This window comes from Pseudomonas sp. BF-B-26 (assembly GCF_019956495.1).
Taxonomy (GTDB): Bacteria; Pseudomonadota; Gammaproteobacteria; order Pseudomonadales; family Pseudomonadaceae; genus Aquipseudomonas.
In genome coordinates this window covers 1-43,501 of sequence record NZ_JAHBDP010000094.1, presented here as the reverse complement: position 1 = coordinate 43,501, position 43,501 = coordinate 1, and the positions used below count along the sequence as shown (strand labels likewise).

Below are 43,501 nucleotides of genomic sequence, written 5' to 3'. Positions count from 1 at the left end.
AGATGTGTATAATAGACACCGCCGGCAAGCCGTGCTCCTACAGGAAGCGGGGGAGATAATTGATTCGCCATATGTCAGCAGCTGTTTATACTGCAAGCGACCACGCCGCACTCAGTTGCGCACAGACTAATTCCAATAAATTTTTGCCACCGCCCGCTCTCGTCGAGAACGGGCGTCGGCATGCGTATGCCTGATCAGAGCGTCAAGACTACCGACAGAGACCTTGCGCATGCCCCTCGCCTTGCTTGCCCTCGCTGTTGCCGCGTTCGGCATCGGCACCACTGAATTCGTCATCATGGGTTTGTTGCCCGACGTCGCCCGCGACCTCGCCGTGAGCATCCCCCACGCCGGCCTGCTGATCACCGGCTACGCCCTCGGCGTGGTGTTCGGTGCGCCGATCCTCGCGGTCGGCACCGCCAACATGCCGCGCAAAGCCACGCTGCTGGGCATGACCCTGATGTTCATCCTCGGCAACATTCTCTGCGCCCTGGCGCCGAACTACGCCACGCTGATGGCCGCACGCGTGGTCACCGCGCTCTGCCACGGTGCGTTCTTCGGCATCGGTTCGGTGGTTGCCGCCGGTTTGGTGGCACCGAACAAACGCGCCCAGGCGATTGCGATGATGTTCACCGGCCTGACCCTGGCCAACGTGCTGGGCGTGCCTTTGGGCACCGCGCTCGGGCAATACGCCGGCTGGCGCTCGACGTTCTGGGCGGTGTCGGTGATCGGCGTGATCGCGGCTATCGCGCAATGGGTCTGGTTGCCGAAGGACATTGCGATGGACAAGGCCAACCTCGCCAGCGAGTTCAAAGTGCTGGGCAAAGTCAACGTGTTGCTGGCGCTGGGCATGAGCGTGCTGGCGTCGACCAGCCTGTTCAGCGTCTTCACTTACATTGCCCCTATCCTGCAAGACATCACCGGCGTCAGCCCCCATGGCGTGACCATCATGCTGCTGCTATTCGGGGTCGGTTTGACTGCAGGCAGCATGCTCGGCGGCCGTCTGGCTGACAGTCGATTGCTGCCGTCGCTGGTGGGCATGGCGCTGGCCGTGCTGGTCGTGCTGGCCGCGTTCACACAGACCAGCCACTCGGTGATTCCAGCCGCAATCACCCTGGTGTTGTGGGGCATCTTCGCCTTTGCCCTGTGCCCGATTTTGCAATTGCTGATCATCGATCAGGCCCATGAAGCGCCGAATCTGGGTTCAACGTTGAACCAGAGCGCGTTCAACCTCGGCAACGCGGCCGGTGCGTGGATTGGTGGGCTCGTCGTCGCCAGTGGTGCGGATCTGGCGGACTTACCGTGGACCGGCGCGCTGGTCAGCGGTCTGACGGTACTGACCGCGTTGTTCTTTATTTACCTGCAGCGTCGCAGTTCGGCTGCGGTCAACGTGTCCGGTTGAATAGCTGCATCGCCCATGACATTGCTTTCGCGAGCAGACTCCCACATGAACCGCGCCCCTCACTGTAGGAGTGAGCCTGCTCGCGATGAAGTTGATACGGTGCACCTGTCTTTACTTCTCTTCGCGCTTGCGTGAATCCGACGCCTGATCCGCACTCTTCTTCGGCGGGCCACTCTCACTGCGAATTTGTGCATGGCTGATCAGCGCGAAGATGAAGCTGCCGCCGACGATGTTCCCCGCCAGCGTCGGCCCGGCGAACACCAGCCAGAAATCCTTCCACGGTAACTCGCCGGCAAACACCAGATACGAGACCTCGGCGGACCCAACCACGATGTGGGTGAAATCCCCCAGCGCCATGAGGTAGGTGATGAGGATGATGATCCACATCTTCGCGCTCTCCATGGACGGAATCATCCAGACCATGGTGGCGATCATCCAGCCCGACACAATGCCTTTGGCGAACATCTGGCTGGCGTCGTTCTCCATGATTTTGCGCCCGATATCAAGGAAGGCCAGGTCGGTCTTGCTGTCGAAAATCGGCAGATTCAGCATCACATACGCCACCAGCAATGTGCCGCAGAGGTTGCCCACCAGCACCACCGACCACAGGCGTAGCAATCGACCGAAATTGCTCAGCGTGGGTTTGGTCATGATCGGCAGCACCGCCGTCAGGGTGTTCTCGGTGAACAATTGCTGACGGGCGAGGATCACCGCGAGAAAGCCTGCGCAGTAACCGAAACTGGCGATCACCTTGAAGCCTTCGCCGTCCGGCAGACGGGAATTGAGCAGCCCCATGGCCATCAGCGACAGGCCCATGGTCAGGCCGGCGGCCAGTGCCGACCACCACAAGGCGGCGACACTGCGCTCGAGTTCCTGATCTCCCTGGGTGCGGATGATCTCGTGCAGCACCGCCGCCCGCGGTGGCTGGCTCTTGTCGACGTCGTGCTGTTCTTCAGGGGAGAGGTTCGGGGTCTTGCCGTCTTTTTGCGCGTCCATAAAGCTCCGGAACCCGTGGTGTGTGATGTAGGTACGACACGCAGGGTTCGGAGCTGTTCACTGCCCCGCTAAATCATCGCTGACCGGTACACCGCCTTCGCGAGCAAGCCCGCTCCCACATTAGATCTTCAGCGAACACAGCTTCTGTGAACGACTTAGATTTAGTGTGGGAGCGGGCTTGCTCGCGAAGGGCGCACCGCCGGCTTCACACGTTGACGACATCATCCTTGAACTGGTCTTTGACGTACGTGATCTCGGTCCGGCCGTGCGGTGCAGGCAAGCCGTCTTCACCCAGATTGACGAAAACAATCTTCTCCACCGTCAGGATGCTTTTGCGGGTGATCTTGTTACGCACTTCACACTTGAGGGTGATGGAGGTGCGACCGAATTCGGTGGCGGTGATGCCCAGTTCAATGATGTCGCCCTGGCGCGAGGCGCTGACGAAGTTGATCTCGGAAATGTACTTGGTGACCACACGCTGATTGCCCAGCTGGACGATGGCGTAGATCGCCGCTTCTTCGTCGAGCCAGCGCAACAGGCTGCCGCCGAACAGCGTGCCGTTGGGGTTGAGGTCTTCGGGTTTTACCCATTTGCGGGTGTGGAAATTCATATTCACTCCTGAGCGTCTTGCCGAATGATGGTGGGCATCATGGCAGAGCCCGACCTGGAGCTCTATCAAGCATCGACTATGGTCTCGATTACCGTTCAGACATTGACCAACAGAAACGCTTTGGAAGTATCGCTCACACGGCTATAATCGCCACCGTTTCAAAACGGTAACGTTCCATTGATACCGTTTTCCCGCCACCTGTCCGAGGGGCGCTGCAGCAGGTTCGACCTGTCAGGCTCGGATGGGGCGTTGCTTGACCGTTATCGGTCAGACACTAAACGCACAACGGCGCCCATTCGCATACATTACGAATGGAGGCTCATCATGAGCGCTGTTATCACGCCTGCAGATTTTAACGATTACAAAGTTGCCGACATGTCCCTGGCTGCCTGGGGCCGTCGCGAAACCATCATCGCCGAATCCGAAATGCCTGCCCTGATGGGTCTGCGCCGCAAGTACGCCGGTGAGCAGCCGCTCAAAGGCGCGAAAATCCTCGGCTGCATCCACATGACCATTCAGACTGCCGTGCTGATCGAAACCCTGGTTGCCCTGGGTGCCGAAGTACGCTGGTCGTCCTGCAACATTTTCTCGACTCAGGACCAGGCCGCTGCCGCTATCGCCGCTGCCGGTATCCCGGTTTTCGCCTGGAAAGGCGAAACTGAAGAAGAGTACGAGTGGTGCTTGGAGCAAACCATCCTTAAAGATGGCGCGCCTTGGGATGCCAACATGATCCTCGACGACGGCGGCGACCTGACCGAGCTGCTGCACAAGAAATACCCGGCGATCCTGGACCGCGTCCACGGCGTTACCGAAGAAACCACCACTGGCGTTCACCGCCTGCTGGACATGCTGGCCAAGGGCGAGCTGAAAATCCCGGCCATCAACGTCAATGACTCGGTCACCAAGAGCAAGAACGACAACAAGTACGGCTGCCGTCACAGCCTGAACGATGCGATCAAGCGCGGTACCGACCACCTGTTGTCCGGCAAGCAAGCGCTGGTCATCGGTTACGGTGACGTGGGCAAGGGCTCCGCTCAGTCCCTGCGTCAGGAAGGCATGATCGTTAAAGTCTCCGAAGTTGACCCGATCTGCGCCATGCAAGCCTGCATGGACGGTTACGAGCTGGTTTCGCCGTTCATCGACGGTATCAACAACGGTACTGAAGCAAGCATCGACAAAGCGCTGCTGGGCAAGATCGACCTGATCGTGACCACCACCGGTAACGTCAACGTTTGCGACTCGAACATGCTCAAAGCCCTGAAGAAGCGCGCTGTTGTCTGCAACATCGGCCACTTCGACAACGAAATCGACACCGCTTTCATGCGCAAGAACTGGGCATGGGAAGAAGTGAAGCCACAGGTTCACAAGATCCACCGTACCGGCCCTGGCGCATTCGACGCGCAGAACGACGACTACCTGATCCTGCTGGCCGAAGGCCGTCTGGTTAACCTGGGCAACGCCACCGGCCACCCAAGCCGCATCATGGACGGTTCGTTCGCCAACCAGGTTCTGGCTCAGATCTTCCTGTTCGGCCAGAAGTACGCCGACCTGTCGCCAGCCCAGAAAGCCGAGCGCCTGACTGTTGAAGTACTGCCGAAGAAACTCGACGAAGAAGTGGCCCTGGAAATGGTCCGCGGTTTCGGCGGCGTTGTGACCCAACTGACCAAGACCCAGGCCGACTACATCGGCGTGACCGTTGAAGGTCCGTTCAAGCCGCACGCTTACCGCTACTGATTGGTTCTGCTGGCTGCTCTCCCTGTGGGAGCGGGCTTGCTCGCGAATGCGGTTTAACATTCAACATTAATGTTGACTGATCCACCGCTTTCGCGAGCAAGCCCGCTCCCACATGGGTTGTGCAAGCCTCACAGGCTCTCGTGCTTCCAAGGATATGACCATGTCCCAAGAACGTCGCTACAGCTTCGAGTTCTTCCCTACGAAGACCGACGCTGGGCATGAAAAACTGATCGCCACTGCCCGTCATCTGGCGACCTACAATCCTGACTTCTTCTCCTGCACCTACGGCGCTGGCGGTTCGACCCGTGATCGCACCCTCAACACCGTGTTGCAGCTCGAAAGCGAAGTCAAAGTCCCTGCCGCACCGCATTTGTCCTGCGTTGGCGACAGCAAGGACGACTTGCGCGGCCTGCTGGCCCAATACAAGGCAGCCGGTATCACCCGTATCGTTGCCCTGCGCGGTGACCTGCCTTCCGGCATGGGCATGGCCAGTGGTGAAATGCGCCACGCCAATGACCTGGTTGAATTCATTCGTGAAGAAACCGGCGATCATTTCCACATCGAAGTCGCCGCCTACCCGGAAATGCACCCGCAAGCGCGCAATTTCGAAGACGATCTGACCAACTTCGTGCGCAAGGCCAACGCTGGCGCCAACAGTGCAATCACCCAGTACTTCTTCAACGCCGACAGCTACTTCTACTTCGTCGAGCGTGTACGGGCGAAGGGCGTGAACATCCCGATCGTTCCGGGAATCATGCCGATCACCAACTACAGCAAGCTGGCGCGTTTCTCTGATGCCTGTGGCGCGGAAATCCCGCGCTGGATCCGCAAGCAGCTGGAAGCCTACGGCGACGACACCCAGAGCATTCAAGGCTTTGGTGAGCAAGTCATCACCGAGATGTGCGAACGCCTGCTGCAAGGTGGCGCGCCAGGGCTGCACTTCTACACGCTGAACCAGGCCGAACCGAGCCTGGCGGTGTGGAACAATCTGAAGTTGCCGCGCTAAAAGCCGTCAAAGCAAGATCAAGAGATCGCAGCCTGCGGCAGCTCCTACATCGGGCGTGTTTAATCCCTGTAGGAACTGCCGCAGGCTGCGATCTTTTGCTTTTAACGCCCTTTTTTTGTGCAACAACACTCTGAGTTAGAGCTTCTGGATCCCGTTTCTGGCTCTTTCCGGTTTCTCGTCGTAATCTCAAGCCATGCCTCTGATCGCGCAATTACTGACCGTGTTTCTTTTTACTTGCCTGAGCTTCGCCGCTCGGGGCGAGAAACTGCGCATTGTCACTGAACCCTGGGCGCCGTACGTGTACGAAGAAAACGGCAAATCCCTGGGACTGGACTACGAAACTACCGCCATCGTCTTCAAACGCCTGGGCATCGAAGTGGAATGGCAGTTCCTGCCGTGGAAACGCTGCCTGTCGATGCTCGAAACGGGCCAGGCAGACGGCGCGCTGGACATCTTCCACAGCGATGAGCGCGACGCCACCCTGCTCTACCCCGGCGAGCCGCTCTCGGAAGTGGAGTTCGTGATGTTCTACGCCAATGAGCGGCCCCACCCTTTTCACACCCTGGCCGACCTGAAAGGGCTGACCATCGGCACTTCCCCGGGCTATCTGTACAGCCAGGACTTCAGCGAATCGACCCTGTTCACTCGCGAACCGGCGCCAACCCATGAAGCCAACTTCGGCAAACTGGTGCGCGGGCGGATCGACCTGCTGATCACTGATCGCAGGGTTGGCCAGCACTTGCTCGACCAATTGGGCATCCGCGACAAGATTACCGAGAACCCGACCGTCATCAGTCACCAGAGCCAATTCCTGGCCGTACGCCGCAACGCCGGCATGGACTTGTTGGTGCAGCGTTTCGGCGCCGAACTCAAGCGCTTCAAGCGCGAGCCTGCGTACGCTGAATTGAGCGCCCGTTATGGCGCCGAACCGGCGGCCGAGGTCAAAGCCACCAGAGCCACCGCTGCCAGCGGAAAAACCGTTGAGCAGCAGGAAAGCGGCGCGCAGTGATTGCTCTGTTATACTCCGGCCTTCCCGCCAGGCTCACGCCCGGACGCTCGGACTTGTTCAAGGCATCTCGATCCCGCTACAGCGCAGCTTTTCAGCCCGCGCGAGCACTCCAGATGAGCCTTCTTGGCCCAGCAGGACCGGACGGGATTGCGTTCCTCTAAACGCCATTCGCGCCAGGCAAGACTCCCATTGGGCCAAGCCCTAACTAAAACAGGATTACTCATGTCCTTTGCTTCCCTCGGTCTCTCCGAGGCTTTAGTCCGCGCCATCGAGGCAGCGGGCTATACCGAGCCTACTCCGGTGCAACAGCGGGCCATTCCCGCCGTGTTGCAAGGTCGCGACCTGATGGTCGCGGCTCAGACAGGTACTGGTAAAACCGGCGGCTTCGCCCTTCCGATTCTGGAGCGGTTGTTCCCCAACGGTCACCCGGACAAATCCCAGCGTCACGGCCCGCGCCAACCGCGCGTACTGGTCCTGACCCCTACCCGCGAACTCGCGGCTCAAGTACACGAGAGCTTCAAGGTCTATGCCCGTGACCTGAAGTTCGTCAGCGCCTGCATCTTCGGCGGCGTCGGCATGAACCCGCAGGTTCAGGCCATGTCCCGCGGTGTTGACGTGCTGGTGGCCTGCCCCGGCCGCCTGCTCGACCTCGCCGGCCAAGGCAGCGTCGATTTGTCCCACGTGGAAATCCTCGTGCTGGACGAAGCCGACCGCATGCTCGACATGGGCTTTGTCCATGACGTGAAAAAGGTCCTGGCCCGTCTGCCGAGCAAACGTCAGAACCTGCTGTTCTCGGCGACTTTCTCCAAAGACATCACCGACCTCGCCGGCAAGCTGCTGCACAACCCGGAACGCATCGAAGTCACGCCGCCGAACACCACGGTCGAGCGTATCGAACAGCGTGTTTTCCGTCTGCCAGCCAACCACAAGCGTTCGCTGCTGGCGCACTTGATCACCGCAGGCGCCTGGGAACAGGTGCTGGTGTTCACCCGCACCAAGCACGGCGCCAACCGCCTGGCCGAGTACCTGGACAAACACGGCCTCAGCGCCGTTGCGATCCACGGTAACAAGAGCCAGAACGCTCGCACCAAAGCCCTGGCCGACTTCAAGGCCGGCGAAGTGCGCATCCTGGTCGCCACCGACATCGCCGCTCGCGGCCTGGACATCGACCAGTTGCCACACGTGGTCAACTTCGAACTGCCGAACGTCGACGAAGATTACGTTCACCGTATCGGCCGTACTGGCCGTGCCGGTCGTTCGGGCGAAGCGATCTCGCTGGTCGCTCCGGACGAAGAAAAGCTGCTGAAAAGCATCGAGCGCATGACCAAGCAGAAGATTGCCGACGGCAACCTGATGGGCTTCGATTCCAGCGCTGTAGAAGCCGAGAAACCTGAAGTTCGCGAGCGTCCGGATGTGCGTAACCCGCGCAACCCACGTGGCCCGCGCGGCGACGGTCCGAACGGCACCGGCGGTGGCGGCGGTCGTAAAGACAAAGGCAAGGACAAGGGCGGCAAGGAAAAACCTGCAGCCACTGGCCGCGGCGATCGCCCGGCGCGTGAACACAAGCCACGCGAAGGCACTCCGGCTCGCGAACAACAGCGTCCGGCGCCACGCGCTGCTGCAGCAGACCGTGCTCCGGACGAGTTCCTGGACGACGACATCGATAACTTCGGTAACCGCGTCGACTACGTTCCTCAAGCCAAACCGGCCCAGGGCCGTGGTCGTCGTCCGGGTGCTCCGGCACAAGGCGCCGCAGCTGGCGCAGGTGCTCCGCGCACTGGCGGCAAGCCTCAGGGTCGTCAAAGTGGCCCACGCAGCAGTGACGGCGCGACCACCGGCACGCCGCCAGCCAAGCGCAGCGGCCCACGCAACGGTGCTCCACGTGACGGTCAGGCCCGTCGCGAAGAGTCCCGCAACCGTCGCCCGGCTCGCACCGACGACCAGCCGCGTTCGGAACCGGCCGTGCAAAACCCGCGCGGCCCGGCACCGAAGATCATCCATAAAGAGTCGAAAACCGATCGGTTCCCGACTCCTGAGCAACTGGATCAACTGCCAGGCCGTCCGCGCGGCGAGAAACCAGCGTTGCTGACCCGCAATCGCTGAGTGTCACTCACAAAAACGCCCCGACTGGTTCGGGGCGTTTTTATTTGTACCGATCATCACGATCGTTTTTGGTCAAACCGCCGCACTCACACAACGCTTCCTTCTTTATGAAAGAGTTTGGCAACGATCATCCAGCGGCCATCGACTTTCATCACGTTCAGATAATCAACCATGACATTGTCGAACAGTCGCAGACGCACCTTGACCATTGCCATTTCCGGAGACATGACGTCAATCATCAAAATCTCATCCAGGCTCGCAAACCCGCGCTCCTGCGGCGACTGACGTCCTTGTACGATGGCACGGTATTCTGCGTAAGGACGCACCGTTACCGCCCCGTCCTGAGCGCTATAGAGGACACAGCCGGGATGGAAAACCTCGTCAAACCGGTTCAAATCCTGGTTTTGCAACACGCTGAAGTAGTTCTCCAACATTCTCTGAATTTCATTGATTAGCATGTACGAATCCTTGTCGAGCGGAAATGAAGTCACCAACGCTCACTGAGCGTGAGACGGATTATCCGTAGCCTCGTCAATTCATGTATAGCGGCGATTTCTGCCCGGTTCAGTGAATGGAATTCACCTATTGAAACTACCTCCGCTAGCGGCTCTCCGGGCCTTTGAAGCCTTGGCACGATTGGGCAAGGTCAACCTCGCGGCATTGGAACTGCACGTCACCCACAGCGCTGTCAGCCACCAGATACGCTCGCTGGAGGAATACCTGGACGTTAGACTGACTGAACGTAATGGCCGCGGTGTGGTGCTGACAGAAGAGGGGCGTGTGTACGCCTATCAGATCCGGCAAACCCTGGGTGAAATTGCCGGGGTAACGGAAAGATTCCTGTCCAAAACCCGACACCCGCAACTCACCCTTTCGGTGCTGCCATCCTTTGGAATGTTTTGGCTATTGCCACGCTTGCAAGGGTTTATCGACGCGCAGCCCGGATTGCGCCTCAAGCTGGCAGCCAGTATGGAGTTTTCAAGTTTCGAGGGCGGCCTGATCGATGCGGCGATCCGGTTCGGCCACGGACAATGGCCAGATGTGCACTGTGAGCCGTTGATGCAGGACTCCTTGTTGGTCGTCGCCGCGCCAGGATTCAATCTAGGATGCTTGCCTGTCGATGCCGAGTCCGTTCTGGGACATCCATTACTCCACGCCAGTGAAAGCTGGTCGACCTGGCTTGCTGCCGCTGGCGTTGAACAGATGCGTCCACTCGCGGCACTAGAGTTCACTGACTCGACTTTGATGCTTGAAGCGGCGCGCCTGGGTTATGGAATCGCGCTAACCCGTCGCTCGATTGCTCACGCCATGATCCAGTGCGGGCAACTGGTTAAACTGACCGACGTTGAACCGCTGCACGCATCCCGTTATTTCATGCTTTGGCCGACCCACACACAACGCTCGGCGCAGTTGGCGAGCCTGCTGACTTGGCTACGCAATGAAATCGCCGACTACCAAAGCAGCCTCTCCTGAACACCAGGCAGCAAAACGCCGACCCTGAGGTCGGCGTTTTGATGACGCAAACAGCTTACTTCGCTTTCACACCTTCAAACGTTACATACAACTCAACCGCGTCGGACGCTGGGCCCAGGTCTTTCTGCTTGCCGAAATCGGAACGCTTGATGCTGGTGGTGCCTTCGAAGCCGGCACGGTAGCCGCCCCATGGGTCCTTGCCTTCACCCAGGAAAGTAGCCTTGACCACGACTGGCTTGGTCACGCCTGCAATGGTCAGGTCACCGGTCACATCAGCAGTGTCTTTGCCAGCGGCGTTTTTGCCGGTGGATTTGACGCTGGTGGAAACAAACGTCGCTTTAGCGAATTTGCTCACATTCAGGAAGTCAGCGCTGGCGATGTGCTTGTCGCGCTCGGCATGGTTGGTGAACACGCTGGCGGTGTTCACGTTGAACTCGATCTTGCTGGCTTCAGGCTTGGCAGCGTCGAAGCTGAACTTGCCGTCGATGTCCTTGAAGGTACCGGTGATGAAGCTGTAGCCCAGGTGGCTGATCTTGAAGTCAACGAAGGCGTGCTGGCCTTCCTTGTCGACAACATAGTCAGCTGCCATCACGTTGGCGGACAGCAAGGCAGAACCGATTGCCAGAGCAGCGAGCGTCTTTTTCAACATACTTTCTATTCCTTTGGAGTCGAGATTGAACATCAGGCTTTGCGTCCCAGCATTCGCGTCAGGGTCGCATCACGATCAATAAAGTGGTGTTTCAGTGCTGCCAACGCATGGAGACCGGAAAAAATGACCAGCGCCCAGGCCAGGTACAAATGAATCACACCGGCTGTATCTGCCTGATCCGGTAGTCCGGATATCAGTGCAGGAACTTCAAACAGGCCAAACACCGGAATCCCGACACCGTCTGCGGTGGAAATCAGGTAACCGGCAATCATCACAGCAAACAGACTGAGGTACAGGAACGAATGGCCGAACGTGGCGCCGATACGCGTCATGCGGCTATAGCTTTGGAGTGCGGGTGGTGGCGGACTGATAAAACGCCACAGCACCCGTACAACCATAACGGCCAACAACACCAGGCCAATGCTCTTGTGCAAGTCCGGCGCGTCTTTGCGCCAGGTGCTGTAGTAGTCGAGACCGACCATCCACAAGCCCAACGCAAACAGACCGAAGACTGCCAACGCCACGCCCCAGTGCATGAAAATGCTGACCCAACCGTAGCGCGAAGAAGAATTACGTAGCTGCATTGCCCAAATCCTGTGAGAACTGCGACCAAGACTATCGAGTTATCTATCGAGTAAAAGCGGAAAATTTCGCTTTGAAATATCGAGAAATACGATCAAGAGTCTGAAATGGGTGAGTTAAGGAAAGATTAAAGATCCGCATGTAAGAAAAAATGCAGTCCAACTAAAGAACACCTGCGCCCTGATATTTATTCGATTCTTTATGTTGGTTTTCTTCAGGCATAAAAAAACGCGGCATTTCTGCCGCGTTTTTTAATCCCAAAGCTTACTGCGCTTTGGTATCCGCCACCGGAGTCGCAGCGGGCTTGGCCGCTACTTTCTTCGCCGGTTCAGCTTTCTTCACCGGGGCCTTTTTGGCCTCGGCTTTGGCCGCAGGTTTTTTCGCTGCAGCTTTGGCCGGGGCTTTTTTGGCGGGTTCGGCTTTCACCGGGGCCACTGCTTTCGGCGCTTCGACCGGTGCTGGCGCTGGGGCCGGCGCAGGTGTTGGGGCCGGTGCCGGAGCAACCGGAGCCACTGGCTCTGGCGCCTTGACGGGTGCCGGTTTGTCGTCAGAACCACCGAACAGGTTGGTGAAGAAGTTACCTTTCTTCGCCGCCACCGCGCCGGCCGCTGCAACGGTCGCTGCCGGAACAACTTTCGCCGGTTCAAACGACTTGCCGGCCGCCAGGTCTTCTACCTGACTGGCTGCACGTTGACCGGTGCGAAGTGCGCCTTCCAGAGTGCCCGGGTACAAGGTGTCAGTGTGTTCGCCGGCAAAGGCTACACGCTGAATCGGACGTTCCCACAGGCGCCAGTACTTGCTGATCTGGCCAGGGCCAAAGGCCAGGTAAGCGCCGCCCATCGATGGATCGGTGCTGTAGCGGCGGATTTCGTAACCAGTGAACGAACCGCGTGCCTGTGGATAAAAGGCGTGCAGACGGATCAGCACCTGATCGACCATCTGCTTGTCGCCGAAGACCTGCATGACGCGCGCGTTGTCGCCGGACAGGTTGATCACCACGTTGGCGCCGCCCTTCAGTGCCGGCTCAACCCACAACATGCCCAGACCGGCGTTGCTGTAGATCTCACCGGTCATCCGCGCCTTGCTTTCCCACACGGGCGTCTTGAACTTCAGCATGATCTGGTCGCGCCAACCGTAGTTGGTGCCTTTGATCGCGCCCATGTGCTGGGCATCCAGCGACGGAGTCATCTGGATCTTGTTCAGGGCGCGCAATGGCACGGCCACAACGACGTAGTCAGCCTGATAGCCAACGCTGCCGACCTTGACGGTCACGCCGTCCTTGTCCTGGGTGATCGCCGAGACCGGGGAGCTGGTCTTGATGGTTTTCAGTTGTTTGACGAACGCCTGGGCCAGCACCGGGCTACCGCCGGGCAGGCGTGAAGCGCGCAGGTCACGGTCAGCAACGCCACGATAAACGCGGCTTTGCTGTGCGAAGTACAGCAGCGACAGGCGCGACGGTTCGTCATAACGGGTACGGATCTGCTGATTCACCAACTGACGTGCCGTGGTCGGCAGATTCAGACGGTCGAGCCAGTTGGACACGTTGATCTGGTCCAGGGCGAACAGTGTGCTGTTGGCCGCCGGGTTCTGCGGGTCTTCGATCGAGCGCGCCAGATCGTCCAGGGTCTTTTCGTAACGCTTGAGCGCGTCGCTGGTGGCCGGCTGCTTGGTGGCCAGATCGGCGGCGGTGAAATACTCACCGTCAATCAGGTAGCCCGGGGTCCGCACGAACTCAGGGGCTGGCGTGGTGCTCAGCTTGAAGGTCGATACGTACTTGTTCAGAACCGGCTGGGTCTTGTCGTTGCCGATCCACTCACTGGTGGCCATGCCCGAGCGACCGCCCAGGCTCGGTTTGGCTTCCAGCAGGGTGACCTGCCAGCCCTTGTTTTGCAGTTCGTAAGCCGCGGTGAGGCCAGACAGCCCTCCGCCGATCACGATCGCCGTTTTATCCTTGGCCAGCGCAGACACGCTGAACAGCCCCAACATCACCAGCGCACAGGCGCGCAGCCAACCAGCAGACATTCAGCGAACTCCGGAAATACACGTAGGAAATAGCGGTTTTACGAGCCAGACGGCTCAAAGAACCGCGAAGAATACGTCAGCCATCAAAAGGCCGCCAGCGACGTCTATCCACCTATACAAAGTAGCTCAATTGAGACAATGGGTTGTCCCCACGTCACGCATTGCATAGGCTTGCGCGATTGTTTGCCCGCGCACGTCGCGAGCCGCCTCGAGGAGACTGAAAATGGGCCTGAATAATCAGTGGATGCAACGCGATCTCGCGGTGTTGTGGCATCCCTGCACCCAGATGAAAGACCACGAACAACTGCCACTGATCCCGATCAAACGCGGTGAAGGCGTCTGGCTGGAAGACTTCGAAGGCAAACGCTACCTCGATGCCGTCAGCTCCTGGTGGGTCAACGTGTTTGGTCACGCCAACCCACGGATCAACCAACGCATCAAGGATCAGGTCGATCAGCTGGAGCACGTCATCCTTGCCGGTTTCAGCCATCAACCAGTGATCGAGTTGTCCGAGCGCCTGGTAAAAATGACGCCGGAAGGCCTGACCCGGTGCTTCTACGCCGATAACGGTTCGTCCTGCATCGAAGTCGCGCTGAAAATGAGCTTTCACTATTGGCTCAACCGCGGCCAGCCGAACAAGAAGCGCTTCGTCACCCTGACCAACAGCTACCACGGCGAGACCATGGCGGCGATGTCGGTGGGCGATGTGCCGCTGTTCACCGAAACCTACAAGGCGCTGTTGCTGGACACCATCAAGGTGCCGAGCCCCGATTGCTACCATCGCCCCGAGGGCATGAGCTGGGAAGAACACTCGCGCAACCTGTTCGCTGCCATGGAACAGACCCTGGCCGAAAACCACGACACCGTCGCGGCCGTCATCGTCGAGCCGCTGATCCAGGGCGCCGGCGGCATGCGCATGTACCACCCGGTGTACCTGAAACTGCTGCGCGAAGCCTGCGACCGCTATGGCGTGCACCTGATCCATGACGAAATCGCCGTCGGCTTCGGCCGCACCGGGACGATGTTCGCCTGTGAACAGGCCGGCATCCGCCCGGACTTCCTCTGCCTGTCCAAGGCCCTGACCGGCGGTTACCTGCCGTTGGCGGCCTGCGTGACCACCGAAGATGTCTACAGCGCTTTCTACGACGACTACCCGACCCTGCGCGCCTTCCTGCATTCCCACAGCTACACCGGCAATCCGCTGGCGTGCGCGGCGGCATTGGCGACGCTGGATATCTTCGAAGAAGACAACGTCATCGAGAACAACAAGGCGCTGGCCCAGCGCATGGCGAGCGCCACCGCGCATCTGGCCGATCACCCGAACGTTTCGGAAGTACGCCAGACCGGCATGGTGCTGGCCATCGAGATGGTCAAGGACAAGGCCACCAAGGAAGCTTATCCATGGCAGGAACGTCGCGGCTTGAAAGTGTTCCAGCATGCGTTGGAGCGTGGTGCTTTACTTCGCCCGTTGGGCAGCGTGGTGTACTTCCTGCCGCCGTACGTGATCACGCCTGAACAGATCGACTTTCTGGCTGAAGTGGCAAGTGAAGGCATCGACATCGCGACCCGCGATAGCGTCAGTGTTTCTGTGCCAAAGGACTTCCACCCGGGCTTCCGCGATCCGGGCTAGGTTATTTGGGATTCTGTGGTGTCCGGGCCGCCGCCTTCGCGAGCAAGCCCGCTCCCACAGTTGACCGTATTCCAATGTGGGAGCGGGCTTGCTCGCGAATGAAGTCGACACCGATTCAGATGATTAACACTTTCCAGAGACCCAGCATGAGACTGTCCCGCTTCTTTATCGACGCCCCCTTGAGCACCGGCGAACACGAGTTGCCCGAGGCCCAGGCCCATTACATCAGCCGCGTGCTGCGCATGGCCGAGGGTGATGCGCTGCAACTGTTCGACGGCTCGGGCCACGAGTTTCGCGCCACGCTGGTGGAGGTCGGCAAGAAGCGCGTTGTCGTGCAGATCGATGAAAGCTTCGCCGGGCAGGTCGAGTCGCCCTTGTCGATCCATCTCGGCCAGGGCTTGTCCCGTGGCGAGCGGATGGATTGGGCGATTCAGAAAGCCACCGAGCTGGGCGTCACGGAAATCACCCCGATCTTCAGCGACCGCTGTGAAGTCCGGTTGAAGGATGAGCGCGCCGACAAACGCCTGATGCACTGGCGCCAGGTTGCGATCAGTGCGTGCGAGCAATGCGGGCGTTCACGGGTGCCGGTGATTCATCCGCCGCTGCTGTTGGCCGATTGGCTGAAGCAGACGCAGGCCGAATTGAAACTGGTCCTGCATCCGGTGGCTGAGCCGTTGGTGAGCCATGCGAAGCCGGCGACGCTGGCGTTTTTGATCGGCCCGGAAGGCGGGTTGTCCGATGCGGAAGTCGAGCAGGCCAAGGCTGGTGGTTTTCACGCCGCCCGCCTCGGCCCCCGCGTGTTGCGCACCGAAACCGCGCCCGTCGTGGCGTTGGCGGTGGCGCAACAACTGTGGGGCGACTTCTAGGGCCTCTTCGCGAGCAAGCCCGCTCCCACATTTGATCTCTGAACGACACAGATCAAATGTGGGAGCGGGCTTGCTCGCGAAGGCCGGCGACGCGATCTACAAGACACAAAACAGAATCTGATCGTTCAGGAACTACTGCACCGGATCACTCACCGGCTTGGCGATAATCGCTTTCAACTCGCTGGTCATCGGGAATTCAAGGTTCAGGCCTTTGGGTGGAATCGGTTGCTGGAACCAGCGCTGATAGATGCCGTTGATCTCGCCCGAACTGTAAAGATCGGCAAGGGTCGAGTTCACCAACTCGAGAAACTGCGGGTCGCCCTTGCGCACCATGCAGCTGTAGATTTCCCGCGACTGCTCCTCGCCCACCACAACCCAATTATGCGGATCGCGGGCCTTGGCGCGTTCGCCGTAAAGCAACGCGTCATCCATATAGAACGCCGCCGCCCGACCGGACTGCAACATCTGGAAGGCTTCGCCGTGGTCCTTGGCGCTGATCACGAACATATCAATCTTGTGATCGACGTTGTAGCTCTTCAGAAACCGCTCGTTGGTGGTGCCGGCGGTGGTCACGACGTTCTTGCCGCGCAGGTCGGCGAAGCTTTTGATGCCGCTGTCCTTCGCCGTAAGCAATTGCCCCTTCACGTAAATGAACCCGTAGGAAAACGCCACTTGCTGCATGCGCTCGGCGGTCACGCCGGTGGAGCCGCATTCAAGGTCGACCGTGCCGTTCTGCACCAGCGGAATGCGCGTTTGCGAGGTCACCAGGTTGTACTTCACCTGCAGATCCGGCAGTTCAAGCTTTTGCTTGATGCGCTCGACAATCTTGCTCGCCAGGTCTACCGAATAGCCCATCGGCTGCCCCGTGTGATCACCCACGTAGGAGAACGGCACCGACGCGTCGCGATAGCCCAGGGTGATGCTCTTGGCATTGGCGACCTTGTTCAGCGTGCCGGTCAGTGGCGCTTCGTTGGCCTGGACCTGACTGGCGAGCAGCAGGCCGAGGGTGCAGCCGATCAACGTGATTTTTTGCATTGTTATTCTCCGTTGTGGGTTTAAACGATTAGCGGCGGGCGGCGATCACGGTGATTTCCACCAGGACCTCTGGACGAGCCAGTTGCGCCTGCAAAGTCGTGCGGGTCGGCGCCATGCCCGGCGACAACCACTGCGACCAGACCTCGTTCATGGCGGCGAAATCGCGGCCAATGTCGTTCAGGTAAATGGTCGCGTTGAGCAGATGATCCTTGTCGCTGCCAGCCTCGGCCAGCAACGCGTCGATCTTCGCCAGCACCTCGGCGGTTTGGCCGGTGACATCGCTGCTGTCACCCGGAACCTGTCCCGAGAGAAACACCAGATCGCCAAAGGTCACCGCGCCAGAGAGTCGGCTGTTGCTGTGGATACGGTTGATGCTCATCGGTTTTTCCTTTTCAAGTCAGGCGACGCGGGGGGCGAGGCCCTGCATTTCGATTGAAGGTGTGCGCCGGGCGATCAACTCGCTGAGCAACCGGGCGCTGCCACAGGCCAGGGTAAAACCCAGGGCGCCATGGCCGAGGTTGAGCCACAGGTTGCGGTACGCCGAGGCCCCGATCAACGGCACGCCGCTGGGGGTGGCCGGGCGCATGCCGGCCCACTCGATGGCGGCGGCATAATCGCCGGCATTGGGCAAGGTTTCCTGCGCTTGGCGCTTGATCAGCGCCAGGCGTTTAGGGTCGAGCGCCGGGTCGAAGCCGACGATGTCGACCATCGCCGCCACGCGCAGTTGGTCACCGATGCGGGCGTAAACGATCTTGCGGTTGTAATCGGTGATGCTCAGCTCCGGCGCACGATGTTCGGCGCGGATGGGCAAGGTCAGGCTGTAGCCCTTGAGCGGATACAGCGGCAGGTTCATGCCGGGCAGCGCCAGCGCCGGACTGCGATGGCCGGCGGCAATCACCAGTTGCTCGACCGGCAGCACCTGCGAACCCATTTCGACGGCCTGCACCGCGCCGTCCACGCGGCGAATGCCGGTGACCTTGCGCCCGAGCAAAAACTCGCAACGCCCCGACGCCTGGAGCCGAGCCAACAGTTGCTGGCAGAACGCATGGCAATCGGCGACCTCTTCGTCGGGGGTATAAATCGCGCCCACAAACGGCGCCTCGGCGAGTGCTGGCTCCAGTTGGGCGCATTCGGCCCGCGACAGCACGTGCTGCTGTTGCGGATCGGCCAGGCCATGGCGCGCATGCTCAAAACTGGCGGCTTCACGGAACGTCACCAGTTTGCCGTTGCGCCGCCAGTCGAAACCGTCGAGGCGGTCTTCTTCGCGCCAGCCTTGCAGCGTGGACTGGCTCAGCAGCGCCAGACGCAGCAAGTGCGCGCCGTTGCGCTGATTCACCGAACGACGGCAGGCCGCCAGGAAGGACGCCATCCAGCGCCATTGCGCCGGGTCCAGGCGCGGACGCAGCTTCAACGGCGAGTCACCGCGAAGCATCCAGCCAAGCGCCTGCAACGGTACGCCGGCATCGGCCAGTGGCGCGACGTAACGGTAGGACAACTGGCCGCCGTTGGCGAAACTGGTCTCGCTGCCCAAGGAATCCCGGGCCTCGATCAGCGTCACGTCGATGCCGTCGCGCACCAGTGCGTAAGCCGTCGTCAGCCCGATAACGCCGCCACCGATAATGCAAACCCGCTGAGCCATGTCTGTCCTTTAACCGTTGTTGAAACAGGCTTCAGATTAGGACCAGGTGACAGGCGTTGAACAATGCATAAAGATGCCTGCCCCATAAACAAAGGTTATGGACTTGCCATGCGACTGCGACACATCGAGATTTTCCAGGCCATTCGCCAGACCGGCTCGGTCAGTGGCGCCGCGCAGTTGCTGCACGTGTCGCAGCCGGCGGTGAGCAAAGTGCTGCAACACGCCGAGCAGCAACTGGGCTTCCCGTTATTCCTGCGGGTGCGCGGTAAATTGCAGGCCACGCCCGAAGCGCTAGAGCTTGAGCGCGAAGTCGACAAGGTCACCGAAAGCCTGCAAGGCGTGCGACGCCTGGCCCAGAGCCTGCGGCGCGAGCCGGGTCACAGCGTACGGATCGGCGCGATTCCTGCGCTGGCCCTGTCGCTGCTGCCGCCAGCCATCAACGAGTGGACGCAACGCTACCCGGACATCGTCTGCGAGCTGTCCAGCGCCCACAGCCGTGAGCTGATGCAGAATTTGTTGATGCGCGAAGTGGATGTCGCGCTGACCTTGCAACCGCCGGATCACCCGGGCCTGAAGGCGCAGGTGTTGGCCTGCGGGGTTTTGGTGGCGCTGGCGCCGTTGGGTTATTGGGCCGACGACGCCTTGGGCCAACCGTTGCCATTGATCGAACTGGCCGGTGCGCCGCTGATCGGCCTGTCCAGCGCCGACCCGCTGGCGGCCAGGCTCGACAGCTACCTTGAGGCGGTCGAGCCGCCGCCACGGGTTCGCATCGCCGTGCAGACCTATTCGCTGGCGCGGGCGATGGTTGAATCCGGTGCCGGGCTGGCGGTGATCGACCCGTTTACCGCGCTCGGCGCGTCCCCCGCCACCACAGCGATTCGACCTTTGGCGCCAGCGTTACCGATCACCCTGTACGCGGTGACCCGCGCCGACGAACCGCCGCCCCACACCCTGAGCGACTTGTTGCAGGTGTTCAGCCGACGGGCGCAGGCGCAGTTGGATCACCTGTATCCCTGTGGGAGCGGGCTTGCTCGCGAAAGCGGTGGATCAGTCAGCGATGATGTCGACTGACCTGACGCTTTCGCGAGCAAGCCCGCTCCCACAGGTTTTGCAGGTAGCAGCAGTGCGGTCTACACGACGTAAAACATAATCGCCACGAAGTGCAGCAGACTCCCGGCGATCACGAACAGATGCCAGATCCCGTGGGCATGGCGCAGACGATGATCGAGGGCAAAAAAGATAATGCCCACGGTGTACAACACCCCGCCTGACGCCAACCAGGTAAAACCGACAGGGCCCAACGCCGCCAGTAACGGCTTGACCGCCACCAGCACGATCCAGCCCATCACCGCGTAGATCACGATCGACAGAATCCGCGCTTCCGAACGCGGTTTGATCTCTTGCAGGATGCCGATCAGCGCCAGCCCCCAGACAATTCCGAACAGGGTCCAGCCCCACGGCCCGCGTAGCGTCACGAGACAGAATGGCGTATAGCTGCCGGCAATCAACAGGTAGATCGAAAAGTGATCGACCTTCTGCATGATCGCTTTCTTGCGCCCACGCACGCTGTGGTAAACGGTCGACGCGCTGTAAAGCACCAACAAGGTGAACCCGTAAATCGCCACGCTGACGATCTTCCACGGGCTGCCGTCCATACTGGCGATCACCAGCATCCACACCACCCCGACAACCGCTGCCACCGCCCCGACCAGATGCGTCCAGGCGTTCAATCTTTCCCCGTGATACATGTATTGCTCACCTCAAGATGTAGGAGCTGTGCAGGAGCTGTCGAGTGAAACGAGGCTGCGCCTACAAAAGCCATCGAGCCAAACGTTAGCCAATTGGGCACAATCGAGCGATTCGAATAAGAGTCTGGCCCATGCTGATCGATGAAGAGTTGACCCTGAAAAAACTCGAGGTGTTCCTGGCCTTCATGCGCACCGGCAACCTGGCCCGCGCCGCTGCCGAGTTGCAAACCAGCAACGTCAGCGTGCACCGCGCCATTCACTCCCTGGAAAGCGCCCTGCGTTGCCCGCTATTCAAACACGAAGGTCGCAACCTGACCCCACTCGAAAGCGCTTATGTGCTGGAAGAACGGGCGCAGAAGCTGATTCAGGACGTGGTCGAAACCGTGCGCCTGACCCGCGAAGCCGCCGGGTTCTCCGCTGAGCGCTTCAAGCTTGGTTCGCTGTATTCGCTGACGGTGAAAACCGTGCCGCAGCTGATCATGGGCCTGAAGATCCGCCGCAGCGAACTCAACATCGATCTGATCCTCGGCTCGAACTTCGACCTGCTGTACAAGCTCAAGAACATGGAAGTCGACGCGATCCTGGTGTCGCTGGACGAGAGCGTCAACGACCCTGACTGCGAGCAGATCCCGCTGTTTTCCGACGACATCTTTCTCGCCACACCGGCGGATTCAAAGTTTGCCCAACGGACCGAAGTGGACCTTGCAGAAGTGCGCGACGAGACATTCATTACCCTGACCCAGGGCTTTGCCACGCACCAGGACGGTAATCGGGTGTTCAAGCAGGCGGGGTTCGAACCGAAGGTGGCGATGCAGGTCAACGACATCTTCACCCTGCTGAGCATGGTCAGCTCGGGCGTGGGGTATGCGTTGCTGCCGGGACGGATTGCGGCGGTGTATGAGAACCGGGTGAAGCTGATTCCGTTGCAGGAAAAGTATCGGTTGCAGCAGCACATTGGCGTGGTGTTCTTGAAGGCCAAGGAGCGCGATCCGAATCTGCTGGCGTTGCTGGCGGAGTGTCGGATGTATGCCAATCGCCAGGCTTGAGACCGAGTTGGCATCAATCGCCAGCAGGCTGGCTCCCACAGTGGAAGTGCAAACCTTATTCCCCTGTGGGAGCTAGCCTGCTAGCGATGGCGTCAATCCAGACAACTCAGAATCTGAAGTCAGCCGACAATCCCGCGAACAATGAAGTACAACAACGAAGGCCCCAGCAAGCACCCAAGCCCGGTGTGGAACGTCGCCGTCAACGCGCCATAAGGCACCAACCGCCGATCCGTCGCCGCCAACCCGGCCGTCACACCGCTGACGGTGCCAGCCAACCCACCAAACACCATCGCCGAGCGCGGGTTATCCAGCCCCATCCATTTCGCCGCCATCGGCGTGCCGACCATCACAAAAATCGCCTTGATCAACCCGGTGGCAATCGACAACGCCACCACATCGGAACTGGCGCCAATCGCCGCCCCGGTCACCGGCCCGACGATGTAGGTCACCGCACCCGCGCCGATGGTGGTCATGCTGATCGCATCGCGATAACCGAACACCCAGGCCATGCTTGCGCCAACAATGAATGGCAGGATCGTGCCCAGCAGCAGCGCAATCACACCGATCAAACCGGCCTTTTTGGCTTCGGTGGCTTGCACTTCGAATGCCGTGGCGACGATTGCAAAGTCCCGCAGCATGGCGCCGCCCATCAGACCGATGCCGGAAAACAGCGTCAGGTCCGCCAGGCCTTTTTGCCCACCGGTCATCGTGCCGCCGACCCAGGCCAGAACAAGCCCGATGACGATGGCAATCGCCGAACCGTGAATCCGTCCGAACGTCAGGCGCTTGGACAGCACCACCGACACCCACATGATCACGCCGACGAACGCGAACGCCGTCACCAGACTGTTATTGGTCAGCCCCTTCTCAATGAGTTCCCACATATCAGCGACCTCCTACTGGCGTGCCGACCGGCGTTACTTGCGCCGGTTCATCGGGCAACGGTTCGCCTTTGTGAGTCCGGCTGATCAGGGCAATGGTGCAACCGCAGATCACCACTGAACCGATCGCCGCCAGCACCGCCACCGGGCCGCCGTGCAGGGCGGTGACGACGTTTTGTTGCGCAGCCATAGCGACCACCACCGGAATGTACATGGCGCCCCAGAAGCCGACGCCCATCTCGCAATCCTTGGTCATGCCGCCGCGTTTTTGCATCCATAACCGCGCGCAGATCAACAGGATCATCGCGATCCCGACGCCGCCAACGTTGGATTTCACGCCCAGCAACACGCCGAGCATGTCGCCTACGATCACTCCTGCCAGCGTACAAATCGCCAACAGCGCCACACCGTAAATAATCATTGTTGTTGTCCTCAAAGTGCATCGTCGAATGTTGTTTTTGTTGTTCGAAGGCCTGAGTCGGTGTCCTAGAGTTGGCGGCTTCCCTCCTCACGCAACAGCGCCTGCAAGGTATCGAGCCGCGCCCCGTCGAAGGCAATCACGGTGCCCTGCTCGAACACCCGGCGCGCCAGCCCGGTCAGCACCGCACCGGGCGGCAATTCGATCTGTAGACGTACGCCGCGCTCGTAAGCGCTTTGTACCGTGCCGCGCCAATCCACCACGCGACACATGTTGAACGCCAGGTCGTCGCGCAAGGCGTCGGCGTTGATGATCGGCCGGGCGCGACTGCCGCTCAGGTAGCCCAGCGTCGGTGTTTTCAGCCGCACCTTGGCGAAGGCGTCGGCCAGGGTTTTCGCAGGTGTGTCCAGCAGCGGGCAGTGGGACGGCACGCTGACGGCCAGACGTTTGGCCAGACCTGCACCGCGACCTTTGGCCAACTCGGCGACCGCTTTCATCGCGCCATCGCTGCCAGCAATCACCACTTGGTTATCGGCGTTGATGTTGGCCAGGTAAACCGGCGTGTCGACGCTGTGAACCTGCGCCAGCAACTCTTCCACCGTGGCCAAATCCAGCCCCATGATCGCGGTCATGCCGTAGCCTTGTGGATAAGCCTGTTGCATCAGTTCACCGCGCAGGCTCACCAGATGCAGCGCATCGCTGAAGCTCAAGGCACCGGCGACCACCGCTGCCGGGTAGGCGCCGATGGACAATCCCGCCACGTAATCCGCCGTCATTAACAACTGGCGTGAAGCCGCGACGCCGGCGATCAACAGGCAGAGTTGAACTGCTCTTGTCGACTTCAGCGCTTCGGCAGAATCCAGAAGAAAAGCGTCTTCTCCGAGGACTTCACTTGCCTCGATTACTGTTTCCCGAGGCAAACGATGCAGCATGCCCGGCTGCTGCGCGCCCTGGCCGGGGAACACCAGCAAACTGCTCACGCTGCTTGCTCCTGTGGATTCCACGGATCAATCACCAGAACAGCCTGACTCGCATTTTTCAGCAAAACCCGACGTGCAGAGCCGGCCCATTCACGCAAGGCGACTGCACCGAATGGAGTCTGCAACTGCATGTCCACCGGGCAGACAGCAACATCGAGAAGCTTCACCAGTGCCTGCGCCTGCACACGATCCAACGGCTGCGGTGTACGCAGGATCAAGTCGAGATCGCTGCCCTCGTGCAACGCCTGAAAACCGCTGGCCAATTCAAACCCGGCGCTGCCACTGACACCCCACACCCACTCACAGGAATCGAGCATCGGCCGCAGTTGATTGAGGGCGCGCACTGCCGGTAAATCCCGATCAATCGCGACATGACAAAGCGCTTCCGGCCGGACTTGACGCTGGATTGCATCGACCGACATCACCGTTGCATAACGCTGCTCACGCAAACGTCCACGCACGCCGACCGCGATGTGATCCGCCGCGCTCAACGCACGCCGAACCACCACCGGTTGACCCGCACTGATCGACTCGATCACCCACGAAGGTGCATCCGCAGGCAACTGCTTCGGGGTCATCCCCCAGAGCAGGTCGTGGGCCAGAAGCGTGTTCACCACTGCGCTCTCAGCAATTGGCGCACCTGGCTCGACGCCGCACGGTTGCTCGCGCCCAAGCGGCCGCTCAGGTCTCGGCCACTGGTAGCGACATCGCCAATCGCCTGATTCAGGCATTCAGCCACCCGCGTCAGATCCGCCGCCGTCGGCTGCTCGATCTGTTCCACCGACAAGGTTTCCCAGAGCAGTCCAAGGCTCGCGTAACTGTCGATGTCGTACGCCATCGGCGGCACGCTGGCGGCCAGTGCTTCGAGTTCTTCGACGCTGCGCAACGTCACCCGCGCCGCCGAAGCCTTGCCCATCGCATGAACCATCACGCCCGGATCGCGCAGGGCGATCAGCCGATTGGCCTGATACCCATGCGCCAGAAACGCCCCGGACATCGCCTTGCCCACCAGCAAACCGATCACGGCATGACCGGCCAGTCGGGCGCGGGCATAACTGTCCGCGGCACCGGCCAAGGCCTGATGAATGCCGAGCGCTTCTTCGCGCCGACCGTAGGCCTGACTCGGCACATCGACAATGGCGATCAAGGCGCGTTTCTGCGATTTATCCAGATCCGCTGCGATGACGTCATCCACAGCTTTGGCCAGTCCCCAACCTTCCAGCAGACCGACCTCGCCATTGCGGGCGCGGACGAAACGGTTGTCGGGATCAGCCACCACCGCGATAAAGCGAACGGGTTGGTCACCCAACACACCGTCGGCAACCTTCAATGAAGCGGGCAAACCATCAACCGGTTTGGCGCCCGCACTCAAGGCGTTGAACCAGTTCAAACCTCTCAGGGAATACGAACTCATGAGCGCTCTCCTTGATACAGATCGCGAACCGTCGACGGCTCGATTTGCGGCTCGGCGTCCAGACGAGCCAGTCGTTGCAGGAACCATTCGGCCTGACGGCTGCGTTGCTGTTCCGGCAAACCTTGCTTGAGCAATTCACTGACCTGCTGCTGAACCTGCGCCACGTCGTCTGCGACAAAGCGATCCACCAAACCACTGGCAAAACGTTGCTCGCCACCGGTCAGGCTCCAGATGAAAGGACGATCACGGGAGTCGTATTCCTCAAGCCCCGCTTCCTGTTCGATCACTTGCGGGCCGTTCAGGCCAAGCCGCGCTTCCTGAGTCACCAGCAGATAACTGCACAACCCGGCGGCAATCGACATCCCGCCAAAGCAACCGACGCTGCCGGCCACCACACCCACAACAGGCTGGTATTGGCGCAGATCGACAATCGCCGCATGAATATCGGCAATCGCCGCCAGCCCGAGGTTGGCCTCCTGTAAACGCACGCCACCGGTTTCCAGCAGCAATACGGCGCGGGTCGCAATGCCATTGCGGTTGTCTTCGGCGGCGAGTTCCAGCGCACCGGCAATCTTCGCCCCACCGACTTCACCGAGGCTGCCGCCCTGGAATGCGCCTTCAATCGCGGCAATCACCACCGGCAAACCGCCGATGCTGCCCTTGGCGATCACCACGCCGTCATCTGCTTGCGGCACCACGCCCTGGCGCAACAACCAGGGCGACATGACGCGTTGAAACGGGTCGAGCAATTCGCGGAAGGTGCCGGCGTCGAGCAAGGCTTTCGCTCGTTGTCGGGCGCCGAGTTCGACGAAGCTATGTTTGCGTAGGAGATCAGTCATGGCCGATCTCCTCAAAGCCTTGTTCCAGACGCAAGCGCACCACACCCGGCGTCGCGCCGAAATCGTGGATATCGATGGCCATTGCCGGCGGTGTCTGACCGTCGAACATCCGCGCAAACAGATGCTGCCAGCGTTGTTCGGCGCCGTTGACCGAGGTCTGCACCTTGATCGTCAGTTTGCCGGCCTGGCCGGGTTCGATCAGCACTTCCAGATCGCCCGAGCCGACACAGCCCACCAGCGTGCGGCCGCGTGGCGGCTGCCCGGCGGGGAATTCAAAAGATAGGGTTTCCATCAGAAAGCTCCGGATTCGATGCGGTCGATGAACAAGCAAGCGGCGAGCAAGTCAGCAGCGCCGCCAGGCGAGGCGTTCAACGCGATCAGTTGTTCATCCAAGTCATGCAAACGACGGCGGCCGGCGAGGCTGGCACTGCCGCCCGCATCGAGCACGGCCTGGGCGCCCAGTTGCATGGTCTGCAGGCCTTGTTCGCCGGCACGGTAGAGCACGCAGGTGTCGGCCAGATTCGTCATGATCGCCAGCAAGGCATCGAGCCGGGCGCTCTGCTCGCCATGACCGGCGGCGCGGCTGCGTTTGAGTTGCGGCAGCGCCCGTTGAATCACAGCCGGAAAACCGAGCTGCGCTTCTTCACGGGCACCGCGTGCGCCATAACGCTGGGCGACTTGCGCGCCGTGGCTCAGAGGACGCGGCGCGTAACGGTCGTCGAGCAAGGCCAGACGTGCGGCGCGCAAAGTGATCGAGCCTGCAGCCGTGGATTCGGGCTCCAGTGCAGCCGACGCGACCAACAGACCCAACGCCCAAATCGCCCCGCGATGGGTGTTCACGCCGCCCGTGGTGGCGAGCATCACTTCCTCGCCCTCACGACCGATCAGGCCAATCGCTTCGCGCAGCGGCAGACCGACTTCGCCGAACGCGATGGCGGCCTCTGCCATTTCCTTGAACGCAGGCCACAGGGACAGCGCCGAAGCGTGCATCAGCCCGAGGTGCAAATCGGTGTGCGCGCCATTACCGCGACGGTCGACCAGCGCCGGTTTCGGCGACAGGTCCGCTTCGTCGATCAGCGCATCCACAGCCAGATCCGCCAGCCGCTCAGCCAGGGACAGGGTTTTCGGTTGCAGGTTGAATGCGTGCATTACCAGCTCCTGAACTTGGCGGGCGGGTTGTAGAGGCCACCGGACCACTCGACCAGATCGGCCACGCTTTTGGCGGCGAGCAATTCGCGGGTGGCGTCGGTGCGGCGGATGCCGAGGTCCTCGGGCAAGGCAATCAGGCCTTCGCGGCGCATACGCGCGGTGTCTTTCGGGTTGTGGCGCAGGCCGATGACGGTGACCCCGGCCACGGCCGCGATCATCGCCTGACGTTCTTCCAGCGAACGCGCCTTGTACAAATAGGCGATGCCTTCTTCGGTCAGCAGGTGGGTGACGTCGTCGCCGTAGATCATGATCGGTGCCAGCGGCATGCCGCTTTTCTTCGCCACTTCCACGGCGTCGAGGGTTTCGACGAAGGTCGGTTTGCCGCCCTCCTGGAAAGTCTCGACCATTTGCACCACGAGTTTTTTGCCGCGTTCGAGCAGCGCTTCGGGCGCATCGTCATGGCGCATGTCGAGCCAGGCCGGTGTGCCGTGACGACGACCGCGCGGGTCATGGCCCATGTTCGGCGCACCACCGAAACCGGCCAGGCGGCCGCGCGTCACAGTGGAGGAATGACCGTCGCCGTCGACTTGCAGGGTGGCGCCGATGAACAGGTCCACCGCGTATTGCCCGGCCAGTTGGCAGAACATCCGGTTGGAACGCAGGGAGCCGTCGCGCCCGGTAAAGAACACGTCGGGCCGGGCGGCGATGTAGTTTTCCATGCCCAATTCGGTGCCGAAGCAATGCACGCTTTCGACCCAACCACTTTCGATGGCCGGGATCAGGGTTGGGTGCGGATTGAGGGTCCAGTTGCGGCAGATCTTGCCCTTCAGGCCGAGGGATTCGCCGTAGGTCGGCAGGATCAGTTCGATGGCGGCGGTGTTGAAACCGATGCCGTGATTCAAGGACTGGACGTTGTGTTTTTCGTAGATCCCGCGGATCGCCATCATCGCCATCAACACATGCACAGGCTTGATGTGGCGCGGGTCGCGGGTGAACAGTGGTTCGATGTAGAACGGCTTGTCGGCCACCACCACGAAATCGACCCAGGAGGCAGGGATGTCGACGCGAGGCAAGTCGCTGACATCGTCCACCAGTTGATTGACCTGAACGATGACGATGCCGTCGCTGAAAGCAGCCGGTTCGATCAATGCGGGGGTGTCTTCGGTGCTTGGGCCTGTGTAGATGTTGCCGGCGCGGTCGGCCATGAAACCGGCCGAGAGCACGACGTTGGGAATCAGGTCGACCACCAGTCGCGCATAGAGCTCGATGTAGGTGTGGATCGCACCGATTTCCAGCAGGCCGTCTTCCAGCAACTGGCTGATGCGCAGGCTCTGGGTGCCGGCGAAAGAGAAGTCGAGCTTGCGGGCGATACCGCGTTCGAACAGGTCCAGGTGCTCGGAACGTCCGACGCTGGGCATGATCATGTGCAGATCATGCAGCTTCGCGGGATCAGCCTTGGCCAGGGAGCGGGACAGGAAATCAGCCTGCTTCTGGTTATTGCCCTCCAGCACCACACGGTCGCCGGGCAGGATCAAAGCCTCCAGCGCCGCAACGATTTTGTCGGTGGGCAGGACCACACCGTCGGCGAGACCCCGTACCAGCTCGAGACGCCGCTGCTTTTCGCTGCGCCGCCGCGTCCATCGCGAGTCGGGGGATATTGTTGTTGTCATGACCACTCCACGGGTTCGCTGTCGTGGGAGTCACCTTAGGAGCGTTGAGTGGGGGCATCAATCAAGCGGAGTGTTGGATTGTTACGGTCAGGGTAATGGTTGACGGGCGGGATTCGTTGCCCGCGCTGACGCCTTCGCGAGCAAGCCCGCTCCCACCGGTATTGTGGACGACTCAGGACTTGAGCACGACACGGACACTGTGGGAGCGGGCTTGCTCGCGAAGAGGCCGGAACAATCCCCGCAGTTTTCAATGACGGAGCATTACAGTCCGGTCATCTGCTGCTGCACACGAATCTGCAACTGCTCGGCACTTTCCAATAGCTGCGCCAACAACGCCGGATCTTCATCCATATAGCCTTCGTACTCCGCCAGGTTTCGTCGCTCATGACACAGGGCGAATAGCCGAACCTGTACTTTGCCAATATCAGCGGTATGAACCAGGCACTGAAACACCAGATATCGCTTGTCTGAACGGTAGCCGCACAAGCGAAGAGCCGTCAGTGCAAGGGCATGGGCAGCGTTGTAAGCCAGGTCGAAACGACTCGCGAAGGAAAGCGAAGACGTTTGCGCGTCTTTCAATCGATCCACAGCTGAACGCATCAATCCTTCGCATTCCTTGCGATCCGGCGGCTCAGCTTTCAGTCCACCGCTACGTAACAGATTCTCCAGGTTCTCGTTGCTGCCCATCCTTGGACTCCAAAGGGTTTCCCCCCATCAGATTGATCTTGTCCTGCTGCGCTACCCGCACGACAAAACTATTTTCAGCCGCCAGTTTCGCGGCCCAGTCGTCGGGGGTGTAGAGCGTCGGGTTGAGGGGGCGGCCCAGTTGCTCTTCCATCGGCATGAGCCGCTCCATCACTTCACCGTAGTGCAGGCCCTCGCCGATCAGCATGAGATCAATGTCACTGGATGCGTTTGCCTGATCCTTGGCGATCGAGCCGTACACAAATGCCCAGGTGATCTGTTCGGCAAAGGGTTGGAGCGCCTGACGCAAAGGCTCGGCAATACCAAAGGTTTTACGGGCAATGCCCAGCAGTTCGGCATAAATCGGGCAGTCGGGATTGGCTTGATAGTGGGTCTGGTTGCCCTGACGGGTCATGGTCAGCACGCCTGCCCGCTGCAACCGATCCAGCTCGCGCATGAGGCTGCCTTTACCCACTTGAGCCCAGCGGGCGATCTCGTTGGCGTAAAAACTTCGGTCGGGTTTACCGAACAATAGGCCCAGCACTTTTTGCTGGGTGGTGGTGAACAAGGCTTCGCTCAATGACAGGTTTTTCACGGCAACGACCGATAAGTCCCAAAAAGGGAACGATAGGTCCCTTTTTGGGAATCTTCAACCTAGAGCAGAAACCTTTGTGGATTGGAGGTTTGTAGGAAGGTCCGACAGCTTGGGTTTTGTGTTTAAAAGTTTGTCCGCATGAGTGGTGTGAGGCTACGCAGTCTGGCGTCGCTGCCTACAGCAATGCCGGAACCCGCTGACTGGTGCGGTTTTGCGTTGGTCTTTATCGTTTGTGTGTCGCTGCCAACCTCAGCGACCGGGATTGGAACCCCGTGGTGTTAACGAGGCAATAGCGCCTTTCATAACGTATGCTTGCGCACCTTTAATGTGTGCACTCCGTTATGGCGGCTGTGCGCGGGAGACCTTAGTGTCTGTCGGGTTTTGTCCGTTTGCCCGGGTTCCAACCCGCGTACAGCTGCCCCCCCTTCGATTGGAACCCGATGGAGCAGCTGAAACTCATTAAATGGAGCTTCACTATGTTCAAGCCAACTCCCAATCCCCCGGAAACCGACACCGGTTCCGAAGCCTCCCTCGAAGCCGAAAAACTCAAGGAAGCCGCCGACCGCGTCTTTTCCTACTATTTCCCACCCCCTGAAAAACCGGGCAAGCGCCGCAAACATCACCTCTTCACCGTCTCCCCCGATATCGACACCGAAGCCCTTCTGACCAATGCCTCCGAAGACCTGCTGTCCATCAGCGCCATTGCGGCCGATCTGGCGGACGATGTGGAAGGCTCACGCCGCTCTGTAGCCTTGGCGCTCAGCCGCATGGCGGAGGGGGTGCAGTTGTTGGTGGAGCGGGCGCTGGATCATCATGAGGAATCTCAACTGAAGGCTCAGGCCAGCGCTTAGCAGTCAGGGCTGTGGTGAATTGAAGGCCGCCTTCGCGGGCAAGCCCGCTCCCACAGGGGGTTTGTGTACGACGCAGATCCAATGTGGGAGCGGGCTTGCCCGCGAAGGGGCCAGTCAGGTCAACCCGGCATTCACCAGCAACGCCTCCAACGCCAGCAAATTCGGCACCTTGGCCACTTGTTCCCCCACCTGCACCGCCGCCTGTTCCAGCGAGCACAACGGCACATCCACATAGCTCAACTGACTATCAAGCTTGTAAGACCGCGGAATCCCCTGCACCAGCAAGGCGATGAATTTCAGATCGGGCCGCCCACCGAGCGCGTTGAGGATGACAATCCGCGCCCGCTCACCGATGACGATTTTCTGCCCACAGGCCGACTCGAAACTGATCAACGGAATCTGTCGATCCCGCCACTTCACCAACCCCAGGTACCACGGCGGTGTGTCGAGGTCGAAGGCGCTGGGTTGGTAATCGATAAGCTCCGCCACAGCGACGTTGGGCAAGATCAGGTTGCGGTCAGCCAAGGGCAGCAGCAGGCCGGTGAGGTTGCTGGTGCGGTGCTCAAGCATGGGTTTTGCTCCACAGGTGGATGCTGTCGAGCAGCACCGATTCCTGGTATGGCTTGCCAAGGTAGTCGTTGACGCCGATGGCCATGGCGCGGTCGCGGTGTTTTTGCCCGGTGCGGGAGGTGATCATGATGATCGGCAGGTGCTGCAGACGTTCGTCGGCGCGGACCTGGGTCGCGACTTCAAAACCGTCCATGCGCGGCATTTCGATGTCCAGCAGCATCAGGTCAGGCATGTGGTCTTCAAGCAGCAGCATGGCGTCGACACCGTCCTTGGCGGTCAGCACGTTCATGCCGTGGCGTTCCAGCAGACGGCTGGTGACCTTGCGCACGGTGACCGAGTCATCGACCACCAGCACCAGCAGCGGTTTATGCGGCTCGACCTCCGCGTCCTGAGTCACTGGCTGTTGCGGCAAACGGGCCTGCATCGCGCGGATCGGCGCCAGCAAATCAAGAATCAGCACCACCCGCCCATCGCCGAGAATCGTCGCCCCGGATAAACCCTGCACCGCCGCAAATTGCGGGCCGAGGCTTTTGACCACGATCTCGCGAGTGCCGGCCATGGAGTCGACTTGCACCGCGATGTGCCGCTCGTTGCACTGCACCAGCAACACCGGCAACGGCAGGCTCTGGCCCAGCAGTTTCGGGCGATGGCTGGTTTTCAGCAGTTCGCCGAGGTAGCACAGTTCATAGTCTTGTCCGGCGTATTGGTAGGTCGGCGGATCGAGCCGGTAATGCCCTTCAAGTTCGTTGGGCAGCACGCGAACGATGCCGTCGATGGTGTTCAGCGGGATCGCGTACTGATCATCAAAACACTGCACCATCAGCGCCCGGTTGACCGACACGGTAAACGGCAGGCGAATGCGAAAGTGCACGCCCTGCCCCGGCACAGAGTCGATGCTCATGCTGCCGCCGAGCTGCCGGACCTCTTCATGCACCACGTCCATGCCGACGCCGCGTCCGGAAATCTGGGTGATTTTCTCGGCGGTGGAGAACCCTGGTTGCAGGATGAATTGCAGGACATCGCGGTCGCTGATGTCGTTGTCCGGGGCCAGCAACCCGCGTTTGATCGCCTTATTCCGCACCGCGTCCAGCGGCACGCCGGCACCGTCGTCGCGGATGTCGAAAATGATGTCGCCGCCCTCTCGCGACAGGTCGAGGGTGATACGGCCCTGAGCCGGTTTACCCGCGGCGATACGCACCTCGGCGGATTCCAGGCCATGATCCACGGCGTTGCGCAGCATGTGTTCCAACGGCGCGGCCATGCGTTCGAGGACGTTGCGGTCCATCTCGCCTTCGGCATTGCCGACGATGAAGTCCACGTCCTTGCCCAGTTCGCTGGAGACCTGGCGGACGATCCGCTTCAAGCGTGGCAGCATCCGCTCGAACGGCACCATGCGCGTGCGCATCAGGCCTTCCTGCAATTCGGTGTTGATGCGGCCCTGCTGTTGCAGCAGGTTTTCCGCGTCCTGGTTGCGTCGGTCGAGGGTTTCCTTGAGGTCGAGCAGGTCGGAGGCGGATTCGAACAGCGCCCGCGACAGTTGCTGCAACTGCGAGTGGCGGTCCATTTCCAGCGGATCGAATTCTTCGTAGCCCAGGCGTTCGGCGTCGACTTGCTGACGGCTGAGAATCCGCCCCTGGGTTTCAGTATCGAGACGACGCAACTGGTCGCGCATACGCTCAATGGTGGTTTCCATCTCGCTCAGGGTCACGCGCGCATCGTTGACCTGTTGTTCAATCCGGCCACGAAAAATCGAGGTTTCGCCGGCCAGGTTGACCAGATCGTCGAGCAGTTCTGCCGAGACCTTGACCATGTCCGCGCCGGCATCGGGTTGCGGTGCCGGCGTCTCGATTTTCGGCGTTGCAGGCACCAGGACCGGTGCCGGTGTTTCGGGCACCGCCGGATGACTGAAATTCTTGATCTCATCGATCAGTTGATCGGCGGGCGGCAAAGGCTGACCGGCACGGGTCGCGTCGAGCATCTGCGCCAGTCGGTCGTGGCTGCTTTGCAGCAAGCCGAACAACGCGGCGGTGGGTTGCAACACGCCGGCGGACAGGCCTTCGTAGAGGAATTCCAGCTCGTGGGCGAGGTCGCCGATCGGCGCGATTTCCACCATCCGCGCGCCCCCCTTGAGGGTGTGCAAATCACGCAGCAGGGTTTCCACTTCCTGACGATTCGACGGCTCGGCCTGCCAGCGCACCAGCGCCGCGCCGGAGTTTTCGATGATGTCGAAACCTTCCTCGAGGAAGATCTCCAGCAGCTCGGGATCATGGCCCGGTGAATCCTCGGTCCGTGCCGGCTCGACCGTTTCAACAGCGCTGGCGTTGCCCTGGCGAAACTCGCGAATGGCCTCGATCACCTCACCCGGATCACCCAAGGGCCGCTGGTTCTGCAACTGTTCAAGCAGCTGCGCGAGCCGGTCATGACTGTGTTGCAGCAGGTGCGCCAAGGCTTCGCTGTAGGCGTAACGGCGGTCCACCAGACCTTCGTAAAGGTTTTCCAGTTCATGGGCCAGTTCACCGACCGGCTCGACCTCGGCCATCCGCGCCCCCCCCTTGAGGGTGTGCAAATCTCGCTGCAACGACAACAACGGCGCAGCGTTGTCCGGGTCGCTCAGCCAGCGCTGCAAGGCCTGACCGGCGCTTTCGAGGATATCCACCGCCTCTTCGAGGAAGATCGAAACGATCTCATCGTCCAGCTCATGATCCTTTGTGGGAGCGAGCCTGCTCGCGATGGATTCATAGGCGCCGCGTTTATCCTGCAATGATGCGTCATCGTTGACGTCCATCGCGAGCAGGCTCGCTCCCACAGGGGGTAGTGTGTTTTCAAGTTCGGCGGTGGCGTCGCCCAGTTCCCGGATGCTCAGGGTGCGGCTGCCATCGCTGCGAATCAGCCCCATCGCCGACGGATCCAGGCTCTCATCGAGCAACCTGCGCAAGGCCCGAATGCGTTCCGGTTGCGGGCTGACTTCCTGGCCGGCGGCCAGTTCGTCGAGCATGTTGATCAGCGCTTCATGGGCACTTTGTGCCTCATGAAAAAACGCCTCGCTGACCGCCAGGCTGCTTTCTTCCACCGCACCGTAGAGGTCGAGCAAGGCTTCGCAGAGTTCATCCACCGGATGCAGATCCGCCAGGTGCGCGCCTTCGCCGAGGGTGGTCAATTCATCCAGCAATGCGCTGAGTTCCTGACGCTCGCCGGGATGTTGCTGCCAGCGCCGCAACAGGCTCTCGGCGTCCAGCAGGATGTCCATGCCTTGGGCGAGGAAGTTGTTGATCAGTTGCGGATCACGCTTGATGCGCAACCCGGAATTCGGTGCACTCAGTAGCGCTTCCAGCCGCTCGGCCAGCAACGCCTGGGTTCGTTTGATCAATGAGCGGGCGCCGGGAATCTCCGCCAGCGGATCAGTCTTGAGCTGTCGCAAGCCGAGACGGAACAGTCCTTCGGCTTCGAGCAGCAGTTCGACTTCGTCCAGGTCGAGGGCGAGCAGGTGCGCCTTGTACTCCCGGGTCAGATGATCCAGCGGTTTTGCCAGCTCGGCGATCGGCAATACGCCCGCCATGTAGGCACTGCCCTTGAGGGTGTGCAGCGCCCGCTGCAACTCGTCACTGGCCTGCAATGGCACGTGCTCGGCGGCTTTATCGAGGAAACGGTTGAGGCTGGCGAGATGGGTCTCGGCTTCCTTGCGGAAGATCTCCAGCAACAGCGGATCGAGGGCCGCCACATCCTGGGTATCTTCATCGCTGACAGGCGTATCGCCCTTGGCGAGGGCATGGGCGCGAGCAGCCAATTGGTCAACGTCGTTGCGCTGGCGCTGAGCATGGCTGGCAAACTCGGCCACCAGTTCCGGCAGCAGATTCACTGCATCGCCCAGCAGTTGTTGCACCGCCGGCCCCGGCGCAACGCTGCGTTCCAGCACGCGGTTGAGCAGGTTTTCCACCGCCCAGGCCAGTTCACCCAACACCAACGCGCGGACCATTCGGCCACTGCCTTTCAAGGTGTGGAATGCCCGGCGCAATTCACTCAAGGCAGGTTTATCGTCGGGGTTTGCCGTCCAGCGCGGCAGGTACTCCCTGAGGATTTCCAGCACTTCATCGGTTTCTTCGAGGAACACTTCCCGCAGTTCATCGTCCACCGGCTCTTCACCGGTGGGCGGCGGCAACAGACTTCCCGGAATCGTCAGGGCGGGCGGATTGACGGAGGACACAGGGCTGGCCAATACATCGGCCAGTGACTTGACGGTCTCAGGGTCGTCCAGTTCCTGCAGATCCTGCATGACCTGCGCTTCACTCGGGCTGAGCACATCGTCAAGCACCGGCACCTGCTGCTCGCTGGGGAAAAAGCCGAGTGAAGCCAGGCTTTTTTCCGCAACGTCGAGCAACTGTTCGCTCGGCGCTTCGGGGTCGTCGCTGAGGCGCTCCAGGTAATACTCGATGCTGGTGATGACGTCGGCCAGGCTGTCCAGCTCCTGCCAGCCGGGGTGATCCGGATCCAGCAGCAGGTGCTCGCGGATGAAGTGGTTGCACGTTTCGATCAGGCTCGCCGCACGGCTCAACGGAATCATCGCCAGCGCACCGCGCACCTGGGTCAGCAAGGCCGGCAGTGGCTGCAAGTGCTGGCGGTCCCAGTCGGCGTCGATGTAGTCGACGATCATGTCCTTGGCCTGTTGCAGGCAGATGCGCGCTTCCTTGATCACGATCTGATGGATCTGGGTCAGGTCGGTGGTCGGCAGGCGGCTGTCTTCCTGGCTTTCCGGCTCGACGGTGCCGACCATGCCGGCCAGCGTCGCTTCGACGTAGAGCAAGGCACCGGCGACGTCCATCAGGATCGCGTCGTTGGGCTCACGCTGGCCCTGGGCGAGGCTCAGCACCACCGCCAGCTGATCGATGATGACCTTGCGTGGCTGGCCGAAACCGAGCACCGCCAGGGTGTCGGCGATTTGCCGCAAGGGTGCCAGCAGGCTTTCGAGGTCCGAGGTGTGTTGGCGGTCGCTGCGCACGAACAGGTCAAGGCGTTCCTTGACCCGCACCAGCTCTTCACACAAAGCGGCCAACACCGAGCGCATGGCATCGCGGTCGGGACCGGCCAGCCGTGCGCGTTCTTCGTCGACCATTGCGCTGTCAGGCAGCGCGTCGTCCAGTCCGTAGCGATCTTTCATGGTCAGCATCTGCCCGGTGGGATGTTCGGCCTTGGCAATGTAGAACAGCAAACTCTTGAGTAACTCTAGCGGCGCCGGCTGATTGATGCCCGGCATGCCCTGTTCGAGCAGGCGCTTGAGTTCTTTGTCGGCCTCCTTGAACAGGCTGCGCAACGCCGGACTGTTGGCAATCGAGCCGTCGCGCATGCCTTCGACCAGCGCCGAGGCGACTTGCCACAACGGGCTCAAGGGCGCGTTGCCGCACAGCCCTTCGAGGCGCGCAAAAACCTTGGTCAGGTAACCGAGATTGGTTTCGCCGTCCTGTTCACGCAGTAACCCGACCAGGGCCATCTGCAACATTTGCCGCCACTTGCGCAGCATGTTCGGTAAATCCGCCGGCTCCAGCAGCGCCAGCGCTTTTTCGTCCAGGGGCGGCAGGTCCGGCAGTTGCGGGCTGAACAGGCTGGTTTCCGACAACAGGCTTTCGCCACGGGCGCTGCGCAGATCGTTGATCAGTGGCAACACCACCAGCGGCAGGTCGCGGCGCGCACCTTGCACCCGGTCGAGGTAAATCGGCAGCTGCCCAAGGGCTTGCAGCAACAGGTGGAGCGTCTCATCGCGATGACTGACGCGGTTCTGTTGCAAGGCGCTGGTCAGATGTTCCATCTCTTCGGCGAGCAGCGCCGCGCCGTAGAATTCGACCATCTGCAAACTGCCGTGAACCTGATGGATGCACGCCAGGCATTCGCTGAGGGCGTGCGTCGCCTGCGGGTCATCAAGCAACGTTTCAATCGCCTGGTGAGCCACTTTCAGCGTTTCGGCAATCTCGCCTTTGACCCACTCGAGGGCCACATAGTCGTGCCGATCACCCATAACCACTCCAAATCACTGCTCTACTCAAAAAATGCATTCGCTCGCAGGCGTTTCACACTTTATCTGCAGCCTCAGCCTTGGCGGCCGGCAAGGTGAAACCGGACACCGAACGCCGCAGCTGGCTGGCCATTTTCGCCAGGTTGCCAATGCTCTCGGCGGTGGCGGTGGAGCCGGACGAGGTCTGCGTGGTGATCTGCTGGATCACGTTCATCGTCAGGGAAATCTGACCGGCCGAGGACGTCTGTTGCTGCGCGGCGTTGGAAATACTCTGGATCAACGCGGCGAGGGTCTTCGACACGCCTTCGATTTCTTCCAGGGCCACTCCGGCATCCTGCGCCAGACGCGCGCCACGCACCACTTCGGTGGTGGTCTGTTCCATGGAAATCACCGCTTCGTTGGTGTCGGTCTGAATCGCCCGCACCAGGGTTTCGATCTGCCGGGTCGCGGCGGACGAGCGCTCGGCCAGCCGCTGGACTTCATCGGCGACCACCGCAAAACCGCGCCCGGCATCACCGGCCATGGAAGCCTGGATCGCTGCGTTGAGCGCAAGGATGTTGGTCTGGTCGGCAATGTCATCGATCAGGCTGACAATGTCGCCGATTTCCTGAGAAGACTCGCCGAGGCGTTTGATACGCTTGGCGGTGTCTTGAATCTGCTCGCGAATATTGTCCATGCCGTGGATGGTGTTGTGCACCACCTCGTTGCCCTTGTTGGCGATTTCCACCGAACGCTCGGCCACCGCCGAGGACTCAGCGGCGTTGGCCGAGACCTGATCGATGGACTCAGCCATGTCGTTGATCGCGGTGGAGGCTTCGGCAATCTGCTGCGCCTGATGCTCCGAAGCCTGGGCCAGGTGCATGGCGGTGGCCTGGGTTTCCTGCACGGCGGCAGCGACTTGGCCAGCGGTAAGGTTGATGGTCGCCACCAGATCGCGCAATTGGTCCACGGAGTAGTTGATCGAGTCGGCGATGGTCCCGGTGAAGTCTTCGGTCACCGAGGCGGTCACGGTCAGGTCGCCGTCCGCCAGGTCTTCGATCTCGTCGAGCAGACGCATGATCGCGTTCTGGTTACGCTCGTTCTTCTCGGCCGTTTCGCGCAACTGACGGTTGGTTTCACGGACCATCACCAGACCAATGAGGATGATCGACATCAGCGCCAACAGGCCCAGCACGTAGCCGCCAATGGTGTCGGTGTTGCGCCCGCCGGCCAGGTTTTCGAAACCGCCGGCCAGGTGCGAGGCTTCCTCGAGCAGGGTCTGCGACAGCGTGAAAATATTGGTCGCCGATTCACGGACCTTGAACAGCTCCGGCGAGGTTTCGAGGATTTCATCCACCGAACCCGAGACGAATTCGAACAGCTCGGAAATCTCGATCAACCGCGCGCGAGCATCGCGGTCTTCAACCTGGCTGATTTTCAGTGACGGATTGCCCTGAAGCATGCCGTTGAGCACCTGGCCGAATCGCGCCGCATCGCGACCGAAGGCGTCGGCGGCCTGCTGCGAATTTTCATCACCGGACAGCACGGTGTTCACTGCACCGAGAATCCGCTCAGCCAACAGCGACTGGCGTTGGGCCATGGCCACCTGCGCAGCCGGGGCGCCGCGCTGGAGAAGCGTTTCGACGACTTTTTCGTACTCGACCTGCAACTGCGGCACGGTTTCGGCCAGGGTCGCGGCGACTTGATGCAGCGACAGCACGGTCTGTTCGCTGGAGAGGATCGCGTCGGTGTTTTTCAGCAAGCGTTCCCAGTCCAGTTGCACGGCGCGCATTTCCGGGCGCACGGTGGACGGCGCCGGCGGCAGGCCGGTGGCGGGGTCGCCTTTCTTCAGATAGCCCCAGCGTTGGGCAAAATCATTGCGCGCATCGCTCAGCAGCTTGAACGCCGCCGCCTTGCCGGCCGCCGCTTCGGTGGCGTTCTTGGCAATGCGCTGGGACAGCACGCGCAGCTCACCAGCGTGGCCGATGTACTGTTTGTCGTACGTGGCCTGGGTGTTGAGGTACGCGAAGTTGGCGAACAGCAGCATGATGAAGACGATCAGCGCGATGAACAGCGCGATGATCTGTGACCGGCTGCGCGACCCTTCTGGCTTGCCTGTTTTTGCTTTTATCATCGGTCCTCGCCTGTTATCGCACCTTTAGAACCCGCCATAGATCCCCTGTGGGAGCGGGCTTGCTCGCGAATGCGGTCATTCATTCAACATTGATGCTGACTGACCCGCCGCCTTCGCGAGCAAGCCCGCTCCCACATTGGATCTGCGTCATTGCGGTTACAGCGCTACGTGCATAAAGCTTTGGGACTGCACCAACGCAAACGGGCTGAACACCTGCCAGGTCTGCTCACGCTGAAACCGGCCTTTGATGAACGGTGCAATCGGGCCGCTCAAGGTATCTACCGCCTCAAGGCTGTCCTGGGCAAAGTGCTGGAGGCCGACGACTTCATCGACCATCAACCCGGCAAACACGTCGTTATGCTCCACCACCAATACCCGGCGCTGCTTGCGCACAGCTGACAGCTCATGCCCGAAGAAGCCGCACAAATCGATGATCGGCAACAGACGCCCGCGCAGGTTGGCCACGCCCTTGACCCAGGGTCTGACCCCTGGCAGTTGGGTGAACCGAGGCTCGTGCAACACTTCGCTGACCTCGCCCATCGGCGCGACGTACCAGTGTTCGCCCAGACGGAAGCCGATGCCGCTCCAACTGTCTTGTCGGGTCGGCTGGGACGGCAAGTCCGCCGCCAGCAGACGACAACGCTGGTCGATCTGCAGCAGCAGTTCGAAAGCCGTCAACGACTCGGTCATGGCCGGACGATCAACCGGCCAGCACGTTGTTCAGGGTCTTGATCAGGGTCTCTTCGTCGACCGGTTTGGTCAGGTAGTCCTTGGCGCCCTGGCGCGTGCCCCAGACCTTGTCGGTTTCCTGATCCTTGGTGGTGATGATGATCACTGGAATGTGCCCGGTTTCCGGGTCTTTGGTCAGCTGACGGGTCGCCTGGAAACCGTTGAGGCCAGGCATGACGATGTCCATCAGAACGGCGTCGGGTTTTTCCTGACGGGCCAGGGCCACGCCGTCGGCGCCGTTTTCGGCTTTCAACACTTCATGACCGTGCTTTTCCAGCATGCCGGTCAGTTTGTACATTTCGGTCGGCGAATCATCGACGATCAGAATACGTGCCATGGTTTTCCCCATTCTTGTCGACCCCGGGCCCGCTGGCCGAGCGTCACTGTGCGTGTCCTACTGCGGCAAAACGGCGGCGAAGCCCGGAACATGGGCCTGGATCGCGTTCAGCAGTTCTTCCTTGCTGAAAGGCTTGGTCAAAAACTGGTCGGAGCCGACGATGCGCCCCTTGGCCTTGTCGAACAGCCCGTCCTTGGACGACAGCATAATCACTGGCGTGGACTTGAACGCACTGTTGTTCTTGATTAAAGCGCAGGTCTGATAACCATCCAGACGCGGCATCATGATGTCGACAAAGATGATGCCGGGGTGATTGTCGGCAATCTTGGCCAGGGCATCGAAACCGTCGATGGCGGTGATCACTTCACACCCCACGTTCTTCAACAGCGTTTCGGCGGTGCGGCGAATCGTCTTCGAATCGTCGATCACCATGACCTTCAAGGCGCTGGAATGCTGTTCCATAAATGCTCTGCCGTCGCCTTTGCGAATCAAATTGTCCATTTCCGATAACCGGAGGCTCGAAACCCTTGATGTTTAAGGGCCGGAACGATATGGCAGCCTTTTTAGCACAGTCTCCAAATGCAATCTATCGGGGGACCGGCGCGGTGGTTTTTCCTTGACCGGGAACACACTGAGCGCCAATCTGACGCCACTTTTTCGTGTCCAATCGGACCACCCAAATTCGAGGAAAAACCCATGAGCGTTCGCGTCGGGATTGTCATGGATCCTATTGCCAGCATTTCCTATAAAAAGGATAGCTCGCTGGCCATGTTGCTGGCCGCACAGAAGCGCGGCTGGGAACTGTTCTATATGGAACAGGGCGATTTGTACCAGGCCGAAGGCGAAGCGCGGGCGCGGATGCGTCCGTTGAAAGTCTTCGCCAACCCGGAAAAATGGTTCGAGCTCGAAGCCGAGACCGACGCGCTGCTGAGCGATCTGGACGTGATCCTGATGCGCAAGGATCCGCCGTTCGACATGGAATTCGTCTACTCCACTTACCTGCTGGAGCAAGCCGAACGCGCTGGCGTGCTGGTGGTCAACAAGCCGCAAAGCCTGCGCGACTGCAACGAAAAGCTGTTCGCCACGTTGTTCCCGCAGTGCACGCCGCCGACCATCGTCAGCCGTCGCCCGGACGTACTGCGTGAATTCGCCGATCACCATGGCGATGTGATCCTCAAGCCGCTGGATGGCATGGGCGGTTCTTCGATCTTCCGTCACACCGCCGGCCACCCGAACCTGTCGGTAATCCTCGAGACACTGACCCTGCATGGCAAACAGCAGATCATGATCCAGGGTTACCTGCCGGCGATCGTCGATGGCGACAAGCGCATCCTGATGATCGACGGCGAGCCGGTGGATTACTGCCTGGCGCGGATTCCCGCCGCTGGCGAAACCCGTGGCAACCTCGCCGCCGGCGGCCGTGGCGAAGCCCGACCGCTGACCGAGAAAGATCGCTGGATCGCCGCCCAAGTCGGCCCGACCCTGCGTGAGAAGGGCCTGCTGTTCGTCGGTCTCGACGTGATCGGCGAGCATCTGACCGAAATCAACGTCACCAGCCCGACCTGCATTCGCGAGATCGATAACGCGTTCGGCACCGACATCGGCGGCCTGTTGATGGATGCCATCGATCAGAAGCTCAAGGCCCGTTGATATAGAACAGCCAAGAAACGACCAACATTGCGTTATCATCCGCGGCCTGTGAAAAACGCGATGTTGGTTTTTTTGTCATGACGCTCCCGTCCGATCTACCTGCTGAACTCGCCCATCGTGGCGTGCGCCCGGCTGATCGCCTCGGTTTTACCCTGTTTCTCGCGGCGCTGATTCACCTGGCCTTGCTGTTGGGCGTCGGTTTTACGATGGTCGAACCCCAGCAAATCAGCAAAACCCTGGAAATCACCCTCGCCACCTTCAAAAGCGAAAAGAAGCCTGAGAAAGCCGATTTCCTCGCTCAAGAGAATCAGGAAGGCAGCGGTACCCTGGATAAAAAGGCAATTCCCAAGACCACCGAGGTCGCGCCTTTCCAGGACAACAAGGTGCAGAAAGTCACGCCACCGCCGGCGGCCAAGCCTGAAGTGAAGGAAGCCGCACCGAAGGCAGCCGTGACCACCATCGCGCCCAAGCCGAAAAAGGCCCCGGCCAAAACCGAAGAACCCAAACCCGTCACCAAACCCGCCGTCGCCGCGCCGACGTTTGACAGTGAACAGCTGTCCACCGACATCGCCAGCCTGGAAGCGGAACTGGCCAACGAACAACAGTTGTATGCCAAGCGGCCGCGTATCCACCGCCTGAGCGCCGCGTCGACCATGCGCGACAAAGGCGCCTGGTATAAGGACGAGTGGCGCAAGAAGGTCGAGCGCATCGGCAACCTGAATTACCCCGACGAAGCACGACGCAAGCAGATCTACGGCAATTTGCGCCTGATGGTGTCGATCAACCGCGACGGCTCGCTCTTTGAAGTGCTGGTACTGGAGTCGTCCGGGCAACCGCTGCTGGATCAGGCGGCACAGCGCATCGTGCGGCTGGCGGCGCCGTTTTCACCGTTTACCGGGGATTTGTCGGACATCGATCGCCTGGAAATCATCCGGACCTGGAAGTTTGCCCGCGGGGACAGACTCTCCAGCAACTGACACCCCACAAATCCCCTGTGGGAGCGGGCTTGCTCGCGAATGCGGTCAATCATTCAACATTGATGTCGACTGACACACCGCCTTCGCGAGCAAGCC

At 60.6% G+C, this 43,501-nt stretch carries 40 protein-coding genes and 1 riboswitch; of the genes, 13 read left to right on the top strand and 27 right to left on the bottom strand.

The window, feature by feature from the left end; translation table 11 throughout:
- The first annotated feature begins 229 nt into the window (after nt 1-229).
- The gene (locus tag KGB03_RS21800) at nt 230-1,399 is read left to right on the top strand and encodes an MFS transporter (protein WP_218536723.1); all 1,170 of its coding nucleotides are present in this window, start codon (nt 230-232) and stop codon (nt 1,397-1,399) included.
- A gap of 111 nt (nt 1,400-1,510) precedes the next feature.
- Here KGB03_RS21800 and KGB03_RS21795 read toward each other — a convergent pair whose 3' ends face one another.
- Both KGB03_RS21795 and KGB03_RS21790 read right to left on the bottom strand, forming a co-directional pair.
- Nucleotides 1,511-2,395 carry a formate/nitrite transporter family protein gene (locus KGB03_RS21795; protein ID WP_218536722.1) on the bottom strand — a complete coding sequence of 295 codons (885 nt, stop codon included), beginning with the start codon at nt 2,393-2,395 and terminating at the stop codon, nt 1,511-1,513.
- A 205-nt stretch (nt 2,396-2,600) separates the two neighbouring features.
- The gene (locus tag KGB03_RS21790; RefSeq protein WP_218536721.1) at nt 2,601-3,005 is read right to left on the bottom strand and encodes an acyl-CoA thioesterase; all 405 of its coding nucleotides are present in this window, start codon (nt 3,003-3,005) and stop codon (nt 2,601-2,603) included.
- 198 nt (nt 3,006-3,203) lie between these two features.
- Nucleotides 3,204-3,306, top strand: a riboswitch (S-adenosyl-L-homocysteine riboswitch).
- 23 nt (nt 3,307-3,329) lie between these two features.
- On the opposite strand from KGB03_RS21790, the gene ahcY reads away from it, so the two are divergent.
- From ahcY to KGB03_RS21770, 4 genes are all read left to right on the top strand, one after another.
- On the top strand, nt 3,330-4,739 hold the full coding sequence (ahcY, locus tag KGB03_RS21785) for an adenosylhomocysteinase (RefSeq protein ID WP_008152012.1): 1,410 nt from the start codon (nt 3,330-3,332) through the stop codon (nt 4,737-4,739).
- Nucleotides 4,740-4,899: 160 nt separating this feature from the next.
- Nucleotides 4,900-5,745 (top strand): methylenetetrahydrofolate reductase [NAD(P)H], encoded by an 846-nt coding sequence (gene metF / locus KGB03_RS21780; protein WP_111448488.1) that lies wholly within the window; start codon nt 4,900-4,902, stop codon nt 5,743-5,745.
- Nucleotides 5,746-5,938: 193 nt separating this feature from the next.
- Entirely contained in the window at nt 5,939-6,754 is an 816-nt protein-coding gene (locus tag KGB03_RS21775; RefSeq protein WP_111448487.1) for a substrate-binding periplasmic protein, read from the top strand.
- 222 nt (nt 6,755-6,976) lie between these two features.
- Complete coding sequence (locus tag KGB03_RS21770) at nt 6,977-8,857, top strand: DEAD/DEAH box helicase (RefSeq protein WP_218536719.1); 1,881 nt, start codon at nt 6,977-6,979, stop codon at nt 8,855-8,857.
- Between the two features lie 86 nt (nt 8,858-8,943).
- Here KGB03_RS21770 and KGB03_RS21765 read toward each other — a convergent pair whose 3' ends face one another.
- Complete coding sequence (locus KGB03_RS21765) at nt 8,944-9,315, bottom strand: nuclear transport factor 2 family protein (protein WP_218536718.1); 372 nt, start codon at nt 9,313-9,315, stop codon at nt 8,944-8,946.
- 127 nt (nt 9,316-9,442) lie between these two features.
- Here KGB03_RS21765 and KGB03_RS21760 point away from each other — a divergent pair, with 127 nt between their 5' ends.
- Nucleotides 9,443-10,330 carry a LysR substrate-binding domain-containing protein gene (locus KGB03_RS21760; RefSeq protein ID WP_218536717.1) on the top strand — a complete coding sequence of 296 codons (888 nt, stop codon included), beginning with the start codon at nt 9,443-9,445 and terminating at the stop codon, nt 10,328-10,330.
- 55 nt (nt 10,331-10,385) lie between these two features.
- On the opposite strand, the gene KGB03_RS21755 is transcribed toward KGB03_RS21760, so the two are convergent.
- From KGB03_RS21755 to KGB03_RS21745, 3 genes are all read right to left on the bottom strand, one after another.
- Entirely contained in the window at nt 10,386-10,979 is a 594-nt protein-coding gene (locus tag KGB03_RS21755) for a YceI family protein (RefSeq protein ID WP_223528882.1), read from the bottom strand.
- A 32-nt stretch (nt 10,980-11,011) separates the two neighbouring features.
- Entirely contained in the window at nt 11,012-11,563 is a 552-nt protein-coding gene (locus tag KGB03_RS21750; protein ID WP_218536715.1) for a cytochrome b, read from the bottom strand.
- 262 nt (nt 11,564-11,825) lie between these two features.
- Nucleotides 11,826-13,583 carry a flavin monoamine oxidase family protein gene (locus KGB03_RS21745; protein WP_218536714.1) on the bottom strand — a complete coding sequence of 586 codons (1,758 nt, stop codon included), beginning with the start codon at nt 13,581-13,583 and terminating at the stop codon, nt 11,826-11,828.
- Between the two features lie 223 nt (nt 13,584-13,806).
- Between KGB03_RS21745 and KGB03_RS21740 the strand changes: the two genes are divergently transcribed.
- On the top strand, nt 13,807-15,213 hold the full coding sequence (locus KGB03_RS21740) for an adenosylmethionine--8-amino-7-oxononanoate transaminase (protein WP_192409178.1): 1,407 nt from the start codon (nt 13,807-13,809) through the stop codon (nt 15,211-15,213).
- A gap of 146 nt (nt 15,214-15,359) precedes the next feature.
- Nucleotides 15,360-16,079, top strand: a complete 720-nt coding sequence (locus tag KGB03_RS21735; protein WP_111448480.1) for a 16S rRNA (uracil(1498)-N(3))-methyltransferase — start codon at nt 15,360-15,362, stop codon at nt 16,077-16,079.
- 132 nt (nt 16,080-16,211) lie between these two features.
- Here the strand turns inward: KGB03_RS21735 and KGB03_RS21730 are convergent, their stop codons facing one another.
- From KGB03_RS21730 to KGB03_RS21720, 3 genes are read right to left on the bottom strand one after another with little or no spacing between them, the layout of a single operon-like run.
- Nucleotides 16,212-17,114 (bottom strand): transporter substrate-binding domain-containing protein, encoded by a 903-nt coding sequence (locus KGB03_RS21730; protein ID WP_111448479.1) that lies wholly within the window; start codon nt 17,112-17,114, stop codon nt 16,212-16,214.
- Between the two features lie 28 nt (nt 17,115-17,142).
- Complete coding sequence (locus KGB03_RS21725; protein WP_223528879.1) at nt 17,143-17,493, bottom strand: RidA family protein; 351 nt, start codon at nt 17,491-17,493, stop codon at nt 17,143-17,145.
- 18 nt (nt 17,494-17,511) lie between these two features.
- Complete coding sequence (locus KGB03_RS21720; RefSeq protein ID WP_223528876.1) at nt 17,512-18,753, bottom strand: D-amino acid dehydrogenase; 1,242 nt, start codon at nt 18,751-18,753, stop codon at nt 17,512-17,514.
- A 108-nt stretch (nt 18,754-18,861) separates the two neighbouring features.
- Here KGB03_RS21720 and KGB03_RS21715 point away from each other — a divergent pair, with 108 nt between their 5' ends.
- Nucleotides 18,862-19,824: a LysR family transcriptional regulator gene (locus KGB03_RS21715; RefSeq protein WP_223528873.1), complete on the top strand. Its 963-nt coding sequence runs from the start codon at nt 18,862-18,864 to the stop codon at nt 19,822-19,824.
- A gap of 59 nt (nt 19,825-19,883) precedes the next feature.
- On the opposite strand, the gene trhA is transcribed toward KGB03_RS21715, so the two are convergent.
- Nucleotides 19,884-20,501: a PAQR family membrane homeostasis protein TrhA gene (trhA, locus tag KGB03_RS21710; protein WP_111448475.1), complete on the bottom strand. Its 618-nt coding sequence runs from the start codon at nt 20,499-20,501 to the stop codon at nt 19,884-19,886.
- A gap of 131 nt (nt 20,502-20,632) precedes the next feature.
- Between trhA and KGB03_RS21705 the strand changes: the two genes are divergently transcribed.
- Complete coding sequence (locus KGB03_RS21705; protein ID WP_008033325.1) at nt 20,633-21,547, top strand: LysR substrate-binding domain-containing protein; 915 nt, start codon at nt 20,633-20,635, stop codon at nt 21,545-21,547.
- Nucleotides 21,548-21,666: 119 nt separating this feature from the next.
- Here KGB03_RS21705 and madM read toward each other — a convergent pair whose 3' ends face one another.
- The 11 genes from madM to KGB03_RS21650 form a co-directional block, all read right to left on the bottom strand.
- Nucleotides 21,667-22,431, bottom strand: coding sequence for a malonate transporter subunit MadM (gene madM / locus KGB03_RS21700; RefSeq protein WP_192409162.1), 765 nt, complete (start codon nt 22,429-22,431; stop codon nt 21,667-21,669).
- Between the two features lies 1 nt (nt 22,432).
- Nucleotides 22,433-22,849, bottom strand: a complete 417-nt coding sequence (gene madL, locus KGB03_RS21695) for a malonate transporter subunit MadL (RefSeq protein WP_123369130.1) — start codon at nt 22,847-22,849, stop codon at nt 22,433-22,435.
- A gap of 65 nt (nt 22,850-22,914) precedes the next feature.
- Nucleotides 22,915-23,826: a malonate decarboxylase subunit epsilon gene (gene mdcH, locus KGB03_RS21690; protein ID WP_223528870.1), complete on the bottom strand. Its 912-nt coding sequence runs from the start codon at nt 23,824-23,826 to the stop codon at nt 22,915-22,917.
- Nucleotides 23,823-24,443: a malonate decarboxylase holo-ACP synthase gene (locus tag KGB03_RS21685; RefSeq protein ID WP_223528867.1), complete on the bottom strand. Its 621-nt coding sequence runs from the start codon at nt 24,441-24,443 to the stop codon at nt 23,823-23,825. The genes mdcH and KGB03_RS21685 overlap by 4 nt, the downstream gene beginning before the upstream one ends.
- The gene (gene mdcE, locus KGB03_RS21680; RefSeq protein ID WP_223528865.1) at nt 24,437-25,240 is read right to left on the bottom strand and encodes a biotin-independent malonate decarboxylase subunit gamma; all 804 of its coding nucleotides are present in this window, start codon (nt 25,238-25,240) and stop codon (nt 24,437-24,439) included. Before mdcE ends, KGB03_RS21685 begins: the two co-directional genes overlap by 7 nt.
- Entirely contained in the window at nt 25,237-26,079 is an 843-nt protein-coding gene (locus KGB03_RS21675; RefSeq protein ID WP_223528861.1) for a biotin-independent malonate decarboxylase subunit beta, read from the bottom strand. Before KGB03_RS21675 ends, mdcE begins: the two co-directional genes overlap by 4 nt.
- Nucleotides 26,072-26,371: a malonate decarboxylase subunit delta gene (locus KGB03_RS21670; RefSeq protein WP_008026217.1), complete on the bottom strand. Its 300-nt coding sequence runs from the start codon at nt 26,369-26,371 to the stop codon at nt 26,072-26,074. The genes KGB03_RS21675 and KGB03_RS21670 overlap by 8 nt, the downstream gene beginning before the upstream one ends.
- Complete coding sequence (locus tag KGB03_RS21665) at nt 26,371-27,228, bottom strand: triphosphoribosyl-dephospho-CoA synthase (protein WP_223528857.1); 858 nt, start codon at nt 27,226-27,228, stop codon at nt 26,371-26,373. Before KGB03_RS21665 ends, KGB03_RS21670 begins: the two co-directional genes overlap by 1 nt.
- Nucleotides 27,228-28,898 carry a malonate decarboxylase subunit alpha gene (gene mdcA / locus KGB03_RS21660; RefSeq protein WP_076029439.1) on the bottom strand — a complete coding sequence of 557 codons (1,671 nt, stop codon included), beginning with the start codon at nt 28,896-28,898 and terminating at the stop codon, nt 27,228-27,230. Before mdcA ends, KGB03_RS21665 begins: the two co-directional genes overlap by 1 nt.
- Before the next feature lie 261 nt (nt 28,899-29,159).
- Nucleotides 29,160-29,585, bottom strand: a complete 426-nt coding sequence (locus tag KGB03_RS21655) for a hypothetical protein (RefSeq protein ID WP_076029438.1) — start codon at nt 29,583-29,585, stop codon at nt 29,160-29,162.
- A complete protein-coding gene (locus tag KGB03_RS21650; RefSeq protein WP_111448466.1) occupies nt 29,548-30,177 on the bottom strand; it encodes a nucleotidyltransferase domain-containing protein in 630 nt (209 codons plus the stop codon). Before KGB03_RS21650 ends, KGB03_RS21655 begins: the two co-directional genes overlap by 38 nt.
- 476 nt (nt 30,178-30,653) lie before the next feature.
- Here KGB03_RS21650 and KGB03_RS21645 point away from each other — a divergent pair, with 476 nt between their 5' ends.
- Nucleotides 30,654-31,028 (top strand): DUF6124 family protein, encoded by a 375-nt coding sequence (locus KGB03_RS21645; RefSeq protein WP_218536703.1) that lies wholly within the window; start codon nt 30,654-30,656, stop codon nt 31,026-31,028.
- Between the two features lie 114 nt (nt 31,029-31,142).
- Here KGB03_RS21645 and KGB03_RS21640 read toward each other — a convergent pair whose 3' ends face one another.
- From KGB03_RS21640 to pilG, 6 genes are all read right to left on the bottom strand, one after another.
- Nucleotides 31,143-31,598, bottom strand: coding sequence for a chemotaxis protein CheW (locus KGB03_RS21640; RefSeq protein WP_111448464.1), 456 nt, complete (start codon nt 31,596-31,598; stop codon nt 31,143-31,145).
- Nucleotides 31,591-37,602, bottom strand: a complete 6,012-nt coding sequence (locus KGB03_RS21635; RefSeq protein ID WP_223528854.1) for an Hpt domain-containing protein — start codon at nt 37,600-37,602, stop codon at nt 31,591-31,593. The genes KGB03_RS21640 and KGB03_RS21635 overlap by 8 nt, the downstream gene beginning before the upstream one ends.
- 52 nt (nt 37,603-37,654) lie before the next feature.
- Entirely contained in the window at nt 37,655-39,712 is a 2,058-nt protein-coding gene (locus KGB03_RS21630; protein ID WP_223528851.1) for a methyl-accepting chemotaxis protein, read from the bottom strand.
- Between the two features lie 156 nt (nt 39,713-39,868).
- Nucleotides 39,869-40,402, bottom strand: coding sequence for a chemotaxis protein CheW (locus tag KGB03_RS21625; protein ID WP_223528849.1), 534 nt, complete (start codon nt 40,400-40,402; stop codon nt 39,869-39,871).
- A 10-nt stretch (nt 40,403-40,412) separates the two neighbouring features.
- Nucleotides 40,413-40,778, bottom strand: coding sequence for a twitching motility response regulator PilH (gene pilH / locus KGB03_RS21620; RefSeq protein WP_008068134.1), 366 nt, complete (start codon nt 40,776-40,778; stop codon nt 40,413-40,415).
- A gap of 57 nt (nt 40,779-40,835) precedes the next feature.
- Entirely contained in the window at nt 40,836-41,240 is a 405-nt protein-coding gene (pilG, locus tag KGB03_RS21615; RefSeq protein WP_008152601.1) for a twitching motility response regulator PilG, read from the bottom strand.
- A gap of 234 nt (nt 41,241-41,474) precedes the next feature.
- On the opposite strand from pilG, the gene gshB reads away from it, so the two are divergent.
- Together gshB and KGB03_RS21605 are read left to right on the top strand one after the other, a co-directional pair.
- On the top strand, nt 41,475-42,428 hold the full coding sequence (gene gshB, locus KGB03_RS21610) for a glutathione synthase (RefSeq protein WP_008152603.1): 954 nt from the start codon (nt 41,475-41,477) through the stop codon (nt 42,426-42,428).
- Nucleotides 42,429-42,505: 77 nt separating this feature from the next.
- Nucleotides 42,506-43,405 carry an energy transducer TonB gene (locus KGB03_RS21605; RefSeq protein ID WP_192409139.1) on the top strand — a complete coding sequence of 300 codons (900 nt, stop codon included), beginning with the start codon at nt 42,506-42,508 and terminating at the stop codon, nt 43,403-43,405.
- Nucleotides 43,406-43,501: the final 96 nt, after the last annotated feature.

Coding starts and splice junctions, on each gene's coding strand:
- KGB03_RS21675 (WP_223528861.1), bottom strand. CDS start 26,079: ATGACTGATCTCCTACGCAAACATAGCTTCGTCGAACTCGGCGCCCGA.
- KGB03_RS21770 (WP_218536719.1), top strand. CDS start 6,977: ATGTCCTTTGCTTCCCTCGGTCTCTCCGAGGCTTTAGTCCGCGCCATC.
- metF (WP_111448488.1), top strand. CDS start 4,900: ATGTCCCAAGAACGTCGCTACAGCTTCGAGTTCTTCCCTACGAAGACC.
- KGB03_RS21790 (WP_218536721.1), bottom strand. CDS start 3,005: ATGAATTTCCACACCCGCAAATGGGTAAAACCCGAAGACCTCAACCCC.
- KGB03_RS21665 (WP_223528857.1), bottom strand. CDS start 27,228: ATGCACGCATTCAACCTGCAACCGAAAACCCTGTCCCTGGCTGAGCGG.
- KGB03_RS21775 (WP_111448487.1), top strand. CDS start 5,939: ATGCCTCTGATCGCGCAATTACTGACCGTGTTTCTTTTTACTTGCCTG.
- KGB03_RS21715 (WP_223528873.1), top strand. CDS start 18,862: ATGCGACTGCGACACATCGAGATTTTCCAGGCCATTCGCCAGACCGGC.
- gshB (WP_008152603.1), top strand. CDS start 41,475: ATGAGCGTTCGCGTCGGGATTGTCATGGATCCTATTGCCAGCATTTCC.
- KGB03_RS21740 (WP_192409178.1), top strand. CDS start 13,807: ATGGGCCTGAATAATCAGTGGATGCAACGCGATCTCGCGGTGTTGTGG.
- KGB03_RS21655 (WP_076029438.1), bottom strand. CDS start 29,585: ATGGGCAGCAACGAGAACCTGGAGAATCTGTTACGTAGCGGTGGACTG.
- KGB03_RS21605 (WP_192409139.1), top strand. CDS start 42,506: ATGACGCTCCCGTCCGATCTACCTGCTGAACTCGCCCATCGTGGCGTG.
- madM (WP_192409162.1), bottom strand. CDS start 22,431: ATGTGGGAACTCATTGAGAAGGGGCTGACCAATAACAGTCTGGTGACG.
- KGB03_RS21720 (WP_223528876.1), bottom strand. CDS start 18,753: ATGGCTCAGCGGGTTTGCATTATCGGTGGCGGCGTTATCGGGCTGACG.
- KGB03_RS21795 (WP_218536722.1), bottom strand. CDS start 2,395: ATGGACGCGCAAAAAGACGGCAAGACCCCGAACCTCTCCCCTGAAGAA.
- KGB03_RS21625 (WP_223528849.1), bottom strand. CDS start 40,402: ATGACCGAGTCGTTGACGGCTTTCGAACTGCTGCTGCAGATCGACCAG.
- KGB03_RS21800 (WP_218536723.1), top strand. CDS start 230: ATGCCCCTCGCCTTGCTTGCCCTCGCTGTTGCCGCGTTCGGCATCGGC.
- KGB03_RS21730 (WP_111448479.1), bottom strand. CDS start 17,114: ATGCAAAAAATCACGTTGATCGGCTGCACCCTCGGCCTGCTGCTCGCC.
- pilG (WP_008152601.1), bottom strand. CDS start 41,240: ATGGAACAGCATTCCAGCGCCTTGAAGGTCATGGTGATCGACGATTCG.
- KGB03_RS21705 (WP_008033325.1), top strand. CDS start 20,633: ATGCTGATCGATGAAGAGTTGACCCTGAAAAAACTCGAGGTGTTCCTG.
- KGB03_RS21750 (WP_218536715.1), bottom strand. CDS start 11,563: ATGCAGCTACGTAATTCTTCTTCGCGCTACGGTTGGGTCAGCATTTTC.
- KGB03_RS21635 (WP_223528854.1), bottom strand. CDS start 37,602: ATGGGTGATCGGCACGACTATGTGGCCCTCGAGTGGGTCAAAGGCGAG.
- KGB03_RS21630 (WP_223528851.1), bottom strand. CDS start 39,712: ATGATAAAAGCAAAAACAGGCAAGCCAGAAGGGTCGCGCAGCCGGTCA.
- madL (WP_123369130.1), bottom strand. CDS start 22,849: ATGATTATTTACGGTGTGGCGCTGTTGGCGATTTGTACGCTGGCAGGA.
- KGB03_RS21735 (WP_111448480.1), top strand. CDS start 15,360: ATGAGACTGTCCCGCTTCTTTATCGACGCCCCCTTGAGCACCGGCGAA.
- KGB03_RS21645 (WP_218536703.1), top strand. CDS start 30,654: ATGTTCAAGCCAACTCCCAATCCCCCGGAAACCGACACCGGTTCCGAA.
- KGB03_RS21745 (WP_218536714.1), bottom strand. CDS start 13,583: ATGTCTGCTGGTTGGCTGCGCGCCTGTGCGCTGGTGATGTTGGGGCTG.
- KGB03_RS21725 (WP_223528879.1), bottom strand. CDS start 17,493: ATGAGCATCAACCGTATCCACAGCAACAGCCGACTCTCTGGCGCGGTG.
- mdcA (WP_076029439.1), bottom strand. CDS start 28,898: ATGACAACAACAATATCCCCCGACTCGCGATGGACGCGGCGGCGCAGC.
- pilH (WP_008068134.1), bottom strand. CDS start 40,778: ATGGCACGTATTCTGATCGTCGATGATTCGCCGACCGAAATGTACAAA.
- KGB03_RS21765 (WP_218536718.1), bottom strand. CDS start 9,315: ATGCTAATCAATGAAATTCAGAGAATGTTGGAGAACTACTTCAGCGTG.
- mdcE (WP_223528865.1), bottom strand. CDS start 25,240: ATGAGTTCGTATTCCCTGAGAGGTTTGAACTGGTTCAACGCCTTGAGT.
- ahcY (WP_008152012.1), top strand. CDS start 3,330: ATGAGCGCTGTTATCACGCCTGCAGATTTTAACGATTACAAAGTTGCC.
- KGB03_RS21755 (WP_223528882.1), bottom strand. CDS start 10,979: ATGTTGAAAAAGACGCTCGCTGCTCTGGCAATCGGTTCTGCCTTGCTG.
- trhA (WP_111448475.1), bottom strand. CDS start 20,501: ATGTATCACGGGGAAAGATTGAACGCCTGGACGCATCTGGTCGGGGCG.
- KGB03_RS21640 (WP_111448464.1), bottom strand. CDS start 31,598: ATGCTTGAGCACCGCACCAGCAACCTCACCGGCCTGCTGCTGCCCTTG.
- KGB03_RS21670 (WP_008026217.1), bottom strand. CDS start 26,371: ATGGAAACCCTATCTTTTGAATTCCCCGCCGGGCAGCCGCCACGCGGC.